Origin of the sequence: Klebsiella sp. JB_Kp031 (assembly GCF_040064295.1) — a bacterium.
Lineage (GTDB): Bacteria > Pseudomonadota > Gammaproteobacteria > Enterobacterales > Enterobacteriaceae > Klebsiella > Klebsiella quasipneumoniae.
Window position 1 is genome coordinate 115344 of record NZ_JBEAJW010000025.1, and the last position, 57671, is coordinate 173014.

A 57671-nucleotide genomic window follows, 5' to 3' on the forward strand; every position below is an offset into this window, starting at 1 on the left:
CGACGATGGTAAACTGAAAAAGGCGATCACCGCGGCCTCCCTGGGCAACGCGATGGAGTGGTTCGATTTCGGCGTCTACGGCTTTGTGGCCTACGCCTTAGGTAAAGTCTTCTTCCCCGATGCCAACCCAAGCGTGCAGATGATTGCCGCACTCGGTACCTTTTCCGTTCCATTTTTAATACGTCCGCTGGGCGGCCTGTTCTTCGGGATGCTGGGCGATAAATATGGTCGGCAGAAAATTCTCGCGATAACTATCGTGATCATGTCGATAAGTACTTTCTGTATCGGCCTTATTCCTTCGTATGCCACGATAGGTATCTGGGCGCCGATCCTGCTGCTGCTGTGTAAAATGGCGCAGGGTTTCTCGGTCGGTGGTGAATATACCGGGGCATCGATCTTCGTCGCGGAATACTCCCCTGACCGTAAACGCGGGTTTATGGGCAGCTGGCTGGACTTTGGCTCCATCGCCGGGTTTGTGATGGGGGCTGGCGTGGTGGTCCTGATCTCCAGCGTAGTGGGGGAACAGAACTTCCTTGAGTGGGGTTGGCGTATCCCGTTCTTCCTGGCGCTGCCGTTAGGCATCATCGGGCTCTATCTGCGCCATGCGCTGGAAGAAACCCCGGCGTTCCAGCAGCATGTGGACACCATGGAGCAGGGCGACCGTGAAGGTCTGCAGGACGGGCCGAAGGTCTCCTTTAAAGAGATTGCCACGAAGCACTGGCGCAGCCTGCTGACCTGTATCGGTCTGGTGATTTCCACTAACGTGACCTATTACATGCTGCTGACCTACATGCCGAGCTACCTGTCGCATAACCTGCACTACTCGGAAGACCATGGGGTGCTGATCATCATCGCCATCATGGTCGGGATGCTGTTTGTGCAGCCGGTTATCGGCATGCTCAGCGACCGTTTCGGCCGCCGTCCGTTTATCCTGATTGGTAGCGTGGCGCTGTTTGCCCTGTCGATCCCGGCCTTCATTATGATCAACAGCAACGTGATTGGCCTGATCTTCGCCGGCCTGCTGCTGCTGGCGGTGGTGCTGAACTGCTTTATCGGGGTGATGGCCTCCTCGCTGCCGGCGATGTTCCCGACGCATATCCGCTTCAGCGCCCTGGCCAGCGCCTTTAACATCTCGGTGCTGATTGCCGGTCTGACGCCAACCCTGGCGGCGTGGCTGGTGGAAACCACGCAGAACCTGATGATGCCGGCGTACTACCTGATGGTGATCGCCATGGTGGGTATGGCCACGGGCCTGTCGATGAAAGAGACCGCTAACCGTCCGCTGAAAGGAGCGACCCCGGCGGCATCGGACATCCAGGAAGCGAAAGAAATCCTTGGCGAGCACTACGATAACATCGAACAAAAAATCGAAGATATCGATCAGGAGATTGCCGATCTGCAGGCAAAACGGTCGCGACTGGTGCAGCAGCATCCGCGTATCAACGACTAACCGTTTTTCACGATAAACCATGCCGCCTGGGGAAACCCCGGCGGCATTTTTTATGCCTCCGGCAGGGCCAGACCGTGACGACGCTGTTGGCTAAGTTTACGGTACTGCTGCGGCGGCATCCCCACGTAGCGGGTAAAGGTGCTGTAGAAACGGCTGCTGGAGCGGAAACCGGCGGTGAGGGCGATATCCAGGATGGTCTTGTCGGTATCGCTCAGCAGCGCCCGCACGTGATTGATACGCATGGCGGTAATGTACTGCTTCATGGTTTGCTGCATCACTCTCTGGAATACCCCCATCGCATAGTTCGGGTTGAGCTTAACGTGCTCGGCGACGGCATTGACGGTCAGCGCCTGGTCGTAGTGGGCGGCGATAAATTCCAGCATCTGGCTGACATAAAACTGCGCATGGCGCGAGACGCTGTTCTTATGGGTGCGCGAGGTTTTGTTGACCAGAATCGGCTGCCAGCCGGCGAGGCTCAGCCGCTTCAGCATCAGGGCGATTTCATCGATCGCCAGCTGGCGAATCTGTTCATTGTCGTGGTTCAGCTCCTGCTGCCAGCGGCGCACCTCGAAGGCGCTCAGCTGCTGGGCGGCGAGGGATTTAATCACCATCCCGTGAGTGACGTGGTTGATCAGCTCCCGGTCCAGCGGCCATGAGAGAAACAGATGCATCGGCAGGTTAAAGATCGCCATCTGCTGGCAATCCCCCGGGCGGGTCAACTGATGCGGCGTACAGGCCCAGAACAGAGTGATATAGCCTTTCTCTATGCGCACCACTTCGTTATTAATCAAATATTCCACGTCGCCATCGAACGGCACGTTGACCTCCACCTGGCCATGCCAGTGGCTGGTAGGCATGGCGTGCGGCGGGCGCAGCTCGATATCCATACGCTGATACTCAGAGTAGAGCGCCAGCGGGCTGCGGCTCTGCTTTTCATCGCTGCTGCACATAAAGGGATCGGGGGGCAGGGAGGTGAAGCGGTATTCCATCGTTAGCGTATTCCTGAATTGTCAGAGTGGCTGCATTTTTCGCCAGAACTGACGACAGCTTAGCGGAAGAATCGGCCCATTTTCTCTCCTTTTTGCGCAATCTGTTCCCGAAAACTCAGATTTTGTGGCGCTTAATGGCCGATCTGAGCTTTCGGGAATGCTCCGGTTGGAACAGGGCAGCGCAACGCTGAACGGCGTGCCACTCTGCAAGGGTTCAATGACCTGATGGAGAGAGCGTAATGACCGCCCCAAAAATTACCTTTATCGGCGCCGGTTCGACGGTGTTCGTTAAAAATATTCTCGGTGATGTTTTCCAGCGCCCGGCGCTGAAATCGGCGCATGTCGCGCTGATGGATATCGATGACACCCGGCTGGAAGAGTCGCATACCGTGGTGCGCAAGCTGATGGATTCCGTCGGCGCGAAGGGCGAAATCAGCTGCCATCGCGATCGCAAAACCGCCCTGCAGGGCGCTGATTTCGTTGTGGTCGCCTTCCAGATTGGCGGCTATGAGCCCTGTACCGTCACTGATTTTGAGGTCTGTAAACGCCATGGCCTGGAGCAGACCATCGCCGATACGCTGGGTCCGGGGGGCATTATGCGCGCCCTGCGCACCATACCTCATCTATGGGCTATCTGCGACGACATGACCGAGGTCTGCCCGGACGCCACCCTGCTTAACTACGTCAACCCAATGGCGATGAACACCTGGGCCATCTACGCCCGCTACCCGCATATTAAACAGGTTGGCCTGTGCCACTCGGTGCAGGGAACGGCGGAAGAACTGGCGCGCGATCTTGACCTCAACCCGGCGGATTTACGCTACCGCTGCGCCGGGATTAACCATATGGCGTTCTATCTCTCGCTGGAGAAAAAGCTCGCCGACGGCAGCTATGTCAACCTTTATCCCGACCTGCTGCAGGCCTACGCTGACGGGCGCGCGCCGAAGCCTAACCTGCACGGCAACCCGCGCTGCGAAAACATCGTCCGCTATGAGATGTTCAAAAAGCTCGGCTACTTTGTGACCGAGTCGTCGGAGCATTTTGCCGAATACACGCCATGGTTTATCAAGCCGGGCCGCGAGGACCTTATCGCCCGCTATAAAGTGCCGCTGGATGAATACCCGAAACGCTGCGTCGAGCAACTGGCCAACTGGCATCAGGAGCTGGAGAGCTATCAGCGCGGCGAGCGCATCGAGGTGAAGCCATCCCGCGAGTATGCCAGCACCATCATGAACGCCATCTGGACCGGCGAGCCAAGCGTGGTGTATGGCAACGTACGCAATGACGGCCTTATCGACAACCTGCCGCAGGGCTGCTGCGTGGAAGTGGCTTGCCTGGTGGACGCCAACGGCATTCAGCCGACCAAAATGGGTGCGCTGCCGGCGCATCTGGCGGCGCTGATGCAGACCAATATCAACGTGCAGACGCTGCTTACGGAGGCGATCCTCACCGAAAATCGCGATTACGTCTATTACGCCACGATGATGGATCCGCACACCGCTGCGGTGCTGGGGATCGAAGAGATCTACGCGCTGGTGGACGATCTGATCGCCAGCCACGGCGACTGGCTGCCGGCCTGGCTGCATCGTTAATCTTCTCATGCCGCCGGGGGCAACGACCCGGCGGCGTCCTGCATGCTCTATCAAACACTGAAGGAGGCGCTGGCGACAGCGACCTGTACCCTATGAGTATTTCAATGACAACAAAGCTCAGCTACGGATTTGGTGCCTTTGGTAAAGATTTCGCTATCGGTATCGTCTACATGTATCTGATGTATTACTACACCGATATTGTTGGACTGTCGGTTGGGGTGGTCGGCACCCTGTTTCTGGTGGCGCGGATCCTCGATGCGATAGCCGATCCGATCATGGGTTGGATCGTCAACTGTACGCGATCGCGATGGGGGAAATTCAAACCGTGGATCCTGATTGGCACGATAACCAACTCGGTAGTGCTGTATATGCTGTTCAGCGCCCATCACTTCTCCGGCGGGGCGCTGCTGGCATGGGTGTGGCTGACCTATCTGCTGTGGGGGTTCACCTACACCATCATGGATGTGCCGTTCTGGTCGCTGGTGCCGACCATTACCCTTGATAAACGCGAACGTGAACAGCTGGTGCCGTATCCACGCTTTTTCGCCAGCCTGGCGGGATTCGTCACTGCCGGCGTCACGCTGCCGTTTGTCAGCGCCGTGGGCGGCGCCGACCGCGGTTTCGGTTTCCAGATGTTCACCCTGGTGTTGATCGCCTTCTTCGTGGTTTCCACCCTCGTCACGCTGCGCAACGTCCACGAGGTTTACTCCTCGGATAGCGGCGTGAGCGAGGATGCCAGCCATCTCTCACTGCGCCAGATGGTGGCGCTGATCTATAAAAACGATCAGCTGGCCTGCCTGTTGGGCATGGCGCTGGCTTATAACACGGCGGCGAATATTATCGCTGGCTTTGCGATTTACTACTTTACCTACGTGATTGGCAGCGCAGAGATGTTCCCGTATTACATGTCCTACGCCGGCGCGGCGAACCTGCTGACGTTAGTGCTGTTTCCGCGGCTGGTGAAAGGGCTGTCGCGGCGCATTCTGTGGGCGGGCGCTTCGATCATACCGGTGCTGGGCTGTGGTGTGCTGTTGCTGATGGCGCTGAGCGGGGTCTATAACATCGCGCTTATTTCGCTGGCTGGGGTGCTGTTGAATATCGGTACCGCGCTGTTCTGGGTGCTGCAGGTTATTATGGTGGCCGATACCGTCGACTACGGCGAATATACGATGAACATCCGCTGCGAAAGTATCGCCTATTCGGTGCAGACGCTGGTGGTGAAAGCGGGCTCGGCGTTCGCGGCCTGGTTTATCGCCATTGTGCTCGGTATCATCGGTTACGTGCCGAATGTGGCCCAGTCGTCCCAGACGCTGCTGGGGATGCAGGCGATTATGATTGCGCTGCCGACGCTCTTTTTTGCCCTGACGCTGTTGCTCTATTTCCGCTATTACAAGCTCAACGGCGATATGCTGCGTCGCATTCAGATTCACCTGCTGGATAAATATCGCCGGGTACCGGAAAATGTGGCTGAGCCGGAACGGCCCATTGTGGTACCCAACCAGGTGTAAAAAGCGTTCAAAAACCGCTGACGAAAGAGGGGAGGGATGCCCTCTTTTTGGACAAAAATGAGCGTCGAAACGGGCAAAAAGAGAAAAACGTATTTCTCTAATTTATCTCAAAATGGTCTCTTTTTATGCGCACGGAGTTGCCATTAGCTCCATTTGTTCTCAAATAAAACTCAGAATTGTCTCTTTTTCGTGCTCTTGCGCTGCTTTTTAACTCTTGCTACGCTTGTTGGGTGTTACATTTTTCTCTTATTTGTCTCAGTGATGGAGCAATGCGATGCGCATTTTTATCGATGATGGTTCAACCAATATCAAAATGCTGTGGGAGCAAGATGGCGAAACTTTCACCCATATCAGCCCCAACAGTTTTAAACGCGGCTGGTCTGCCACCTTCGGTTCCGGGAAGCCTTTTAACTACACCGTGGATGATGAAAAGTACTCATTCGACCTGATCACCCCCGATGCGCTCCCGACCAATAATATTGACTGGCAGTACAGCCCGTTGAACTCCATCGCTGTCCATCACGCGCTGCTGACCAGCGGTCTTGAGCCGCAGGACGTCGAAATCGTCGTGACGCTGCCGCTGACTGAATTTTATGACGAGGATGCGCAATATCGCCTCGACAACATTGAGCGCAAGAAAAAGAGCTTGCTGCGCGACGTTAAGCTGAATAAAGGCGTGGTCTTCAACATCACAAAAGTCACCGTGCGCCCGGAATCGATTCCAGCGGGCATTAGCCTGTGTGATGAACTCAAGCCCTCCCATTCGGTGTTGATTATCGACCTCGGCGGCACCACGCTCGATATCTCGATGGTAGCCGGGCAGATGACCTCGGTTTCGCGCATTTACGGCGATCCGAAGCTGGGCGTATCGCTGGTGACCGACGCCGTTAAGCTGGCGCTGGCGCGGGCTAACACCGATACCTCAAGCTATAACGTCGACCAGATCATTATCAATCGCCACGACGAAGAGTATCTGACCGATAACATTAACGATCCGGATGCGGTTTCTGAGGTGAAAAAGGTGATCAATAACAGCATCGAACGTCTGACCACCCGCGTCCTGACGGCTATCGATAGCTTTAAAGGCTACTCGCATGCCATCGTGATTGGCGGCGGCGCGCCGCTGGTTGCCGATGCCATTCGTGAACGTATGGGCCTGCGTGAGGACCGTTTCGTGGTGGCTGAAGAGCCGCAGTTCGCCCTGGTGCGTGGTCTGAAAATTATTGGCTAAGGAGCGTCTATGACTCTGGAACGCAGAAAAGTGCTGATTTACCTGCGCCCGGATATCAGCGCCAGCGAGCGCTTCGCGGACGCAAAAATTGAGGCCCACCATCGCGGCGACCGTGGCGATATGTCGCGCACGGCGCTGCTGGCGGGGCTGGCGTTAGGGGAAGTCGATAGCCGCTTGCCGTCGATGCTGGCGGCGCTGCTGGCGGAAGACACGAAACCGGAAACGCTGCGCAAGATGCTGGCCTCGTTCCTTGAGATCCAGCCGGCCTCTTCCGCCCCGACAGCCGCACCAGCGGCCGCCCCGGCTAAGGCGCCGGAGCCGCCCGCGCCGGTCAGCGAGAGCGTTTCGGCGCGCAACCTCGCCGGTTCGCTGCCGGACTAAGCGCTATTCGCGGTTTGCGCTATCCGGGAAACTCCCCGGCTTGCGCTGCGCTTAGCCGGGCTACTGTTTACACTGTCCGGTAGCCCGGGTAAGGCGGAACGCCGCGACTGGGAAATTCCCCGGCTTGCGCTGTGCTTAGTTTGTAGGCCGGGTCAGGCGTAGCCGCCACCCGGCAGTAAGACGGTACGCCGCCACCCGGGATGTCGCCCCTATCCGTGGGCGAGAAAGCGGGCCAGGCGCTGCTGCAGCAGGCGATTTTCGCGGGTCAGCCGCGCGTTCTCATCCAGCAGGGTCAGCGCCACCGCGATCCCCGGCCAGTCCAGCTCCAGCTCGTTACGCAGGCGCACCGCGCGATGGACAATCGTCACCGCGCTGTCGTCGAACAGCCAGGTGTCCGCCTGCGGCTGGTGCGGTTCAATCATGCCTAAGCCGACAATCTCCGTCAGCTCCTCTTCCGACACCCCGGTACGCAGGCACAATTCGGTAATGGTAAACGTCACTGTTACTGTAGCCATCAGGCTTTCCCCCATGTCTTACGCGGATCGAAGCTGGCTTCGGCGGTCGCCAGCTGTTGCCAGATCTCACGCGCTTTTTCATCTGGTTTTGGTGGCATCACAATTTTAATAACGGCGAACAAATCGCCGGTGTGGGTTTTGCTCACCAGCCCTTTGCCCTTGATGCGCAGGCGCTGCCCTGCCTGGCTACCCGGCGGCACCGTCAGCAGAATGCTCTCTTTCAGGGTGGGCACCGTGACTTTGGCGCCCAGCGCGGCCTCCCACGGCGCCAGCGGCAGGACGATCTCCAGGTTATGTCCCACGATGTCGAACAGCGGGTGCGGGGCGATGTGGATCACCAGCCACAGATCGCCGTTCGGGCCGCCGTTTTCGCCCGGCGTCCCCTGGCCTTTCAGGCGGATGCGCTGTCCATCGGCCACCCCGGCGGGGATCTTCACATTCAGCGTTTTCGGCGTCTCGCTTTCGATCATGCCGAACACGTTATACACCGGCAGGTTATAGCTGATGGTGCGGGTTTGCTCGGCCAGCGTCTCTTCAAGGAACACCGCGACCTCGATCTCCAGGTCGTGGCCGCGCGCCGCGTGCTGGCGGCGACGCTGATGCGCCTGCTGGCCAAACATGGAGGAGAAGATGTCGTCGAAATCCTGCTGGCTGTAGCTCTGCTCGTGGGTCTGCTGCTGGCGACCGAACCCGGGATCGTTGCGATGCTGCCAGAGCTGATCGTATTCCGCGCGCCGTTGCTCATCTTTCAGGACTTCCCAGGCTTCGGCGAGATCCTTAAATTTGGCTTCGGCATCGTTTTCTTTACTGACGTCGGGGTGGTACTTGCGCGCCAGGCGGCGGTAGGCGGTCTTGATGGTTTTCAGATCGTCGGTTGGTTGCACCCCGAGAATGGCATAATAATCCTTCAATTCCATGCTGTTATCTCATCTATGCTCAGTGCGGTGGTTACATATTCCCTGGATCAGGCGTCTGTATAAAGCGTAGGGCAAATGCGCCCTGAAGGAGAAGAAAAGTGGCGGAAACTTGACGCCGTCGGGGTCAACGGCGTCTTAGGCAAGGCTAGTCTTTCGCCTGCGGCCGCTGACGACGGCGCCAGCCTGCGAACAGCACCAGCAGCGCGCCGATGGCGCCGGCCAGGCGCGCCATGCCCTCGCCGGCAGTGGGAAACAGCTGGCGGAGGGTAGGGTCGCTGACCAGCATTGAGCCGGCAATCCAGCCGATGAGCATCCCGCCCAGCAGCACCACCGCGGGAAAGCGGGTGAGCAGGGCCAGCACCAGTTTGCTGCCGGCGACGATAACCGGGATGCTGATCGCCACGCCGAGGGCGACCAGCGCAATGTGTCCTTTGCCTGCGGCAGCCACCGCCAGCACGTTATCCAGCGACATGATCACATCCGCTACGGTGATGGTGATTGCGGTGCGCCACAGGCTGCCTGAGCTGGCAACCTCGCTCTCGTCCTCCTCATCACTGACCAGCTTGATGCCAATCCACAGCAGGAGCAACGCGCCGACTATTTTCAGCCACGGCAGCGACAGGAGATACAGGGCGATCGCCAGCAGCAGGATGCGCGCCAGAATGGCTCCTACGGTGCCGATGACGATCGCTTTGGTGCGTTTTTGCGGCGGCAGTTTGCGACAGGCCATGGCGATCACCACGGCGTTATCGCCGCCCAGCAGTAAGTCGATGGCGACAATCTGCAGCATAATCACCGCCATGTCCCATTGTTGAAGAAACGCATACATATTGAGAGAAACCACCTGAAATAAATACCACGAAAAGCCGCTGCGCAGGGGACTCCGCCCGGTGAGCGTTGACCGCTGGCGCCGGCCCGCGCCAACGCGCGTGGAACCTGAGCCTGAAAAATAAAGTTACGAATCAACGCGCCGTCGGGCAAGGCTTCGGCGAAAAAGGGTGATATTTTGTCATACAGACACACCTGCCGTTCACTTATCGCAAGGATCCCCACTATGTCTGGCTACAAGAAATACCTCTCTGTCGCCCTGCTGAGCGCTGTTTTATTGCCGGCGATGGCCTCTGCCGCTGACTCGCCGGCGACCTTCACCCCGGAACAGGAGGCGCAAATCGGCAAAATCGCCGCCGATTACCTGGTCGCCCACCCGGAAGTTCTCCTGCAGGCAAGCCAGAAACTGCAGCAAATTCAGGCTGAGCAACAGGCCAGCGCGGCTACCCAGGCGGTGCTGAAGAATGCCGCCTTGCTGACCCAGGATAAAAATACCCCGACTTACGGCCCGGCCAACGGCAAAGTCACGGTGATTGAGTTCTTTGACTACCAGTGCGTCTACTGCAGCCGGCTGGCGCCGGTGATGGAGCAGGTGATTAAAGCGCATCCGCAGACCCGCTTCGCTTTTAAAGAGTGGCCTATCTTTGGCGGCCGCTGGGAAAGCTCGCTGGAAGCAGCGAAAACCGGCCTGCAGATCTATCAGCAGAAAGGGGCGGATGCCTATCTGACCTACCATAACGGGATCTACGCCACCGGACATAACGAAGGCAAGCTGACGACGGCGGATATCCAGCAGCAGGCGAAGAAAGCCGGCTTTGATGCGAAGAAGGCCAGCGACGTCGAACCGGTACTGCAGAGCATTAACGACCTGGCGCAGGAGATTGGTCTTAGCGGCACGCCGGGCGTGATCGTGATGCCGACCACCGGCGCCACGGAAGCCAGCATCACCGTCTTCCCGGGACTGGCGGATAAAGCCTCGCTCGAAGCCGCGATTAAAAAAGCCGGCGGCTGATCGGCGGCGTCGTTACCCGGTCAGGGCCGCCGAGGGCGGCTCTGCTATCATTCATGATCCCTTTCCTCGTTCGGCGGCGGCAGCGCGTGGCTTTTTAAATCAATAATCTGGCCAATGTGATCGTGGTAAACGGTCAGCAAATTATAGCGACTCATCTCGGAGATGATCTGCGGGGCGACGTTAAAGCTGCTGGCCAGCTCCTCATCCCGCAGAGTAAGCACCGCGGTGTGACGCCGGGTGTGGGCGCGGCGTCGGTTATAGTGATACCAGAGGATCAACAGCCAGCCGTTCAGCGCGGCAAGCAATAAATACACCAGCGCCGTATTCAGGGAGTCCATCAGCGACGACCAGCGCGGGGAGGGCGGCGCGATGAACTGCATCAGCAAATTGGCGTAAAGAAAGAACAGAAAACCGAGCCAGGCCAGCAGCGTTAAGCCGGCGTCCACCAGCCGGGGCAGCACGCGGTGTTCGGTTAAGATGAGCGTATTTTCATTCATCGCAGGCTTCCTTTTCCCCGGTCCGGGCTCACCCAGCGCGCGCGGGAACGTTGACGTTTCAACATCACCTTCGGAAAAGCGACCAGCGTGGTCAGCAGGCCGATCATCCAGTAAACCATCGGGAACCAGATCACCCAGAACAGGGATTTGGCCACCTTTTTCTCATAGCGCCGTTCGATATACAGGCTGGCGACGAACTGCAGCAGGCACATCAGGCCGAGCAGCATGCCGGTGAACTCAGGCGGAAACAGACTGTGCACGGTCAGGTTGTCCGGCAATGGCATCAGGCGGCTGAGGATAAACAGCAGGATGGTGACCGCGTAGGCAAAGGCCCACAGCGTGGAGCAGGCATACTCCAGAAACAGCGGCCACATCCGATGATGCTGCCAGTGAAACAGACGGCGCAGGTTGACCAGAAAGACTTCGGCCCCGCCCTGGGCCCAGCGCAGACGCTGCTTCCATAACCCTTTGAGGGTCTCTGGCATCAGGATCCAGCACAGCGCCCGCGGCTCGAAAAAGATGTCCCAGTGGCGGAGCTGAAGCTTCCAGCTGATATCAATATCTTCAGTGATCATATCCGGGCTCCAGTAGCCGACGTCCGCCAGCGCCTGACGCCGGAAGGCGGCGATCACGCCAGAGACGGTAAAGACCCGGCCATAGATCCGCTGCGTCCGCTTGATAAGCCCAATGATCGACGAGAACTCCCCGACCTGAATGCGGCCGATCAGCGTGGATCGGGTGCGGATCCGCGGGTTGCCGGTGACCGCCCCGACGTGCGGGTAGTGGATGAGCGGGGCGACCAGCCAGGCCGCGGTATCCCGGTCCAGCAGGGCGTCGCCATCGATGCAGACCAGCAAATCGCCGCGGGCGGCGGCGGCGCCCGCTTTGAGCGCCACCGCTTTTCCCTGATTGGCGGCCAGGTGTATCACCCGCAGCCTCGGCTCCTCCTGCGCCAGCTGCTGCAGCACCTGGGCAGTGTTGTCGGAAGAGCCGTCGTTAATCGCGATCACTTCGAGATTGGCGTAACGCTGGGCCAGCGCTGCGCTGATGGTCTCCCGGGCGTTTTTCTCCTCGTTAAAGCAGGGGATCAGTATCGAGATCAGCGGATTGCCCGGCAGCGTCGGCGGCGGGGTATCCTCGCCCCACGGCCAGTGGCGCTCCAGCTGAAACCAGAAGTACAGACCCCCGGTGATCCATAGCACCGACATAAACAGCGGCCAGAAAAAGACAAAGTCGAGGATAAGCTCGCCGGTAAACGCCGCTGCGACGCCTAACGGCAGCCCGAAAACGAGGCATAAAATGCACAATGCGATAATGCGATCAGTCATGGTCAGGGTACCACCAGGAAGAGAATTGCGGTCTGATACGGGAGATATCAGGCTGATTGTTAATGAAATCGTCTGGGTAGTAGCCGTAGTTTTTGACGCCGTTTAGCCGCAGCAAACGCATCCAGTCCGCCAGCTGTTGGTCAGGAATGGCGTTGTGCTGGCGTCGGCTCCAGTCTCTGGCCTGTAGCTCAAAGATGGTTTTCTTCAGCGCGCCCGGGTGGCGGGCAACGGTCTGCACCAGCCGCGTCAGCCAGGCCTGGCTGGCGTCGATCGGCACGGACTCCATCAGCGGCATCGCCATGGGCACCGTCCAGTCATAGGCGGCAAGGAAGTCATCCAGATTTTGCGCAAACCAGGCTTCGCTCTGCGGCTCCAGGATCGGCAGGGCGAAGAGATTACGCGCCGTTTTTACCTGCGGGCCGCGGATGGCCTGCACCGCCTGGCGCAGCTGCAGAGTGAAGCGGGTCAGGGTTTGGCTTTTGAAACGCATCCATGCTTCACGCTCCTGCGGACGCTGGGGCACCGGGCCGGCATCGCGCGCCAGGCCACTCTGCCGCCAGGCGGCGACCGCCTCCGGGCTCACGTCTTCAAAATCGGTCAGCACGGCGTCGTCGTGGAACAGAATCCCGCTGAAGCTGGCGTGTCGGGCCAGATCCTCATAGATGTCGGTGATCTGCTGGCGAACCCGCGGATCCCAGGGCGACAGGCGAACATAGGGCTGATGGGCAAGCAACGCCTTCCCGGTTTGCGGATCCCAGCGCTGAACGCGCGGCAGATCGGACGAGAGATCGAAGGCCAGCACCGGCATCCAGGCATAAACCTTCACCCCGCCGCGGGTCTGCAGCTGCCAGGAGACGAAGTTAAACAGGTCGGCGCGCATCGGCAGCCAGCGGTTGGGGAAATAGAGCGACTTGACCGTGCCGTCGCCCTGCGGGTCGGAGAAGGCCTGCAGAAAGACGTGGCTGATTTTCATGTCATAGACGCGCTGTATCAGCTTATCGATATTCTTTGCCTGCTGGACGGGATTGGGGTCATAGACATAGTCCAGATCGACATGCATCACCCGAACAGGATCGGCTTCCTGAATCTGCGTCACGGCGTTGGCAAAGGCCTTGATCGACGGGTTACCGGCGATCAGCATGCGCGGAATATTGTCCAGATCCTTCACGTTGCCCAGGCCGTCGTTCAGCGTAAACGCCAGCTGATACCCCTGCTGTTTGGCGATGGCCAGAGTGCTGCCGCTGGCGGCGCCGTAGGGCCACACCCAGGCGCGCGGCGCTTTCCCGGCGACGTCGTGGATTTTCGCCGTTACTTTCTGCACGTCATCGGTCATTCGCCGGGTAAACTGCGCGTCGCTTTCATAGCGGCCGGTGGTTTTATCCCAGCCTCGGTTGGCGGCGGCGGGCTCGCGGCTGCCTTGCGGATTGGCCGGCAGGCCGTAATGCGAGGCCCAGGTGTGCGCGCCGATCTCCACCAGCGGCGAGTGGCTGAGCTCGCGCACCATCTCCCAGGTGGCGAAGCGATCGCGCGGCGTCATCAGGCCACCAAAATTAACGGGCTGGTTGGCGGGGGTGTCCACCCAGCTGCCCACCGGCGCCCACAGCGCCGGAACGTTCCAGGCTTTAAGCAGCGGCCAGACGCGGGTATAAAAACTGCTATAGCCATCGTCGAAGCTGAGAAGAAAAGCCTTAGGCGGAAGCGACTTAAGGCCATGATGCGCGTCCAGAATGTCCTGAACGCTCACGGCATGGTAGCCATGATGCAGCAGCCAGGCGATCTGCTCATTAAGCGCGCTGGTCCGCACCGAAAGATAACGCTGGTCGGCGGCGTCGTCTTCGACGTCATGATAGGCCAGCACCAGAAAGCGATCCGCCGGCCAGGGTTTATTGGCCTCCAGCTGGGGTCGTTGCTGCGGGGCGAGGAAGGGGACCTCCTCAGCACGCACGCTGAAGATAAGGCACAGCCAGCCGAGAAGCATCAGGCCGTTGCGCAGGGTCGTGTTCAGCATGGTCATCCTTAAAACCGTATGTTTGCATCAACAGTGATGGCGAGGTTGTTTTCACGTTTACCGTCGTAGGGGCGTTTGTCCCAGTTCAGCATCACCCCGGCATCGACGAGGTTGTTCCAGCGCAGACGCTGGCCGTAGCCCAGCGTCGTTATCGCGCCGGCGGCGTGATTTTTTTGCCAGTAGCTGCCGCCGCCGGCGAGCAGCTGCTGACTCCAGACAGTGTCATACCGCTGGTAAAGCGTGTGATCGACGGTCAGCGCTGCGGTGGCCGCGAGGTCGCGGGCCGGACTGTAATACGCGGTGTCAGTGCGGCTATTGGCGCTGGCCGCCAGACCGGGCTGCAGATCCAGCGTTAACCACGGCGTCTGCCAGAGGCGCTCTTTACCAGAGAGGGTGTACTCCTGACGACGGTTGTGGTCGGTAAAGCGGCTGGCGGCCACGCTGACGCGGTACTCCCGGCGCTCGTTTTGATACCATCGCAGCCAGCCTTCGCCGCGGTTGGCGCTGACGCCGTTGCGTAACGCGCGCAGCGGCGTCTGCTGCGAAATCCGCTCCAGTTCGCCGCCCAGCTGCCAGCGATCGTTGACGTCGTGCGCGGCGGAAAGGCGGACGCCGGGCTTATTCTCGCCGTGAAAATTGACGCTGGAGAGTTCAAGTTCTCCCCAGGCGTCGCGCGGGCGCCATTCAATACCGGCGAACAGCTGGCGACGGCTGCCTTTCCCCTCTTCAAAATTGCCTTTGGCAAAGCGGTGGCCGCCAAACAACCGCCAGCTGTCGGCTATCGGCGGGCTGTAGATCGCCGTCTCAAAACTGAGGTCGTGGGTACCGCTCACCGGGTTGTCGGAATGCAGCCCTTTGCCGACGCTCAGGCGCAGCTCGGAGAAATGATGGATTTCGCGGGCTTTGGCCAGGCGTTGGGTATTTAGATCCCGTGGCGAGCGGGCGATAACGTCGTCGGTCAGCAGATCCATCTGCCGCCACTCCTGCAGATCGAGAGCGACCCAGGCCTGCTGGCGCTCCAGCTGCAGGCTGGCGGGCTCCAGGGCTTCCGCCGCTTTCAACTGGCGTTCGGCAGCCCGCGGCAGCCCTCTGTCCTGCAGCACGGCGGCATAGTCGATCTGCAGCCCCTGGTTGCCGGGGGCCGTCGCCGCCAGGCGCTGCATGCGGGCTTCGGCCTGCGGCAGGGCGTTGGTGGCGGAAAGATAGTGCACGTTAAGCGTCTGCGCGGTGAGCCAGTCGTCGTTCGGCTGGGGCGTCGGCGAGCCGTAGAGATGACGAATATAGGGTGCATTCCGGGTGAGTCTGGCGACATACCGTTGCGCCGCTGGGTACTGAGCGGTGTCCAGCAGGGCGTAGAAAAGCTCATGTTCTTCATTCTGTTGGCTTGTCAACCACGAGGGATGCTGATGAATGAGCGTCAACGCAGGTTCAATCTGCTTGAGGGCGATATAAGAGGAGATGACCCAGCCGATGGCCCAGTCGGGAACCACCTGCTGCTGCGCGAGCAGGCTTTGGTATTCGCGGATGATCTGCGCGTAGTCTGCGTTGGCGTACAGCGCGCCCAGACGGTCAATGCGCGCCCGGGTGATGTCCGGGGCGGCCTGCGGATCGGGACGCCAGGCGGCGATCATCGCGTCGTATTGCGCCAGTGCCGTGCGGGCCAGCGCGTAACGCGCATTTTCTTCACGGGAAGGCGTATCGGCAAGGCGCACCAGCTCGGCGGCGGCGTTCAGCTGCAGGTTGCGCTTTTCCGCGGGCGTCAGTTCGACGCTATTCGCGAGGCCGAAGGCGGGTGAGTCGATCCGGTTGCGGGTCAGGGTCGCCATCAGGCTGGCCAGCGCGGCTTTGTTCTGCGGTTCGCGATCGAGGATCTGCGTGTCCACCAGCAGCTGGTCCCAGCTTTTGCCAAGCCGCAGGTAGACATAAGAGAGGGTCTGCAGGTGAGCCACGCTCGCCTGCTCCGCCACCAGGCGACGCGCTTCGCTGAGCGCCTCGCCGTCCTTGCGGGCATCGGCCAGCGTCTTGATATAGCCGATACGATAGTCGTCACTGTCAGGGGACTGGCTGAGAGCCTGCTGCCAGAGGAGGAGCGAGGCTTGCCACTGTTTCTGGTTGCGCAAAGCCTGCGCGGCGGCGGCGGTGCCCCGTGCGGGAAGCGGCATATAGACCTGATAGCGTCGCCAGATTTTCACGACCTCATCGTCCTGGCCGGCCCAGAGGGCTACCTGCAGCCAGTCGGCTACCTGAGAAGGGGTTAACGCATGCCGTAGCTGGTACTGCTGAAGATATGAGAGAAAGGGGGCGTACTGGCCCTGACGCGCTTGCAGGATCTGCTGGTCATAGAGCGAGTCCGCTCCCTGAACCAGCGTCGGGAAGAGCAAAAGCACGCCGATTGATAGCGAGAGTTTCGTGTTGCGATTAAACAATAACGTATTTGAATAAGGTGATCTTTCCATTTCTATTTGCCATATGTTCATCAAGAATCCATTGCACAACACGACCGTCCTTTGACGGTGAGTGAAAGGATGAGGATGGTCCCATTTAGCTGACTGGCACTGCGGGTGAAGGACTTATTGCAAACTAATAAACCTATCTCCTGTGGATAATTGAATGGATAATTTATACCCGATACCGCGGCGGATAAATATGGTTAAATGACGAGCTGAGTTTTAAGATAAATCTGTAAAAATGGTTTAATTCGAATCGCCATGTTGAAGTCAATGTCTTTAACTTACTGAAATAAATAAAAAATGAATCTGGCTGGAATTTTGTTTCAAATTTTCCTGGTGGCTTATATTGCTGTGAGGGGAAAGATTTTATATAGATATTTAAGATGATTTCTGACAAAAATTCTTAATAGCAAAAAAAGCATCTTTTCTGTGGGATTTTTTTATTTATAATTAATCCGTTTATTTTCTGTCCGAACCCTGGGAGGTTTTTCACAGCCAGATTCAGATGCCGCGCTAATGATAAATCACAGATCTCGTTATTTTTACCGCCATGCGGAGCGATCCACAGGGGCAAGGATAATGTCTGGTTGACGAGAATTTGTTGATTAAATGTTAAAGGGACGACTTGTGGCAAATTCAATGATATTAGTTACCCAGGATCACTATCTTTTTCAAGGTGTTAAGAATTTCTTCCCTGATATCATTCAGTTAGATTCTAGCGGAAAAGCGATTTTAGATAATGAGGTTGATGAACTCTCTCTGCTGGTTGATAGCCGTTCGCCGCTTTGTCATTACGATTATCTGGTGATGGAGGCGGCACAATCCAGAAAGCGAATATGCTGTATTGTCCTCGATATGCGCCATCGGGAAGAGCATTTACTCAGCCTGAAATCGTTTTTAAACATGTCATTATCACCCGCCGATATGGCGACCTTATTTGGGCTTTTCCTGGAGATGAAGAGTAATCGGCTGACCAAAGAGTGGTTCGACAATCTGCGCTTAAGTATGACAGAGCAGCTGATGCTGCGTTTTCTTGGGGCGGGGATGACAATGGAGGAGGTGGCGTTGAATCTTAATACTTCGCTAAAAAGCCTTTACCGCAAGCGGACCGCACTTTATGAACGACTGGGGTTAGATAATTTTAATGAAGCCTGCTTATTTATCTTCAAAAATAAACTGCTGGACCAGTCCGGTCGATCGCCATGAGGGCTGGTTGTACAGGAAATGGGTGATATCGCAAGGTATGTAATGATGGAAATGTAATAAATTAAATAGATATTGATAGGTACAACCGTCGATACCGGTCGGTATCCAGGGTGGCGCCCGGCATATAATTCCGGAGCTCTTTGGAAGTAATTACCGCCATGGCGGTTTGCTATGCACAGCGATTATTATAATGAATATATTCCTTGCGCCGCAGAGGAATAGTTTTGTCATAAATTAACTTTACCATGGTATTCCGGCTCACGTGTCGGAATACCATGAGATATCGTGAAAGCATCAGAGGAGCGAGGTGGATGAGAATAAGGGACAGTATTGCGGAGCGGTTAGAAGCCTGCGGGCTCTACCGTCGGGCGGCATCCAGATGGATTGAGGTGATGCAGCGTTGTCTGGACGATGAGGACCGAGAGTGGATCCGTCACCATCGCAATCAGTGTCTGAAAAAGGCGCAACGTCCGCCGGCGCCGAAAGAGGAGTTTGCCGATCTCCACCAGGCGGCTAAAGAGACGCAATATCGCATGGGCATTGCTAAGCCTTATGGCGAAGCGTTCAGACTACCCGGCAAAGGGAAAACCGCCGCCGAATAATACCTTTCTTTATTGCGTTTGCCTGACGGCCTGCGTTTGCGCAGGCGTTTCATTGTCCGTAGGCCCACGCAAGCGCAGCGCCGCCTGGCGATATGCATCAGACGCCGTACCCGCGGTTGTGCCGGATGGCGGCATAAATGCCTTATCCGGCCTACGGATCCTCCCGCAGGCTCAAACAGCGTAGGCCCGCGCAAGCGCAGCGCCGCCGGGCGATATGCATCAGACTCCGTACCCGCGGTTGTGCCGGATGGCGGCATAAATGCCTTATCCGGCCTACGGGTCCTCCCGCAGGCTCAAACAGCGTAGGCCCACGCAAGTACAGCGCCTGGCGATATACATCGGATGCCGTACCCGCGGTTATGCCGGATGGCGGCATAAATGCCTTATCCGCCTACGGGTCCTCCCGCAGGCTCAAACAGCGTAGGCCCGCGCAAGCGCAGCGCCGCCGGGCAGGGATCATAGAGTGGAGTTCGATGAAAAAGTCCGGATGTAGAAAAGCAAAAACCCAGCCATAGGCTGGGTTCTCTGAATAAGTGGTGCCCGGACTCGGACTAACGCCGCAGGCGTTGAACAGCGCGCGTGTCGCGCTGGCCCCGAAGGGGTGAGCCGCTGTGCGGCGAATAATCGAACGCAGTTCGATGAAGAGTCCGGCTACAGAAAAGCAAAAACCCAGCCATAGGCTGGGTTCTCTGAATAAGTGGTGCCCGGACTCGGAATCGAACCAAGGACACGGGGATTTTCAATCCCCTGCTCTACCGACTGAGCTATCCGGGCAACGGGGCGCATTAAACCGTAATCCGCCCACCCCGTCAACCAAATTTCTTAAATTACTTGTCGATTGCTTATCTTTGCGGCAATTCCGCGTTCAAAGGCGCATTTTGACTCAATATCACTGCATGCCGTTATCGCCTTGACGGCTTTTCCAGCCGCTGGTGACGGAGATAACGTGACGCAACCCGGAAATCAGGTAATCACCAATCACCTCTTCATCTTCCCGCGGCGAGCTCAGCGTGATTTCCGCATCCACGCCGTGACGATAGGCGCCATGATGGCTGAAAATGGTGCCGATATAACATTTTCCGTTCAGCCACACCGGAATATAGGCCACCGTCTCATAGATATAGTTGACGGCAACGCCGCTGTAGTAGTTGTCCGCCTCGTCGGCGGAGGTGCCGGGCGGAATGGGGCAGATCGGTGCATCGTTGTCGCTGGCGGGCTTATCTTTCAGCAGGTTGCCCTGCATAACCTCCAGCGAGCGCAGCAGATCCGCTTTATCGCCGTCGCTCAGGCTGGGGGTCAGCGGTTGGTCTTTCTCCGGGGAGCGGATGCTGTTCAGCGTATAGCGATAGCGAACCGTCACCGCGGGCGTCTGGCTGGCGGTGCTGAACGGGCGCAGCAGGTAGAGATTATCTTCGCCAAACTGGCCGTTGTACCACAGGGCATACACCTGGCCGTTGATTTTGACCCAGTGGTTCCACTGGTTAGCCCCGCGGCCATTAATGGAAAAGAGGGCGCCGGGCACCCCGGCATCGAAATCGTCGCCATTATCACTGTCGCTACCGTCGACGGCGGCAAAATCATCCTCGCCGCGCCGGAGCACCCCGGTGTAGCTGAAGAGCCCGGTGCCGCCCACGTAGCTGTCGATGATCAGATCGCGTTTGCCGTCGCCGTCGAGGTCGATAAGCGTAAAGCTGACTTTGCCGTTTTCTGAATCTGCGCTAATTGCGGAGCGCAGAAACGCCTGCCACTCGTCATCGCTGATATCCGGGGACGGTTTGCTGGTCGTCACCAGGCTGTCATCGGCGTAAGTGAGGGTGAAGTCGGTAATATGGCCGGTTAACGGAAACTGCTCGGCGACCCGGTTCAGCGCCAGTTCGGGATCGCTTTTTTGCGCCTTCAGCACCGCGTTATACAGCGTTCGCAGGGCCAGGTTATCCGCCTCTTTCTGCTGCTTCGGGATCACCTGGCTGACAAAGGTCGGCAGCATCCAGGTACCGCCCGGGGTGATTTCCCGGCACATACCGGTGCTGTACTTCAGGCTGGGAACGAAGGTCTTACCCTCCCAGACCCGCGTCTCGCCGGTTACGCAGTCGGCCATGCCCCGCTCTTTATGCAGGAAGACCAGCGTGCCGTTGGCGTAGCTGGAGGCCTCGGTAGTGAGCAGCCGCGGTTTGCTCAACTGGGCGTTATCGACCAGCCACAGGGCATAGCCGTCGTTATAGGGCGCTCGCCAGCAGAGCGCCTGCGCCAGCGAATGGGTTTTATCCAGCGCGGTAAGGGTAATCTGGCGCTCTGCCGCCGGAATGGCCGGGTTCTGCCAGTCTTCACAGCGCTGATTCAGCAGCGGCGTCAGGGAGGGCAATAGCTTCTGGCGCTGGAGCATGTTTAGCGGTACAGGCTGCGCGTTGTGGATCACCGGCGCGGCGATGATTTCCGGGGCGGGGGCGGCGGGCAAAATGGCGTCGTCGCCCGCATCGCCTTTATCCAGCAGCGCATCGGCGGTGCCGGTTCGTCGCTGAAACGCATCCATTTTACGCAGCACTTCGCGGCTGCCAGCGCTGGAAAGCAGCATGTGCTGGCCGTTAAGGGCGAATTCGATTTTACGCTGGTTCGCCAGGGCCTGCAGCACGGCGGATGTCTGATCGCTGTCCAGACGGAAGTGGCTGTCATCCACGGCATCCAGCGAGCCGAGGTCCCGGTCGTCGATCAGCAGGCTGGCGGTGGAGTCGGCGGGGATATCGTGTTCGATCTGCGCGAAGGTGACCGTGGCGGTGGGATGCTGTTCGCTGCCCGCGTTGCGGGTCAACAGCACGCTAACCTCGCCCATGCGGTCGCCGTAACCCGCCGCCCGGCAGGTGCCGGTGTTATCGCAGGCGAGCTCCCAGTCTTTTTGCGCAAAGGAAAAACCTTGCAGGGGAGCCGCCAGCAGGGGCGTAGAACACAGCCCCAGCCAGACAGCCCAGAAGAACGCGCGCATATCAATCCCTGTCAGCAATCAGTGAGGGGGAAATTATAGGCGCGACATGGCGGTTAGGATATCAGAATCAGGTTAATGCCCCGCCCATACGGCACTGGGCGAAGCGCAGAATATCTTCTGCCAGCCGCCGCGCCGTATCGACATCCGTCTGGCTACGTTTGATCAGCAGACGGCTCAGACAGCCCTCGACAATCAGCTCCATCTGCTTGGCGACCATTTCCGGATCATCCACCTCCAGCTGGGTCAGCAGCTCATGGGTGTAGGCCAGCGAAGCCTGCTTCTGCTGTTCCGCCAGCTGGTGAATCGGGTGCTGGGCATCCGGATAGAAGGTGCAGGCGGCGATAAACAAACAGCCGGGGTAACGCTGATTGCTGACGCAGGTGGTGAGTGCGCTATAGCGTGCTAGCAGCTTTTGCTCTGCGCTTAAGGTGTCGTCCAGCAGCAGCTGACGGCGCCAGGCATCCACCTGTTGGCTCAGATAGCGAAGCGCGTCATACAGCAGCGCTTCACGATCGGGCCAGAAGCGTTTCAGGTCGCTCGTCGGACAGGACACGCGCTCAGCGACCATCTCCAGCGACGTGTTGGCGATACCTTCAATTTCAAGAATTTTAATGGCTTCTGCCAGGACGTCTTCACGCAGCACGGTGTTCTCCTCCATCTTTCCTCCTAAAGTGTCGCTCACGCTTGCCAATCGCGCAAATGGGCGCTGAATGCCGCAGCATCCATAAAGCCGGTGACTCGCCGGTCGGGCTGTTCCTGACCCTGCGCGTTGAAGAACAGGATCGTCGGCAGACCGAGCACCTGCAGGCGCTTCAGCAGCGCGGCGTCTTGCGGACTGTTCTTCGTCACATCAACCTGTAATAACACGACGCCTTTCAGCGCCTGCTGCACGTCAGGTGAGCTAAAGGTGTATTTTTCAAACTCTTTACAGGCCACGCACCAGTCGGCGTAGAGATCGAGCATCACCGGCTGACCTTTTGCCTGCGCCAGCGCCCGGTCAAGCTCGGCCACCGAGCTGACGCGGGTGAAGGCCAGGTGCGCCTGCTGCTCGAGCGCCGGGGCGCCAAACGCCCAGTCCTGCAGGGGACGGGCGCTGACCAGCGCGGCGGCAAGAAGAATGATTTGCACCAGCCGCATCCACGGCCGGGTGGCGCCCAGCGAGGTGATAAACGCCCAGCTGAAGAAGGCGATACCGAGCATTGACCACAGACGTAATCCCCACTGGTCGCCGAGTATGCGCTCCAGCAGGAAAACGGGCAGAGCCAGGATCACGAACCCGAAGGCGGTCTTCACATGGCCCATCCATGGCCCGCTCTTCGGCAGCAGACGGTTGCCAAACACGGTGACGAGGATCAACGGCAGGCCCATGCCCAGCGCGTAGAGGTACAACGTGCCGCCGCCCAGCCACAGATTACCGCTCTGGGCGATATATAACAGGATGGCGCTCAGCGGCGCGGTGGTGCAGGGGGAGCAGATCAGCCCGGCAATAGCGCCCATCGCAAAGACTCCGCCGGGCGATCCGCCCTGGCGTTTATTGCTGAGCAGCGCCAGCCGCGTCTGCAGCGAGGAGGGCAGCTGCAGCGTAAACAGGCCGAACATGGAGAGGGCCAACAGTATAAACACCGCCGACAGACCCACCAGCACATACGGGTGCTGCAGGGCCGCCTGGAACTGCAGCCCGGCGGCGGCCACCACCAGCCCCAGCGCGGTGTAGGTTAAGGCCATCCCCTGGACATAAATAAAGGCCAGCAGCAGGGCGCGCGCGGTGGAAAGCCGCTGTTTGCCGCCCAGCACGATGCCGGAAATCAGCGGGTACATCGGCAGCACGCAGGGGGTGAAGGCGATACCAATGCCTATCAGCAGCGCCCACAGGGCGGTGAAAGGCAGGCGGGCGGGGGCGTCAGCTGGCGGCGCAGAGGCAGGCGCAGGTGAAGTGGCGATCTCCGGGGACGGACGTGGCTCAACCGGCAGCGGCGGGTTGAACACCGGACGACTGCTCGTCGGCGGCGCAGGGTCAATGGTGGACACCTGGCCATCTGCCGAAGCCGCCAGCACGGCGCTCAGCGGGATCACTTTGGTCTCCGGCGGATAACAGAATCCGGCATCGGCGCAGCCCTGCCAGGTGACGGTGAGAGTGGCGTCTTTGTCCGCCTGCTTCACCGTGACCGGAACGGTCAGGCGCTGGCGAAAGATCTCGCTTTTGCCGTAAAACTCATCCTCGTGCCACTCGCCCGCCGGCAGTGCCGGTTCGTCGAGAGTCGCCCCGGCGGCGCGGAAGGTAAACTGTTGACGATAAAGATAATAACCATCCTTGATTTGCCAGCTCAGGTTGAGGTCATGCTGTTGCTGCTGAAAGTCAAAGGCGAAGGCCTGGTCAGCAGGCACGAAGTTCGAGCGCCCCGGTGCGTCGAATAACCCGGCGGTGGCTGACGCGCTGCACAGCAGCAGGATCAGCGTAATGATGCGGTAAGCCATGAGAGGTAATCGTTGTCTCCATACGTGACGGGCAGAACCAGCAGTTCAGGGGTTTGATACGGGTGGTGAGACTTCAGGCAGTCCAGCAGCGCCTGCTGATGGGCAAGATCGGTTTTGAGCAGCATCTGAACTTCATACTCCTGCTCCAGCTTCCCTTCCCAGTAATAGAGCGAGGTGGCCCCCGGCAGGAGCGTGGCGCAGGCGGCCAGCTTTTCCGCCAGCGCTTTCGCCGCCAGATCCTGGGCGGTTGCTTCATCCGGCGCGGTACAGAGCACAACAACAGCATCAGGCGTAGTCATCATGAACCTCGTATCAGCGAAAAGAGGCACTATAGCATGCAAGATGCGGGGATATTAGCGTCACGAGCGGGGAATGGGAGGGAAACGGGCTGCGGGCCCGCGCGGGGCCCGCTGCCGACGGCATTTACAGCATAATCCCGCCGAAGATGAAACCCAGGATCACGCACAGGGTGATAGCGATAACGCCGGGGATCAGGAAGGCGTGGTTAAAGACATATTTACCAATGCGGGTTGAGCCGGTGTCGTCCATCTCCACCGCCGCCAGCAGGGTCGGGTAGGTGGGCAGGACGAACAGCGCCGAGACCGCGGCAAAGGAGGCAATCGCCGTCAGCGGGCTGACGCCCAGCAGCAGCGCGGCGGGCATCAGCGCTTTGGTGGTGGCCGCCTGCGAGTAGAGCAGCGTGGCGGCGAAGAACAGCACCACCGCCAGCAGCCACGGGTAGTTTTGCAGCAAGTCGCCGGCCACGGCCTGGATGTCGCTGATATGCGCTTTAACGAAGGTATCCCCCAGCCAGGCGACGCCGAGCACGCAGACGCAAGCGCTCATCCCGGACTTAAAGGTACTGGCATTGAGCACTTCGCCGGTGTCGATTTTGCAGGTGATGCTGATCAGGGTGGCGATGGTCAGCATAAACACCACGATCGCCTCGTTACGCGGTAGTACAGGGTTTTTGATCAGGCCGACGGTATCGCTGATGGCCGTAGCGTAGAACATCACCGCCACGATGCCGATCAGAAACAGCAGAACGGAACGTTTGGCGTGCGGCTTCAGTTCAAATACCTGGCTGCCGCGTAGACTGACTTCACCCTTGGCCAGCCGCTCCTGGTAAACAGGATCGTCTTTCAGCTCGCAGCCGAGGAAGTTGCAGACGATAGCGGTGAGCATTACCGCCAGCAGGGTGACCGGAATACAGATGGCCAACAGCATCAGGTAGCTAACGCCCAGCGGCTCCAGGATCCCGGCAAAGAACACCACCGCGGCGGAGATAGGCGAAGCGGTGATCGCTATCTGGGAGGCCACCACCGCAATCGACAGCGGACGGGACGGACGGATGCCTTGCTCTTTGGCCACTTCGGTGATCACCGGCAGCGTGGAGAAGGCGGTATGGCCAGTGCCGGCGAGCACGGTCATAAACCAGGTCACCAGCGGGGCAAGGAAGGTAATATATTTCGGGTGGCGACGCAGCATCCGTTCGGCGAGGCTGACGAGGTAATCCATCCCGCCTGCGACCTGCATGGCGGCGATAGCGGCAATCACCGCCATAATGATTTCAATAACGTCGAAGGGGATCGCACCCGGTTTAATTTGAAAAATAAGCGTCAGGACAAGGACGCCAAGGCCACCGGCAAAGCCGATACCGATGCCGCCGAGCCGGGCGCCGAGATAAATCGCCAGCAGGACAATAACCAGTTCTGCACCAAACATATATGCCTTCCTTGTTTTTTAACAAGTTGATATTGGATTGTTGTATTTTAGTAAAACTAAAAAGCAAAAAGGCATGTCATCGCTGACATGCCTTTGAATGACTATCCGGAAAGATTACTGTTCGCTTTCATCGGTATAACGCTTCGCTTTATAAGCAGGATGCATCAGGTTTTGCGCGGAGAAAATGTCATCCAGCTCCGCCGCCGTCAGCAGCCCACGCTCCAGCACCACTTCCCGCACGCTCTTCCCGGTTTCGGCGCAGATCTTGCCGACGATATCGCCATTGTGGTGGCCGATAAACGGGTTGAGGTAAGTAACGATACCGATGGAGTTATAGACGTAACCTTCGCACACCGCTTTGTTGGCGGTAATGCCGTTGACGCATTTCTCCAGCAGGTTGTAGCAGGCGTTGGTCAGAATATGGATAGATTCGAACATCGCCTGGCCGATCACTGGCTCCATTACGTTCAGCTGCAGCTGTCCGGCTTCGGAGGCCATGGTTACTGTGGTGTCGTTGCCGATCACTTTAAAGCAGACCTGGTTGACCACCTCCGGCACCACAGGGTTAACCTTCGCCGGCATAATAGAAGAACCAGCCTGCAGTTCAGGCAGGTTGATTTCGTTGAGGCCCGCGCGCGGTCCGGAAGAGAGCAGGCGCAGGTCGTTACAGATCTTGGACAGTTTCACCGCCAGGCGTTTCAGCGAGCTGTGGACCATGACGTACGCCCCGCAGTCCGAGGTGGCTTCAATCAAGTCTTCCGCCGGAACGACCGGGAGGTTGCTCACTTCCGCCAGCTTCTGTACCGCCAGCTGTTGATAACCGTCCGGGGTGTTGAGACGTGTGCCGATGGCGGTTGCGCCAAGGTTCACCTCCAGCAGCAGCTCCGCGGTGCGCAGAATGCTTTTGGTCTCTTCATTGAGCAGCACATTGAAGGCATGGAACTCCTGGCCGAGGGTCATCGGCACCGCGTCCTGCAGCTGAGTGCGGCCCATCTTGAGGATGTCCTGGAATTCTACGGCTTTCGCCTGGAAACCTTCGCCCAGTTGCTTAATCGCATCGATTAGTTTGAGGATGGAGGCATACACCGCGATGCGGAACCCGGTCGGGTAGGCATCGTTGGTGGACTGACATTTGTTAACGTGATCGTTTGGGTTCAGATACTGGTATTCACCTTTCTGGTGACCCATCAGCTCGAGGCCGATGTTCGCCAGGACTTCGTTGGTGTTCATGTTTACGGAAGTGCCGGCCCCGCCCTGGAAGACATCGACCGGGAACTGGTCCATGCATTTGCCGTTATTCAGGACTTCGTCACAGGCGGCGATAATCGCATTTGCCGCGCTTTTGGGAATGGTCTGCAGCTCCTTGTTTGCCAGCGCCGCGGCTTTCTTCACCATTACCATGCCGCGCACGAATTCTGGTATGTCGCTGATTTTGCTGTTGCTAATGTAGAAGTTTTCAATCGCTCGCAGAGTATGAACGCCGTAGTAAGCGTCCGCGGGAACTTCCCTGGTGCCCAACAGATCTTCTTCGATACGAATGTTGTTTAACATGTGAACCTTCTTTTCAAGCTGCCAATGAATTCACCAAATACACAGAATATCCAGTATTCAGTATATTTTCTGGCCGACGATTATTTCCTTAACCGGCCCGGTGCCCAAGATCATATGCTGATGATAGCGAATATCAGTAAGCTTGATCACTTATTACATCGCGGGTGTGAGAAGATTTATTAATCTGTGAAATGGGTCACCGCTTTCCTATTCCTGGAAAAAATAAGCATTTCCGCTGATTGAAAAGCCGCTCAGCATCCCCATCTTAGTGGGATGCAATCAGCAAATTGATAACTACGGGGGCCGAACTCGGTGCCTGTCGATGAAGGAGACGCCGGTGCGTTGGATTCCGTTTATTGCCTTTTTTCTTTACGTGTACATTGAGATATCGATCTTTATCCAGGTCGCGCACGTGCTGGGCGTCTTTATGACGCTGATCCTGGTGATCTTTAGCTCGGTGGTGGGGATGTCGCTGGTGCGTAACCAGGGCTTCAAAAACTTCCTGCTGATGCAGCAGAAGATGGCCGCGGGCGAGAGCCCGGCGGCGGAGATGATCAAAAGCGTCTCGCTCATTATCGCTGGCCTGCTGCTGTTGATCCCGGGGTTCTTTACCGATTTCCTCGGCCTGCTGCTGCTTTTGCCCCCGGTGCAGAAGCACCTGACGATGAAGCTGATGCCGCATTTGCGCTTCAGCCGGATGCCGGGCGGCGGCTTCAGCGCCGGGACTGGCGGTGGAGAGACCTTCGAAGGGGAATTCCAGCGCAAGGACGAACAGCGCGACCGTCTGGACCATAAGGACGATCGCCGCGATTAACTTTTATCGGCCCGGTCAGCAGACGCGACCGGGCCGCTTTCTTATTGCGCCTATACGCTGCCTGTCGCCAGCTTGCGTCTCGGTAAAAACAACCACAGCGCCGCCAGCATCACCAGCGCGTACAAACTCTTCCAGCCGACCATCGCCAGCAGCAGCAGACAGAGAATGCTGCCCACCGCCGCCAGCAGCCGATAGCGCCCGCGCAGCAAACGACAGCCCGCCAGCATGCACAGCAGATAGATCATGATGAAAATGCCGTTGGCATAGACGATCAGCGCGTCCAGATTGATATCGAGAAAATAGATACACAAGGTGCTGACCACGCAGGAGCCCAGCACGGCGTTGAGGGCGTTGCGCGGGATCTGCCGCGGCGACAGCCTCGCGAGGTAGCTCTGCGGCTTATGCTGCGCCTGCGACCAGACCAGGCGGGCGAAGCTCTGAATATAGATGTTAAGGCTGGCGAAACAGGCGAGATAGCCGATGACGCAGGCCACCCACAGCGCTTCGACGCCGAACAGGCGGACCACGATATTCGGTAAAGACGCGGCCGCCGCCATCTCCTCGCCAAACGCGTGGAAGTGCAACACCAGCACGGTACAGGCCCAGTAGACCGAGCCGGCAAGCAGCAGGCCTATCATCAGCGCGCGGGGAAAATCGCGCTCGGGATGTTTAAACTCCGAGGCGAGATGGGCAAAGGCTTCCAGCCCGACAAAGCACCAGAACATCACCGACAGCGCGGAGAAGAGCTGGCCGCGGTCGATCGCCGCCGGGGCGGGGAAGGGGATTTGCGCCGGGCTTATTCCGCCGCGCCACCAGACGGCGACGATCAGCGCGACAATCAGCACGGCAACCAGGGTCTGCAGGTTGGCGCTGGAGCTGGCGCCGCGTGAACCGACCCACCAGACGATGGCCAGGGTACCTAGCTCCGCCAGCAACAGCTGCGCATCATGCCAGCCGAACAGCGCCTGGCCGAAGCCAGTGGCGATGTGCAGCGCGGCGGGGAGCCCGACCGGGATAACCGATAAAAATAACCAGCCGGTGACGCTAGCCAGACGTGGGCCAAAGGCCATATCGACAAAGTGGGCCACGCCGCCCGCGCTGGGGAAATGGCGGCCCAGCAGGGCGAAGACGATGGCAATCGGAAAAACAAGGAGGATGAGCAACGGCCATGCCCACAGGCTGTTATCGCCAGCGACCAGCGCCGCAAGCGCCGGGACGGCGAAAACGCCAGTGCCCAGCAGTGAGGTGGAAAGCAACCCGACTCCCTGTCCCAGCCCTAACTCCTGTTTTAAACCACTCATGATTCCATCCTGCGCCAGTAAAAAGAAAGAGAGTATCACAATCGCTTTTCCTTATGACCGGTTGCCCGGTGACGCCGCTTTTTGCGTGCCAGCGCAAAGGTAAAAATTTTTTTTTAATTTTGCCCTTGAAGCCGGAAATGGCCATCCCCATCTCTGTCTGCACTAGCCGGTAAACCGCGTTCGGCCCGGCGTCACCCATAACTGATAATGACTTTCTCGAAGGAGAGCTATCAATGAGTATTCGTCCGTTACATGATCGTGTGATCGTCAAACGTAAAGAAGTTGAAACCAAATCTGCGGGCGGCATCGTTCTGACCGGTTCTGCAGCAGCTAAGTCAACGCGTGGCGAAATCATCGCTGTCGGTAAAGGCCGCATCCTGGAAAACGGGACCGTGCAGCCGCTGGACGTTAAAGTTGGTGACATCGTGATTTTCAACGATGGCTACGGCGTGAAGACTGAAAAGATCGACAACGAAGAAGTACTGATCATGTCCGAAAGCGACATCCTGGCAATTGTTGAAGCTTAATTCGCACGACCCTGAACGAATTTGAGGAATATAAGAAATGGCAGCAAAAGACGTAAAATTCGGTAACGACGCTCGTGTAAAAATGCTGCGCGGCGTAAACGTACTGGCAGATGCAGTTAAAGTGACCCTGGGCCCGAAAGGCCGTAACGTGGTTCTGGACAAATCCTTCGGCGCGCCGACCATCACCAAAGATGGCGTTTCCGTTGCTCGTGAAATCGAACTGGAAGACAAGTTTGAAAACATGGGCGCGCAGATGGTGAAAGAAGTTGCCTCTAAAGCGAACGACGCGGCAGGCGACGGTACCACCACCGCAACCGTGCTGGCGCAGGCCATTGTGAACGAAGGCCTGAAAGCTGTTGCTGCAGGCATGAACCCGATGGATCTGAAACGCGGTATCGATAAAGCGGTACTGGCTGCAGTAGAAGAGCTGAAAGCGCTGTCTGTTCCGTGCTCTGACTCCAAAGCTATCGCTCAGGTAGGTACCATCTCCGCTAACTCTGACGAAACCGTAGGTAAACTGATCGCGGAAGCGATGGACAAAGTCGGTAAAGAAGGCGTGATCACCGTTGAAGACGGTACTGGCCTGGAAGACGAACTGGACGTGGTTGAAGGTATGCAGTTCGACCGTGGCTACCTGTCCCCGTACTTCATCAACAAGCCGGACACCGGCGCCGTTGAGCTGGAAAGCCCGTTCATCCTGCTGGCTGACAAAAAAATCTCCAACATCCGCGAAATGCTGCCGGTTCTGGAAGCTGTAGCGAAAGCGGGCAAACCGCTGGTTATCATCGCTGAAGACGTTGAAGGCGAAGCGCTGGCGACCCTGGTGGTTAACACCATGCGCGGCATCGTTAAAGTGGCTGCGGTGAAAGCGCCGGGCTTCGGCGACCGTCGTAAAGCCATGCTGCAGGATATCGCTACCCTGACTGGCGGTACCGTTATCTCTGAAGAGATCGGTATGGAGCTGGAAAAAGCGACTCTGGAAGATCTGGGCCAGGCGAAACGCGTGGTTATCAACAAAGACACCACCACCATCATCGATGGCGTTGGCGAAGAGTCTGCAATCCAGGGCCGTGTAGCTCAGATCCGTAAGCAGATCGAAGAAGCGACCTCCGATTACGACCGTGAAAAACTGCAGGAACGTGTCGCTAAACTGGCTGGCGGCGTGGCAGTAATCAAAGTCGGTGCCGCTACCGAAGTTGAAATGAAAGAGAAAAAAGCACGCGTCGACGACGCCCTGCACGCAACCCGTGCTGCGGTTGAAGAAGGCGTGGTGGCTGGCGGCGGCGTAGCGCTGGTTCGCGTTGCGGCGAAACTCGCTGGCCTGACCGGTCAGAACGAAGATCAGAACGTCGGTATCAAAGTTGCGCTGCGCGCAATGGAAGCACCGCTGCGTCAGATCGTGTCCAACGCCGGTGAAGAGCCGTCTGTTGTTGCTAACAACGTGAAAGCTGGCGACGGTAACTACGGTTACAACGCAGCAACTGAAGAATACGGCAACATGATCGACTTCGGTATCCTGGACCCAACCAAAGTGACCCGTTCTGCTCTGCAGTACGCGGCATCCGTGGCTGGTCTGATGATCACCACCGAGTGCATGGTGACCGACCTGCCGAAAGGCGACGCGCCTGACTTAGGTGCTGCTGGCGGTATGGGCGGCATGGGCGGTATGGGCGGCATGATGTAATCGTGCGCTCTACGGCATAAAAAAGCAGAAACCCCTGGCCAGCAATGGCTGGGGGTTTTTCTTTTGGCGCGCTTTTTAGTATAAGGCTTATACATAAAAATCATTTAAGCTGCATCAGAGCGGCAAGCACCTCCGTTTCGGGCGTGAACTGACAAGCGCGACCGGGGAGGGAATGAACGCGGCTCATGCCGACGCAGTTTGAAGGATGACAGATTTACATCCGGGCCAGTGCGTCCAGCTCATCGATCATGGGGAATAACATGCAGGTAAAATATTTAGCAGGGATTGTCGGCGCAGCCTTGCTGTTGGCAGGTTGCAGTTCCAGCAATGAATTAACCTCTGCCGGCCAGAATGTGCGCTTCGTGCAGGAGAAGCCGGGCGCAGAGTGTCAGCTGTTAGGGACCGCGACGGGTAAACAGAGCAACTGGCTCTCCGGCCAGAATGGCGATGAGGGTGGTTCCATGCGCGGTGCGGCAAACGCTCTGCGTAACCAGGCGGCAGCGATGGGCGGCAACGTGATCTACGGCGTCAGCAGCCCGACGCAGAACCTGCTGTCGAGCTTTGTACCTACCGACAGCGAAATGAACGGCCAGGTTTATAAGTGCCCGAACTGATGCGTGACGCCTCTCTCTGCGAGCGCGGAGAGAGGCGTGGCCGCTAGATGAGGATCAGGCGCTAAGCTCCGCTTTCTTCTCCAGATAGAAGGCGTGCAGAGGACGCAGGCACTCTTCCAGACTGAGCATTCTTCCCGGCTGGGAAGGGATAATGGTACTGAAGATCTGGCATGGCGCCAGCTCCGCGTGCATCGCCTTGAGCTTGGGGCTTTTCTCGATAAGCTGCATTACCACGTTGTTTTCCAGTTCAGACAGATGCGGTACGCTGGTTTTGACTACCGCACCGGAGACAATTTTCTTCCCTTCCTCCGTCTCGCAGCAGTACAGCGCACCCAGATAATGGGAAAACAGGTTCAGCTTCCACTCTTCCTGAGGATGCTGTTGATAATCAATATTTGGCTGGGTGGTTAAGTCCACGGTGTAGCACATTAAAAAATCCATATTTGAACTTAAGTATTGTATAACTGCTTGGTCATTCACTGTTTTCAACGCTTGTTGAATACCTGCGAGTAATGCCTCTACCTGCCTGTCTTCAATACATAATGTGCAGATTTGCTCATTCTGGAGAACCAGAATGAGAGTCGATTCAGTTTCGCCTGGTTTAAGAGTAATCGACATAATACGGCGTTCCGGGTTCGGTTGCTGAATCTCCGCCATCTCTACGGCAGGGATATTAGCGATCAGCGATTCATTATAAGCGATAAGCTCTTCTTTAAAGGTTTCCCCTTGTTCGTGTAATCGCTTATACGTCACAAGCAGACGATTTTGCAGGATAAGTAGAAAATCGAGAAGTATAGGTGCTTGCAGATAGTATTGCTGACAGGGGCCATTTTGCTGCTTTATTTTTAACAGCAGCGCCAGAAATCGATCTTCAAAGGTAATTCCTGCGGTATTAAATCCAATAAACGTTCCTTGCATTGTTTTCTCCTTTTTAGGCTGGCACCAAGGTTTTCGACTGTGACAGGTCGATAATGCGATCGGCAGAGGCAATCGTGGATGGCCGGTGAGCGACGATAATTCGGGTAATGCTTAACGCTGAGATTGACTGATTGATAACTGATTCATTCCGTAAGTCGAGGTGGCTGGTGGCCTCATCCATAAACAGAATGCTTGGTTTACGATACAGCGCTCGGGCAATTAGAATACGCTGTTTTTGTCCACCGGAGATCCCCAGTCCCAGTTCGCCGACTATGGTTTCATAGCCCATCGGCATCTTCATGATCTCATCATGAATATTGCAACGTTTGGCGCATTCCATTACAAAATCAAGGTCGGCGTTGTCCTGAAAGCCGCTGATATTATCGATAAGCGATCCGGAAAAGAGGCGGTCTTCCTGGAGTACGCAGGCGGTACCCTGGCGATAATTATTGAGACCAATTTTCGTGATATCAAGATTATCAGCCAGTACATCCCCACTCGTCGGTGAAAGCAGGCCACACATCACTTTTAACAGTGTGGTTTTTCCGACACCTGAAGGGCCAATTAAGGCCACGGACTCGCCTGGCTCCACCGTGATGTTTAAATTTGAAAAAATCGGCTGAGAAAATGGGTCATATTGATAACAGAGGTTTTTGACCTCCAGTTTGGCGCCTGAATCCGGAGAAAATACTTCTCGCGCGGGGAGCTCTTTTTCCGGTTCGCTAAAGACAATCTCTGATAGACGCTCGTTATGTAAAGAGAGCATTCGCAGCTGCATACACAGATCGACCAGACTGGAGGCGCGCTGTGAGAATTGTCCACGATAGGAATTAAATGCCATAAACATACCGAGGGTCATATTATTATCAATAACCATAATGGCGCCCAGCCAGAGGACTGCGACCTGATCAATAGCGGTAATAAAGGTGTTCACCCCTCCAAACATCATATCAAAGCGGGTTTGTTTAATACCGGCGTTGCAGGCTTCGATATTAATATTGAGCCAGTGCTGGGAGCGCCGCTCTTTAAGATTGAGCGCTTTGATGGTCGAGATACCGTACAGAGACTCCATAAAGTGGGAGCTGGATCGCGCTCCCTTAATAACCTGCTCTTCTGCCACGCGACGATAGAAATGATAAGTTGCCAGGCGCATAATCGCATAGCACAGGGTAAAACCAACGACCACCCATGTTAGCCAGCCGCCATACAGCGTCAACATGATCAGCAGGCCAATAGTCATGATCGAGTCAATAATGCCGCTGACAATACTATTCGTAAACGTTGAGCGTATCGTATCCAGGGAGGAGAAACGTGACTGAATATCCCCAAGATGACGCTTTTCGAAAAAGGATAGTGGCAGACTGGTCAGATGATCGAAAAGGGTGGTTTTCCACTGAATATTCGTTAGCGTGTTCAGCGTCAGTGAGGTCCAGGCGCGCAGCATACTGATAAAAGTGCGAAACAGCGTAAAAAAGACCAGACCGATACAGATGACTGACAGCAGACTTTGGTCGTGCGCCATAATTACATGGTCGGTAACCAGTTGGGTACCTATCGGCAGCAGTAAACCAATCGCTTCAACGACCACCGAGAAGGCAAAAATTTTCAGTAGCGCTGACTTCAAACCGACAATATTACGCATCAAATCTAACAGGCGCAGGCGGGACTTAGCCTTCTCCTGCTGAAAGTTTTGATCCGGCCAGAGTTCCAGAGCGATACCGGTAAAATAATTGGACATCTCCTGATTACCAATGATGCGCTTGCCCAGCGCTGGGTCGTGTACGACAAAGCTGGATTTACGTACTTTGGTGAGCACCACATAGTGGTTCATCCCCCAGTGCAGGACACAGGGGAGTTTGAGCTGGCGGATTTCATCCAGATCTAACGACAGCGCCCGGCTTTTTAAACCAGCATGCTCCGCCGTTTTGCTCAATGACATCAGCGTTACGCCCTGCGAGGGACTGCCAAAGCGCTGACGGAAATTGAACAGATCGATATCCAGGCCATAGTGGCCGCAAACCATGGCCAGACAGGCGATTCCACACTCAGCGGCTTCCGACTGCAATATAACAGGCGTTTTCTTCAGAAGAGAAAAATTAACTTTTGTGATGATCTTTTCAAACAGTTCGTTAGTCATTGACGGGGCCGCTCACGCTTTGAGAAATTTTATAAACAGGGGTAAACATCCACATATAAAGCGGGCGCTCTTCAAGAAAGACGACGGCTTGCGCCTTAAGACCATTAGATAAACGCAACGTTTTACCATTGTGTTTGAACTCTTTATCTTTAATTTTCACAATTGCTTTATAAAGTGCCAGTTCCTGTTGTGCGGTGCCATCGCTAACGTTAGTGTATTCAGACATTTCCTGTCGAGATGCCGGCATGGAAGATATGGATAGAATCGTCCCGGGGAATTGACCAAATTTATCTGAAGGAAATGCATCATATCTTATATTGATCGGATCACCGACTTTAAGATAAGGGATGGCATTATTCGGTAACCAAAGGATAAGATAATATTCTACATTTCCTGTGGGTTTAATCTGCGCCAGGCTGCTGCCATTTTCAACGGTCTGTCCTTGCGTTGCCGATAAAGACTCAACTCTACCATCACTGGTCGCTTTAATAATCAGATTGCCGTTAGCATTGGATTCAACCAGCTGGTTTTTATAGTCATTAGCCTGGTTATACTGGCTGGAAATCTGGTTATCAAAGTCTGCAGCTTTTGTCACCCTGTCACTATTTAACTGGGTGATCTGCGATTCCAGTTGCATCTTTTGACTAACCAGCGACTGATAAGCACTCTGTTGCTGAAAGTATAAAGAGTGTTGGTAGTTATATTGATCCTTGGTGATTAATCCATCGCTAAGATATTTATCGTAGCTTGCAAGGTTAGCATGCATTTTTTTGAGTCCGGCTTGGGTGTTTTGTAACATCCGGTTGGTCTCTTTCAACGAATCGGTCGACGTTTTTAATTGCTCATTTAATGCATTTATCGTCTGGCTTTTATTGTCAATTAGCTTTTTGATAATGTCATTGGAGTTTTCTATTTTGTCGTTAATAGATGCAATTTGCGCAGCGCTAACATTTCCACTGGAGGTGTTTCGGGATACGTCTATCTCATACAGTGCTTGATCTTTTTTAACAATATCACCAATTTTAACGTATTGTTTAATAATAAAGCCCTGCTGTGGTGAAAATACATTAATTGAATGAGGAAGGGTAATTACTTCACCTTTTACATCTATTCTTTGGGTGAATTTTCCAAATATCAATGCGCTAATCAGAGCCATGAGAAATAAGGTGGATAAAAGTAATATTAACCAAGCGGGTAATCCATTGAGCAATAGAGCTTTTCCTCGCCAATGGCTTTTTTTATATTCAACCGCTTCCTTGCGATAGAGTTTCTTTAACATGATGACCTGTGAGGTTATGTTATTTAATAAGATCCGCTTATCACGGATCTTATTAAGACCTTATGTTTTTACCAGAAATTGAAAGTACCGTTGATGAGACCTTCAAGTGACTGTACAGTTAGATCAGAAATTGTATCCCAACCAAGGAGAACTCCAATCGTCCCCAGGACGGCACCACTAACAATAGCTCCTCCAACCGCACCTACCCAGCCACCAATGAGTCCAAATCCTAAAATGCCACCACCTTCACCACCCCAGCGTAATCCAAATGAAGCCCCGTATAAAGCACCTATGGCAGCGCCAATTATCCCTGCGCCAGCTTCTTTAGCAACAAAAGTTGCCGCGTCCAGAAGCCCATTTGCTAAATTTTCCAGCGAGATTGTTCCCCCAGAAATGTTTTCCATTTCGAATGCAGTTAATTGTTGCATAATTAGTCCTTTAGCTAAGATTGAAATTATATTTAATAAAGACCAAATCGGTCGTCTAAAAGGATAGGGAGATCCTGTTACGGGAGCAAATCAATTAATCATGAATGAATGTTGAAGTGAATAATTCATGTCCTAACGTAACTTTTATTGATTATGAATAAACTAAAATAGTTATTATAAAGATGTGAAACATAAAGATGATGATTGATTTTTCCTAAGAGGAATAAGGTTTCAAACAAGGAAATTATAGTTCATCATCGATTCATTAGAGCGATTATATATTATTTCATCAGCAAGATATAATCAAGCCCAATAATTTTATTGGGCTTGATTTAATCAAATAAAAAACATAAGAATGTCAATTATTTTATGATGATATATTTATTCTTCTTGGATAATCACTTCCAACATACCTTTAACACTCCCGCTGGTGATTTCACTACTGCTATCACTCATCCGGTAATAATCAGCTGTCATATTTATTGTCTTTGATAGATCACTATTGGTAATAATATCGTATTTATAATTATCGGTGTCATAGAAGACTATAGGACTACCTGAAATTTTAAAAATTATACCAACATTGCTTGCTGCTGAATCTCCAGAAAGCATATTATTCACAATTCCGTTACCATAGGAGCTGATTCCACCTATGGGATTAAACCAGTAAGTGACGGTATTCCCAATTGAATCTGAAGGACAATCAATATTCATAGGAATCGTCTTTTGCGAAGGTGTTGTTGCGCCTCGAGAGATTGACATCAGTTGGCTCTTGTCGATTCGGTTTAACGTAACTATAGATCGTGGCGTTGAGATATTACATGATGTTTTACGATAATTGATGTTTTTCAGCTCTATTGCTATAGCCGAATAAAATAATCGTTCGCTGGCGCTTCGGTTTGTTGTTAAATTACCAGCTGAGAAAGATACATATGGATTTGAACCTGAACCGGTGGTGTCGATGACGGATTTGGTCTTGATCAACCATACTGTAATAAATTGATAGTAATTCTCAGAGGTTTTTGATATTGGAACTAGAGTAGACCCCGCTTCTGCAGGGACCAGCGCTCCGTTTTTACTACGCAAGAGATCGGATACCTGGAATCCAATGCCATCAATCCCAGTTTCATATACAGTACCACCTTTGATTCCGGTGACACCGGCAACGGGGGCTGCTCCGACATCGATAATGTACTGATCGTCAGTTGATTTATCACACTCAAAATTTTTATATGTCTGAGTTCCAAATTTTTGCGTATAAAGAACACTACCAACCGGAATTGAAGTATCAGTTGGAATTTTTATATTCTTGAGTGAAAGAGTTTGCCGGCGGGTGCTTCCTGAGTACGTACATTTTGCACTCGCCTCACAACAAATAATTAATAATGTTATTAATATTAGTATTTTTTTCATCAATATATTCCCCTATGGATGACTAACGGCAAACCGCTTCGATTTGACTGATGCCAGTCGCTTTGCCTTCCCTGGCCGGTAAAGTAAATGAAGCATTGCACTGCTGCGCGGCGCTTTTGCCCCACTGAACGTTAAGGATCCCGGTCTGCTGCAAGCCGGACATATAGACCATGCCCGCGTCGCTGACGATACTTGGCTGCGATTTACTATTTCCGGCGAGCAGGACCATTGCGCCATAAGGTACGTCCTGACCATTGGCGGTTTTCAGATGCACAAAGGCCCGCTGGCCGATATTGCCGTCATAACTTGCACGTACGATGGCACCACGCGTCGGAACAACGCTCTGCGTGGTTTCCGGAAGCTCCATATCTTCGCCAAGCGAAGTACTATCGAGGGTGATATCGGTGCGATGATAAGGCGTAACGTAAGGTACGATGGCGTAACCACGATAGTCGGTGGTGATGGTGTTATCGTTGGTCAGCTTGACGTTATCCAAACCTGGGGCCTTAACCAGTACGGCGGCATCGGTGATGTCCTGACCAAGCGTGACCCCATCGGCATGAGCGACAATGCTGCCGTTGGCGCCATAGTCTATACGCTCGCTACCGCGATCGTAGCTGTAACCGGCATTGACGCTGCCGCGAGCACCGTTATAGGTTGCGCGCATATCGCCGCTGTAGTATTCCCGGTTGCTGTATCCTTGCTGCAGGCTCCACTCCAGGCTGTCGTTATCCAGCGCGTTACCACAGATGGAGACCGACTGATCGGTAGACCCCGGATTACTGTTGGTTAACTGATAACTGGTATAGGTGCCCGGTAGCCAGTTGCTCAGCGGCAGCGTGACGGTCAGCGAGATACGCTGATCGTCCTGGGCGTCTTTCCCGGAGTTATTCCCGCTCCAGGTATAGCGGTTATAGCTGTACCCGAGGTAATAGTTTACATTGCGGAAGCCACCGTTGTACCCCACGCTGATCGACTTGTTGGTGCGCTTATCGTCCCAGTAATCTTCAATCAATCCACTGATAGACAGACTGCCGAGGCCTTTACCCAGGCTTTGATTCAGCGTCAGATTGGTGCGGTTGCGCAGCGAGCGAGGAGTATACTTGCCATCATTAGAATAGCTATCTAACACTTCAGAGAGGGTATTAAATCCGCGGGTGGAATAGCGGTAGCCAGCGATAGTCACGTTTGTACCGGTTTCGATAATATTTTTCCCGTAACGGACACGCCATGACTGCCCAGAGGTCTTTTCGTCGTCTTTCATTTTTGACCAGGCCTGGGTGACGTCTGCCGAGGCGGCGCCAAGCTCGCCGAGGTTATAGCCGAGGCCTGTTGACAGCGCCTGATAGCGCGATGCGGCCTGCACCCCGCCATAAAGCGTCAGGCTGCTGGAGACACCGTAGGTCGCGGTAGCTTGCGTAAAGGGCGTTTCATCGACCCCGCCGTCGTAAGGACGATATTTACCAGACGTAATTTCATATTCCAGCTGATCTTCACGGACCATCACCGGCAGCGTAGCGAACGGTACGACGAACTCCTGCTTAGAACCGTCGGACTCTTCCACGGTGACGTAAAGGTCGCCGCTACCGCCGCTCGGGTACATATCGGTGATTTCAAACGCGCCAGGCGCCACGTAGGTCTGGTATACCTGGTAGCCGTTTTGTTTAATGAAGACACGGGCGTTGGTTTTGGCGATACCACGGATAATCGGCGCATAGCCGCGCATACTTTCCGGCAACATTGATGTATCGGTGGCCAGTTGAATACCGGTAAACGGTACACTGTCAAAGATGCCTGAGAGTGACGAGCTCTCGCCCATCACCAGGTTACTGTTGATGGGACGAATGCTGCGCTGCATGTAGAGATAGGCTGAGTCCCAATCACCCGCATCGCCGTTGTTTTTATTCCAGGTGCTGAGGTTACGGATACGCCATGGGCCAACGTTGAGGCCAGACTGCAGGTTCAGGCTGTAGTATTCATCATTGGCCTGCATGTCGTTTGAGCCGCTGAACTGATAGTTCACCAGCAGGGCGTTGATGCCGTCATCAAACTGATCCGGTGGAATATATCCCTGCGCGGTGGTAGATAGTGCCGCCTGCGGAATGGATATATTCAAGCGCTGGACGGTAAAGTCGAAATCCGCTTTGGTATCCGGGATGACTGAAAGATTGGCGCAGCCGTTTTTATCCTCGACCAGTTCGGGAAAGGCTTTAACCCGTACGCCATACTCTGCCAATGTTTTCAGGCTCAAACAGGGCACCAGGGCGGGCTCTCGATTATTCCCAGTGGCACGGCTATTCGCAACAAACTTCATTGTCCTGGTATCCAGATAGCGACCATTAAACATGATATCTACCCGATAATCCCCTGGCGCCTGTGCGTTCTGCGTCTGGAAAATAGATAAGTCGGGAGTGGTTGATGGATCGCTACCATTCAATGAGCTAATGAATGAGGGATCGAAAAAGTCACGTGCTTGCGCTTTATTATTCAAACCAGAAAGCAATGCCGGAAGCATTGCGAGGAAGACCGCGGATAGTTTGAATAATCCATTATTCTTATTTGGCATAGACACATCCCTATAATGATAAAATAAAATTCTTATTACAGCGATGAGGAATAGAGCGATCCTGCTCCGCCATAATCATTAACTACTTTCCAGTTGACGCTGGAGGCATTAATATTTTCTTTTAATGTCACTTCTTTGGTCGTCATTGGAGCGACCGAGTTGACTTCCGGCTTCACTTCTTTGCTACCAATCTGAACACTATGGAAATAGAAGAAAAACGGTGTCGGATTTTTAATCGTCAGTTTTGTGCCTGATTTCCGCCATTCGAGTTTTTTGGCTTCAATGTTTGGAGAAAGGTCGAAAAGTGCTTTTGGACGATAGACCAGACGCATGCGGTGGCGGACCGCCAGTTGAATAGTATTGGCGTTGGCTTTCTCATCGTCCGCCGGCGGGATGGCCATCACGTTAAAATAGTATATGGATTCCCGGTCGTTCGGGGCATTGACGTTTCCGGTAGAAAATAGACGCACGGTATTCTGCTGCTTACCCTCAAGGCGGAATAACGGAGGTGTAGCCATAAAAGAGGGCGTTTTCCCTGCCGGCGCTTCAACCCAGGATTTAATCAGATAAGGGATGTCATCTTTATTTTCGATTTGCGCGGTGATTTCACGCGCACCTTCTTTATAGAGGTAGCGGGTGGACTCAATCACAATACCAGCATGGGCAATACTACTGAGGAGTAATGCACAGGATGCGGTGATATTTAATAAGTTCCTGAACATGGTTTTTCTCTGAATGCGAAAAAGGGCCCGCCGTGAAGCGGAGCCCCTTCGGGGAAAAATTAGAGGGTATAATCGATAGTAAAGGTCGCAACACCTTTAACCGGACCTTCGGTAACCGGAGTCGCGGAGTTCACTTTCACATAACCAGTGGTGTACTTCAGCTGAGTGCCGCCAGCTGCAGTGTAGCTTTCGGTCATGAGGTCAGAACCGTCGAAACCTACGCGGTGTGCATCACGTACGCGCTGGATACCGATACCAATGCCGGTAGCGCCGCCAGGTGCGGTGTTGTCCAGGATGTTAGCGTTGCTGGAGGCACCGGTCACATTGACGGTTACAGCAGTAACCGGAGTGGCGCTACCCTGTGCGCAGTCTTTCACGTCAAAACCGAAGTCCTGAGTTTTAAACAGAGCACCAGCCGCTTCAGCATTCGCTTCGGTAGTGGTCACGGTCATCAGCTGAACGATACCGTTGTTCAGGGTACCCGTCGGAGTCACGACGCAAGAGTTAGCTGCATCAGAGACTTCACCCAGTACAGTTACCTGAGCGGTGTTGGTTGCCATTACCTGAGCACTCAGAACTGCAGAAGCAGCGACCATTACAGCTACGATTGTCTTTTTCATTTAATTAATCCATATATAGATACTTAGTCCTGTGTAGAATCGATAACAGTTATCATGGGAATGGAATATGCATTCCTATTGATATTGAAAATAAGCGCCAGCATTCCTTATATAGTGCTGAAACCTACCCTCCTGTGAACGACGCTACAATATCACTTGCCATAGCGAACCATGGAGAAGCGGGAGTAATTTAAAAGTCTGGTGCAAAAAATGCTTGTGAATTCTTGATGAAGCACACGTGAATTTAATAATGACCTTTTCTAATGAGATATTGAGTTAGGTTGAGATAAATTTAATCTGAAAATGTGGCTTTTAAACAAGATAACTATCGCTTGTCATTTTTTATGCGGTATCCTCAAAGCTGAAGTTCAATGTGAACTGACCCCGCTTCTGTCTGAAGCGATAATTTTCACGCCATGGTTTGGCTGGGATTATTTATTTTTGTTATGGATAATAGGGTTGCGTGGGGCAAGGATATGGATGATATTGCATTATTTAATGGCTGTATAATTAATCAGGAAATTATATTTAATGCCAATATGAATGAGCTGCGACCGCTTGCCGGGAATGGGGAGAGCATCAGCCTCAATGCGCCTACCGCCAGATGCTTGCTGCTGCTATTGCAGAATTGCGGCAAAGTGATTTCTCGGGATGACTTTCTGGCGGCTGTATGGGAAACACGGGGTGTGGTAGTTTCGCAAAATACATTTTATCAAAATATCTCTTTGTTGAGAAAATCGCTGCTCAAAGCCGGACTATCTGAGGATATCATTATCACCGTCAGACGAAAAGGCTTTAGCGTCGCCCCGGATACTTTAGTTATCCCGCTCTCGGATGAAGAGTGCGAGAATATGAATCGGGAAAGATTAACGCATTTTCACAGTAGTAAAACTGCTGATGTCATTTTCAATGATACGGGGAAAATTGACCATAAATTAAGTCTTCCACTACCAGTGAATTTAGCAATCCAGGAGAATGATAGGCGGGAAAATAGCGTGAAGGTGGCAGAGAAACTATCGGAACGATTACATATAACCTTTAAAGTTCCCACCTGGTTAATCGCGCTGATTGTCGTGATGATAGTTATCAATGTTATCGTACTGATCGTGTTACATCGATAATACGCCGCCGCTGGGGTTTATATCGAGAAGGTAACGGTAAAGTGGATTGCCGAGTATGTTAGTCCCAACCTGGCTGTGTATTCATATTAAGATGTCTGCCAGCACGACCTGGCAGACAAGGGAGGGGAGCTAACGCTGCTTCAGTCCTAAATCCAGCGGCGTCTTGCTGGGTTCGCCGCCGATCTCTCGCGCCAGCTTCGGCACCATATAGCCGGAGATGAGGGTCAACAGTTCACGCATGATTTCACGGGCTTCATCATCGCTGACCATAAAGTGTGCCGCCCCTTGTACCCGGTCCAGCACGTGCAGGTAGTAGGGCATTACCCCGGCATTGAACAGCGCATTGCTGAGATCGGCCAGGGTTTGCGCGTTATCGTTCACCCCGCGCAGCAGCACGCTCTGGTTAAGCAGCGTGACGCCCGCCTGACGCAGCATGGCCATCGCCGCGCGAAACTCGCCGTCAATTTCATTAGCGTGGTTGACGTGGTTAACCAGGATCACCTGCAGCGACGAACGGTGGAAGCGGCTGGCCAGCATCTCGGTGATGCGCGCCGGGATCACGATCGGCAAGCGGCTGTGAATACGCAGACGCTTAACGTGCGGAATGGCTTCCAGCTGGGTCATTAGCCAGTCAAGCTCATGGTCCTTCGCCATCAACGGGTCGCCGCCGGAGAAGATGATTTCATCAAGCTGCGGATGCTCAGCGATATAGTTCATTGCCGTCTGCCAGTTGCGCCTGGTGCCCTGATTTTCGGCATAAGGGAAGTGGCGGCGGAAGCAGTAACGGCAATTGACCGCGCAACCGCCTTTCACCAACAGCAGGGCCCGGTTGCGATATTTGTGCAACAGGCCGGGCACGACGCTGTGCTGTTCTTCCAGCGGATCGGTGGAGTAGCCGGGGGCGACGATAAACTCCTCTTCGGCGGTAAGTACCTGACGAAGCAGCGGATCGTCAGGGTTGCCTTTCTCCATTCGGGCAATAAACGCGCGCGGGACTCGCAGCGGGAACAGGCGTCTGGCCTCATGTCCGGCCAGCAGTTTTTCATCAGCGTCTACATTTAAAAGACGCAGCAGTTCATCAGGACTGGTCACAACATTGGCAAGTTGCGTTATCCAATCTTCTCTGGATGGGGTATTTAGGGTTACAATATGCGCCATTTTGTGGCTTAGCTACCAGTTAAACAATTTCAGAGGGCCTTATGGCGACTTACTATAGCAACGATTTTCGTGCTGGTCTTAAAATCATGTTAGATGGCGAACCTTATGCGGTAGAAGCCAGCGAATTCGTTAAACCAGGTAAAGGTCAGGCGTTTGCGCGCGTTAAGCTGCGCCGTCTGCTGACCGGCACCCGCGTTGAGAAAACCTTCAAATCTACTGATTCTGCAGAAGGCGCGGACGTTGTCGATATGAACCTGACTTACCTGTATAACGACGGTGAGTTCTGGCACTTCATGAACAACGAAACCTTCGAACAGCTGTCTGCTGACGCGAAAGCGATCGGTGACAATGCCAAATGGCTGCTGGATCAGGCTGAGTGCATCGTGACCCTGTGGAACGGCCAGCCGATCGCGGTCACCCCGCCGAACTTCGTTGAGCTGGAAATCGTTGAAACCGACCCAGGTCTGAAAGGCGACACCGCGGGTACCGGTGGTAAACCAGCGACCCTGTCTACTGGCGCTGTGGTTAAAGTGCCGCTGTTCGTCCAGATTGGCGAAGTGATCAAAGTGGATACTCGCTCTGGCGAATACGTATCCCGCGTGAAGTAATTTCACGTCATGATGACTGGCGCAGCCTCTGTGCTGCGCCGCTCTTTCTGTACTGGCACGACGAGCACGACACATGAAGCGCAGCGTAAAACTCCTGGCGTTACTGTTTCTGAGCAGCGCACTGCTGTCTGGCTGCAATACCGCCCGCGGTTTCGGTGAAGATATTCAGGGCCTGGGCCACGCCATCTCTCGCGCTGTAAGCTGACTTCCTTCCGTTTCGCCTGCCGCGCTCGCCTTCCGGTGCGCCTGCTTCCTTCACGAATACTCCTTTTCTCTTAAAAAACGCAAAGATCCCTTCATCTGTGGACGGTTTGTCTATGCTTATAGGGCATGAAAACAAAACTGACACTAAGGATGACATTATGGTGAAAAAAACGATTGCAGCGTTCTTTACGGTTTTGGTCCTCTCTTCAGCACTGACCGCTTGTAACACCACGCGCGGTGTGGGTCAGGATATTTCAGAGGGCGGCAGCGCAATCTCTGGCGCAGCAACCAAAGCTCAGCAATAACAGCCTTCGACGGTACGGTTTTGCGCCGTACCGTTCTTCACTTCCCCCATTCTGTTGGATATACTCACTACGACTTTTCATCCACCTTACGGGACGACCCGTAAGCGTTTCTCATCCGGGGACGGCCCCAGCAAAGGAGCCTTATGTCCTGGATAGTCTTATTTATCGCTGGCCTGCTGGAAGTGGTGTGGGCCGTCGGCCTGAAATATACCCATGGCTTTAGCCGCCTGGTTCCCAGCGTCATCACCATCGTAGCGATGGTCGTCAGCATGGCGCTGCTTTCATGGGCGATGAAAACCCTGCCGGTGGGTACCGCTTACGCCGTCTGGACGGGGATCGGCGCCGTGGGCGCCGCTGTGACCGGTATCGTACTGTTAGGTGAATCCGCCAGCGCTATGCGTATCGCCAGTCTTGTCTGCATCGTGGTCGGCATCATTGGCCTGAAGATCAGCGCGCACTAGTTGTAGCGCTGATTGACCCAGACCAGTTTGCTGATATCAAAACCCTGCCGGGTGGCAATATCCAGCATCTGCTGCCTGACTTCCGGGGCGATGGTGGGGGCTCGCGCCAGTAGCCAGAGATAGTCGCGGTCGGGGCCGCAGACCAGCGCGTACCGATACTCCTTATCCAGCGCAATGACGTTATAGCTGCCATAGAAGGGGCCGAAGAAGGAGATCTTCAGCGCGGCGCGGCTGGGTTCGCCGGTAAAATACGCCACCCCGTCCGTTTTCTGCCACATGCCGCGGTCGGGGTTATAGCCTTTATTGACCACGTCCAGACCGCCGTCATCGCGCGGCTGCCAGGCGATCGTGACCTTTTCAAGCCCGCTTTCAAAAGGATGGTCGAAGCGGGCGATTTCGTACCAGGTACCCAAATAGCGCTGAACGTCGAAGGGGGTGACCACGGTGACGCCTGGCGGCGGGGCAGGGGTGCTGCAGGCGACAGACAGGAACGAGACGGCGACCGCGGTGATTATCGGCAGGATACGCATGGTATGCTCCTTGCTGGCTTTTAAGCTAAGTGTAGAGTCCGGCAGGGCAAAGGCGGCAAGATTTTTCTATGAAGCGAGCCCGGTAGCAGAATTGCTGCCGGGCTCTTGCAGGATCAGATAAACAGTACGCCAACCAGAGTAATGACGCTGAGGATCGCCGCCAGACCGTAGAAGACCCATTTGCCGTTTGGCACATGGGTCTTCAGGTCGTGCATGGCGTGGTGAATACGATGCAGCCCACACCACAGCGGCAGGACAATCATCAGAAAGATGAACGCGCGGCCGATAAAGCTTTGGGCAAAGGCCAGCACGCGCTCATAGCTGAAGGCGTCGGCGGGGGCGAGCCCCAGCGGCAGCAAAATGCCCACCAGCAGCACCATCACCGGCGCGACAATCGCGCCCCACATGCCGCCAGCGCCAAACAGCCCCCAGAAAACGGGTTCATCGGAACGTTTCGGATTGGGATTAATCATCTCAGCCTCCTTACCAGAACAGGGCGACAAACAGGATCACCACGGTGACCACCGCCGTCACCACCCAGAGACCTTTAATCACCGGCTCTGGCCCCATTTTTTCGCCTTTGATGATGACGTTGGCGGCTTTCGGCGCCAGCTCGAACCAGGTTTTGGTGTGCAGCAGCGCCGCCGCCAGGGTGATCAGATTGAGGATCACCACCACTGGATTTTGCAGGAATCCGATATATCCCGCCCAGCTTTCGGCGCCGTGCTTGAGGGCAAACAGCCCGTAAATCAGCACAATGCTAAACCAGACCGTCGGTACCGCCGTGCCTTCCCGCACCATGTAGAAGCGATAAAACGGCAGCTTTTTCCACCAGGTGGAGGTCATCGGCCGCACGTAGGGTTTGCGTTTCGTCGTCATAATGCACTCCTTAGCGTGGTTTCAGGGTGGCGATAAGAAAGTCTTTCGAACTTTCCACCTTGCCCTGCTGGATCGCGGCCGCCGGGTCGACGTGCTTCGGACACACTTCCGAGCAGTAGCCCACGAAAGTACAGGTCCAGACGCCGTTCTGGCCGTTAAGCTGCGCCATGCGTTCCTTTTTGCCGTGGTCGCGGCTGTCTTCGTTATAGCGGTGGGCGAGGGTGATCGCCGCCGGGCCGATAAACTCCGGATTCAGGCCGAACTGCGGACAGGCGGCATAGCACAGTCCGCAGTTGATACAGCCGGAGAACTGATGGTATTTGGCCATCTGGGCCGGCGTCTGCTTGTTTGGTCCCTGGTCCGGGGTGCGGTTATTGCCGATGATGTACGGCTTAATGGCCTCCAGACTTTCGATAAAGTGGGTCATATCCACCACCAGATCGCGCTCGATCGGGAAGTTGGCCAGCGCTTCAACCTTGATGCCTTTGGTGTAATCCCGCAGGAAGGTTTTACAGGCCAGCTTCGGTACCTTATTGACCATCATGCCGCAGGAGCCGCAGATCGCCATCCGGCAGGACCAGCGGTAGCTCAGGTCGGGCGCCAGGTTGTCTTTAATGTAGCCCAGCGCGTCCAGCAGCGAGGTCTGCTCATCGTAAGGCACGTCATAGAACGCGCTGTGCGGTGCCGTGTCGACCTCCGGGTTGTAACGCACCACTTCGACTTTCAGGTTTTTCATCTCAGCCATGGGTGGTCTCCTTCTTCTCAGCCGCTTCCGCCTCAGCGCCATAAACACGTTTCGCCGGCGGCAGCGTGGTGATCTTCACATCGCCATATTCCAGGCGGGTGGTGCCATCAGCCTCGCGGAAGGCGAGCGTATGTTTGAGGAAGTTGACGTCGTCGCGTTCGGTACAGCCTTCATCCAGACGCTGGTGCGCACCGCGCGATTCTTTACGGGCGATGGCCGAGTGCGCCATACATTCGGCAACGTTTAAACCGTGTCCCAGCTCAATGGTGTAAAGCAGATCGGTGTTGAATACGCTGGAGTTGTCGGTAATGCGCACGCGCTTAAAGCGCTCCTGCAGCTCAGCCAGCTTGTCGATAGTTTTCTGCATCAGCTCTGGCGTCCGGTAGATGCCGCAGCCTTCCTCCATCGAGAGCCCCATTTCGTCGCGGATTTTCGCCCAGTTTTCGTTACCCTCCTGGTTGACGAGATCTTTCAGACGACGCTCCACATCGGCAGCCTGCGCATCGAGGGCGGAGCCGTTCGCCTCGCCCGCCTGGGCGGCGCGCTGCATGGCCTGTTCCCCGGCCAGGCGGCCGAAGACCACCAGCTCGGCCAGCGAGTTGGAGCCCAGGCGGTTGGCGCCGTGCAGACCAACGGAAGAGCATTCGCCCACGGCAAACAGCCCTTTGATGCGGGTTTCGCACTGTTGATCGGTTTCGATGCCGCCCATGGTGTAGTGCGCGGTCGGGCGTACCGGAATCGGTTCTTTCACCGGGTCGACGCCGACGTAGGCTTTCGCCAGCTCACAGATAAACGGCAGGCGCTCCAGCAGCTTTTTCTCGCCGAGGTGGCGCAGATCGAGGTAGACCACGTCGCCGCGCGGCGTGGGAATGGTGTTCCCTTTCCGCCATTCGTGCCAGAAGGCCTGGGACACTTTGTCGCGCGGGCCCAGCTCCATATATTTGTTCTTCGGTTCGCCGAGCGGGGTTTCCGGGCCCATGCCGTAATCCTGCAGATAGCGATAGCCGTTTTTGTTGACCAGAATCCCGCCTTCACCGCGGCAGCCTTCGGTCATCAGGATCCCGGAACCCGGCAGACCGGTCGGGTGATACTGAACGAACTCCATATCGCGCAGCGGCACGCCGTGGCCCAGCGCCATACCCATCCCGTCACCGGTAACGATGCCGCCGTTGGTGTTGTAGCGATAGACGCGTCCGGCGCCGCCGGTGGCCAGCACCACCGCGTTGGCGCGGATCTGCACCAGCGTGCCTTCCATCATATTCATCGCCACCAGGCCGCGGGCCTGGCCGTCATCGACCAGCAGATCAAGGACGAAATGTTCATCAAAGCGTTGAATTTGGGGAAACTGAAGGGAGGTCTGGAAGAGGGTATGCAGCATGTGGAAGCCGGTTTTATCGGCGGCAAACCAGGTACGTTCGATCTTCATGCCACCGAAGCGCCGGACGTTAACGCTGCCGTCAGGGCGGCGGCTCCACGGGCATCCCCACTGTTCCAGTTGGGTCATTTCCGTCGGGCAGTGGTGAACGAAATAGTCGACGACATCCTGCTCGCACAGCCAGTCGCCTCCGGCGACGGTGTCGTGAAAATGGTACTCAAAGCTATCGTGATCCTGGGCAACGGCTGCGGACCCCCCTTCTGCAGCGACCGTATGGCTGCGCATCGGATAGACTTTAGAAATCAGGGCGATTTTGGCATTGGGGTTGGCCTGGGCGGCGGCGATAGCGGCGCGAAGGCCTGCCCCGCCGGCGCCAATTACGGCGAGATCGGCTTGAAAAGTGTGCACGACATTCCTCCAGTTTTAGTGTATTTCGCCGCCGGGCTGGCGAAAAAGTATCACTGCTCCTTTATAGGTACAGGAGTATAGCCGTAGGGTCAGTATGGAAAATTGACGTGTTCGATTTTTTTATCGATATGTGCGGTTATTTATCAGTGATATTTATGCATTTAGGTTAACGATAGATTAATGGCATGTAATCTGCCGGGGATTGCACAAAATTTGTTTCACTCGCCGGTTGCGAGTAGACTTCGTGCCCTTGTTTGCAATCGGAGAAAGTACCATGAGCGAGACGGCAACCTGGCAGCCGAGCGCACCCATTCCCAATCTGTTGAAACGCGCGGCGGTGATGGCGGAAATCCGCCGGTTCTTTACCGATCGCGGCGTGCTGGAGGTGGAGACGCCTTGCATGAGTCAGGCGACGGTAACGGATATCCATTTGTTCCCGTTTGAAACCCGTTTCGTCGGCCCGGGCCACTCACAGGGACTCAATCTGTACCTGATGACCAGTCCGGAATACCATATGAAGCGCCTGCTGGCGGCGGGCTGCGGCCCGGTTTTCCAGCTTTGCCGCAGCTTCCGTAATGAAGAGATGGGGCGGCATCACAATCCGGAATTCACCATGCTGGAGTGGTATCGTCCGTGCTATGACATGTATCGTCTGATCAACGAGGTGGACGATCTGCTGCAGCAGGTGCTGGAGTGCCAGCCGGCGGAAAGCCTCTCCTATCAGCAGGCGTTCCAGCGTCATCTGGATATTGACCCGCTCTCTGCCGATAAAGCGCAGCTGCGCGAAGTCGCGGCGAAGCTGGATCTGAGCAATATCGCCGATACTGAAGAAGATCGCGACACGCTGCTGCAACTGCTGTTCACCATGGGCGTGGAGCCGCACATCGGCAAAGATCGGCCGACGTTCATTTATCATTTCCCGGCGACTCAGGCCTCTTTAGCGCAGATCAGCCCGGAAGATCATCGGGTCGCTGAGCGCTTCGAGGTCTATTACAAAGGAATTGAGCTGGCGAATGGTTTCCACGAGCTGACCGACGCCCATGAGCAGCGCCTGCGCTTTGAGCAGGACAATCGCAAGCGGGCCGCGCGCGGCCTCCCGCAGCAGCCCATCGATAACAACCTGCTGGCGGCGCTGGAGGCAGGTCTGCCGGACTGCTCCGGCGTGGCATTGGGCGTTGATCGCGTGGTGATGCTGGCGCTGGGCGCTGAAAGCATCGGCGAAGTGATCGCCTTTACGGTCGACCGCGCCTGATGGCGCTGTCACCTCCTGCCGCCAGTGGGCGGGGGAGGTGACAGGTCTGCCCTGATTCCCCCTCCCTCATGCTATCCCGGCTTTCGCCCGAATATCCACAATCTCCTTCGGTGCTCTTGCTACTATCCGCGCTCGTTTTATGAGGCCAGGCGACGCTGTTGGCGACCGGCGTGGTGTTGCTGATGGTGACCTTCGCCAATATCTTCACCATCATTCAGCCGGTCATCGACAGTGGGGACTGGAGCAGCACCCTGTGGATGGTCGGCGGGCCGATCTTCTTCTCGCTGCTGGCGTGGGGAATTTACGAAAGCTACCGTCGGCGCCTGGCGTCCGGCGCGCTGGTGATGGAGAGTTAAAGAACCTGCCCGGCAGTGCCGCCGGGCAGGCTATGGCTTAAAGGCTGCCAGCCGTACGTCGGCTGGTTTTTCCGGCCGAGGTCATGGTTTTACTGCTTTGCCTGCCGTCAATACTTTCCAGACGCATCTGGAACGGAGGGAACGGCATATCAATGCCATGCTCGCGGAAGCCCGCCAGGATCAGCTGATGCATCTCATGGCGCAGCGGCATGCGGTGCCCCATCTCGGCGGCAAAAATACGCAGCTCGAAAATCTGGATCCCCTGCTGCAGGTCGACGAGAAACGCCTCCGGCGCCGGGGTGTCGATGACCAGCGAGCAGCGATGCGCCGCGGCGATGAGAATTTTCGTGACCTCTTCGGTATCGGCGTCCACAGGCGCCGGCACCGTCAGCACCACGCGGGTGACCGAGTCCGACAGCGACCAGTTGATAAACTGCTCGGTGATGAACGCCTTATTCGGCACGATAATCTCTTTCCGGTCCCAGTCGCTGATGGTGGTGGCGCGGGTATTGATGCGGGTGACGCTGCCCGTCAGATCGCGGATGGTGACCGTATCACCGATGCGGATCGGTTTCTCAAACAGAATAATCAGGCCGGAGATAAAGTTAGCGAAGATCTCCTGCAGGCCAAACCCGAGACCCACACCCAGCGCGGCGACCAGCCACTGCAGCTTCGACCACTCAATGCCGATCATCGAGAAGCCCACCAGTCCACCGACCAGCATCAGCAGATACTTGGTGATGGTGGTGATGGCGTAGCCGGTGCCGGGCGTTAAATCGAGGTGCTGGAGGATCGCCAGCTCCAGCAGCGCCGGCAGGTTGCGCACCAGCTGAGTGGTGATGATCAGCACCAGAATGGCAATCAGCACCGCGCCAAGGGTGATGGGCTCGAGGCTTTCCACTCCTTGTACCGTTGAGGTAACGTCCCACAGCGAGATATTCTCAAGGAAGCCAAACGCCGAGTGAATTTCCGACCACAACACGATGACCGACAGCAGCGCGATCAGCATCAGCAGAGAGCGCACGAGACGCAGCGACTGGGTACTGATGGCATCGAGATCGACCTCGCTGACCTCCGTCTCCACCGATCCTTCCGGGCTGCTGACGTGAACAGGCTCATCTTCGCCGCGGGCGCGCTGGGCGAGAATTTCCGCGCGACGATGGCGGGCCCGGTCGAAGGCCAGCCGGCGGCGCTGGATCAGCATCCAGCGGCGGATAATGTGATAGACCACCAGCAGCAGGAACCAGATGGCGACGGAGGTTTCCAGACGCGCCAGCAGCGCCTGGGCGGTGGCGAGATAGCCGACGGCCGCCGCCAGCATGGCCACCAGCGGCGCGCCAAGCATCAGGTTCCACAGCAGGCGGTTCACCATATTGTCGCCATTCCCCTCTTTATCCAGATAGAGCGGGATACCGGCGTGCTTAAGGCTCAGAGTGACCACCGCCAGCGCGCCGCAGATCAGCAGGAAGCACAGGCGGCCCAGCGAAGCGGAGAACTCGCGGTCGTTAAGATTATCGAACATGATCAGCGCCATAATCAGCGGCACAATCAGCCCGATGCTCATCAGGTAGTAGCGCATCGCTTTCGCCACTCGGCTACGCGGCCAGCCGAAGTGGGCGATAAACAGCCCGTTTGGCCGGGCGAAGGTGGCGCAGATCATCACCACCCACAGCAGAGGCACCGTCGCGGTGACCCCATCGCCAATCGCCACCGCCAGCGGGAAGGGCCAGGCGGACTGCAGACCATAGCCGAGCGTCATCCACAGCACCGGCAGCGGCGAAGCCACTAGTATCGACCAGAAGACCGTGCGCAGCGTCAGCCAGAAGTGATCCTGGGTGACTTTCCCCACCCGAGCGCTGGAGCGCTCAAGGAAGCGGGTGAAATGGCGCCGGGAGCTGATGCTGAAGCCAACCAGCAGCAGGGCGGCAAACAGCGGTAGCAGGGTCTCTTTGCTGGTGAGCATCATCGCGCTGGCTTTACCCAGCTCGCTGATGGTATCCAGGGAGATCAGGCGCCGCAGATCCTGGACGATCTCCAGCGGCCAGGAGAAGCCGATGGGGCTGACGTCCGAAGTCCAGAACAGATAGCGGTGGGTGGCTTCGTTGATCTCCTTCAGCGCGTCTTCCAGCTGGCCGTTGGCGACCTTCAGCTTGGTGAGCTCCAGCATCAGGGTATCGCCGCCGCGCAGCAGCGAGTTCAGCAGCTCGTTCTGCGTGCGTAGCTGCGCCTGCAGGATCTTGTTCTGCTCGCTGGTCAGCGGTTCGCCGTCGGCCTGACGGATCTGCCGCAGCTGCGGCTGCTTACTGAGTAAATCCTCAAAGCGCAGACGCTGCACGCGCAGCTGCGCCATCTCCGTATCCAGCTGCTGCGGGCGAGGGCGCTCCGGCAGCCGCGCCACCTGGGCGCGCAGGGCTTCGCCCAGCAGATTAGAGGAGCCCAGCCACTGCGACTGCTCGCGCAGGGTGTTTAACGCCTGGCGCACCTGCAGCGTTTGATTCGTCGCCTGCCGCTGCTGGGACGCCACCAGATCCATACGCTGCGCCTGCTGGTTCAGCGCCTGGGAGAGTTCGCGGTTGACTTTAAACTGGGCGGTGATGTCCGGCGGCAGGTTTTCACTGTTCTCCGCCAGCAGTTCGGTACTTTCCAGTGCTTTTTCCGCCTCACGCTGGCGCTGGCTGTTCTGCAGATTACGCAGCGCCTGCAGATAGGCATCCAGCTGCTCGCTCTGCTTTTGCGCCAGTTCAGAACGGGCGCGCGACAGCTCCTGGCGGTTATTGGCGGAGAGCTGGGCGAGGTCGAGTTCATCCACCAGCGCCTTCAGGCGCGCCGATTCCGCCTGCAGGGCAAGATTTTGCGCCTGGGCGAGAGCATTGTTGCCGGTTTGCGTGCCGATGCGGCGCTCAACCTCATTAAGCTGACGCCGGGCGTCGGTTTGCTGCTGCGGCAGCTGGTTCAGGGAGTCGGCGATTTCACGCGCGCGATCCTGCTCCTGCTGCGCCTGACGGCTTGACTCCAGCAGCTGGCTGCTGACCTGGAGGATCTCCTGGTTCAGCGCATCGGCGGTCAGGCCGACTGGCACCTGGCGCGGCTCTTCGCTCAGATTGTTGAGCTGGGCGCGCAGGCTTTGAAACAGTTTGGGGAAATTGTCGATAACGTCCTGATACTGACGGGCGCGCTCGAGAGACGATTTTCGCTCCTCAAGCGCGTTCAGGGCGGACTGCAGAACTTCAACGGTTTCAGGCTGGGCGGGCTTTGCCGCCTTCGCCTGTTCCAGTTCCTGGGTTATCTGTTTAGCATCCGGGGCTGTCGCAGCGTACGCCCCGAAACTGAGGCTCAAGGCCAACAGGAAAGTGTATATCAGGCGCACGGCATAACCCTTTTGCTGAAGAATTAACCTTGGTCTTGTTTATCGTCAACCAGCGGGCTGGCGCGATGTTCGGCGCGGATCTCTTCTTCCGGTAACGGCGCCGGTTCAGCGGCGGTGGTTGCTTCCACCGTTGTCGCCAGCGGTTGGCCGATTTTAGTCACGGACAGGCTTTGCAGCGTGTCGACCAGCTTCACCTGGCCCGGGGCAAACAGGTTGATCACGGTGGAGCCCAGTTTGAAGCGGCCCATCTCCTGGCCTTTCAGCAGGGCGACGGAGCCTTCGCTGTCGCCAGCGGGCCAGGTCCAGCGTTTAATAATGCCTTCGCGCGGCGGGGTTACGGTGCCGGACCACACGGTCTCGATGCTGCCGACGATAGTCGCGCCCACCAGAATTTGCGCCATCGGGCCAAACTCAGTATCAAACAGGCAGATGACGCGCTCGTTACGGGCGAACAGGTTTGGCACGTTCTGCGCCGTCAGATGGTTAACGGAGAACAGGTCGCCAGGAACGTAGATCATTTCGCGCAGGATACCGTTGCACGGCATGTGCACGCGGTGATAGTCGCGCGGCGACAGATAGGTGGTGGCGAAGCTGCCGTTACGGAACAGGTCGGCCATCTGGTAGTTGCCGGCCAGTAAGGCTTCCAGGCTGTAGTCGTGGCCCTTGGCCTGCAGAATTTTATCGTTCTCAATGGCACCAAGCTGGCTGATCACGCCGTCGGCCGGCATCACCAGTACGTTAGGATCGGTATTCAGCGGGCGAACGTCGTCGCGCAGCGGGCGCACAAAGAAATCGTTGAAGGTGCGATAGGCCGCGGTATCCGGCTTCTGCGCCTCTTTCATATCGACCTTGTAGTATTTCACGAACAGATCGATGACCAGCTTCGTCAGCCAACCTGCGCGTTTGCTCGCACCCCAGCCTGCGAGGCGGGTGAGCCACAGTTTAGGCAGAATGTATTGCAGTGAAAGTTTAAGATCGTTTAACAAAGTAGCCTCCAGGCCATGATATGTCGTTCCTGACCCCGCCTGCGGGCGGGGACCTGAAAAAAGGGGACGATTCTATACGTAAAACTCGCCAAATGGCATCCGCGTAAGCCGCGCCATCACCGCTGCCCGGCAGCGCCTGACGTGACGCTCAGCTTAATGGTCAGTCATCGGTCGAGGAAAAGTTTTTACGCGTTTTTACCTGTACCTGCGCCATGCTTTCCAGGATGCGGTGGTAGTTCTCGAAACGGCTTTCGGCGATCTTGCCGCTCTCTACCGCTTCGCGAAGCGCACAGCCAGGATCGGTATCGTGTTTACAGTCGCGATATTTGCAACGGCCTAAATAATCATGGAATTCGACAAAGCCGTTGGTGATTTGTTCCGCTTCCAGATGCCACAGGCCGAACTCACGTACCCCCGGTGAATCAATCACATCGCCGCCGTGCGGGAAGTGGTAGAGGCGCGCCGCGGTGGTGGTGTGCTGGCCTAAGCCGGAAACGTCCGAGACATCATTGGTGAGGATCTGATCCTCATTCAGCCCCAGCAGGGCGTTCAGCAGGCTTGATTTACCCACCCCGGACTGCCCGGCGAAGATGCTGATGCGGTCGGTCAGGGCCGCTTCCAGCGGCTTGAGGCCGTCCTGAGTACGGCTGGAGACCAGCAGTACGCGGTAACCGATGTTGCGGTAGATGTCCATTTGCTCATTGACGAAGCGCAGGCCATCGTCATCCAGCAGATCGATTTTGTTCAGGACGATTAACGGCTCGATATCCTGCGCCTCGCAGGCCACCAGATAGCGATCGATAATATTCAGCGATAGCTCAGGCAGGATCGCGGAAACCACCACGATCTGGTCGATATTGGCGGCGATAGGCTTCACGCCGTCGTAAAAATCCGGGCGCGTCAGGACGGAGGCGCGATCGTGAACCGCTTCGACGATCCCTTTGACGCTTACGCCGTCGGCGGCGTCTTTACCCGGCCGCCAGACCACGCGGTCGCCGGTGACCAGCGAACGGATCGTCCGGCGGATATTGCAGCGATGCACGCTGCCGTCAGCGGATTCGACGTCGGCATGCATGCCAAAGCGACTGATGACAATGCCTTCCGACGGGTCGCCAAACAGGTTGTCATCGTAGTCGGCCTTCTCCGCAGTGGTTTTCAGACGGCGCTGGTGGTTGGCTTTGACGCGGCGCTGCTGGCCTTTGGAGAGTTTATTTTTACTCAATCGAACTGGCTCCTGGTCGCCCTGATGGGGCAAAACCTCTATGATACACGCTATTTTAGATGAATATAGTCACGCAAGAAGGGTGGAAAATAGCATGAGTGCAAATGAAAACAACCTCATTTGGATCGATCTTGAGATGACAGGGCTGGATCCGGAGCGCGATCGCATTATTGAAATCGCCACCCTGGTGACCGATGCCAACCTGAACATTCTGGCCGAGGGGCCGACCATCGCGGTGCATCAATCGGATGCCCAACTGGCGCTGATGGACGAGTGGAATGTGCGGACGCATACCGGCAGTGGGCTGGTGGATCGCGTGAAGGCCAGCGCCGTCAGCGAGCACGACGCCGAACTGGCGACCATTGAGTTTCTTAAGCAGTGGGTGCCGGCGGGCAAGTCGCCGATCTGCGGCAACAGCATCGGCCAGGA

At 55.9% G+C, this 57671-nt stretch carries 51 protein-coding genes, 1 tRNA gene and 1 pseudogene (2 of these 53 cut by a window edge); 20 read left to right on the forward strand and 33 right to left on the reverse strand.

The features are described 5' to 3' along the window. Positions 1-1450: the 3' portion of a glycine betaine/L-proline transporter ProP gene (gene proP / locus ABLV64_RS10705; protein ID WP_004206383.1), read on the forward strand. 53 nt of this gene lie to the left of the window's left edge; only the last 1450 of its 1503 coding nucleotides appear in the window; the start codon falls outside the window, past its left edge; its stop codon occupies positions 1448-1450. Between the two features lie 50 nt (positions 1451-1500). On the opposite strand, the gene melR is transcribed toward proP, so the two are convergent. Then, the gene (gene melR, locus ABLV64_RS10710; RefSeq protein WP_004206385.1) at positions 1501-2439 is read right to left on the reverse strand and encodes a transcriptional regulator MelR; all 939 of its coding nucleotides are present in this window, start codon (positions 2437-2439) and stop codon (positions 1501-1503) included. Between the two features lie 239 nt (positions 2440-2678). On the opposite strand from melR, the gene ABLV64_RS10715 reads away from it, so the two are divergent. The 4 genes from ABLV64_RS10715 (at position 2679) to ABLV64_RS10730 (ending at position 7151) form a co-directional block, all read left to right on the forward strand. Beyond that, positions 2679-4031 (forward strand): alpha-glucosidase/alpha-galactosidase, encoded by a 1353-nt coding sequence (locus ABLV64_RS10715; RefSeq protein WP_004206386.1) that lies wholly within the window; start codon positions 2679-2681, stop codon positions 4029-4031. Between the two features lie 92 nt (positions 4032-4123). After that, the gene (melB, locus tag ABLV64_RS10720) at positions 4124-5539 is read left to right on the forward strand and encodes a melibiose:sodium transporter MelB (protein WP_017900088.1); all 1416 of its coding nucleotides are present in this window, start codon (positions 4124-4126) and stop codon (positions 5537-5539) included. 274 nt (positions 5540-5813) lie between these two features. After that, entirely contained in the window at positions 5814-6770 is a 957-nt protein-coding gene (gene parM / locus ABLV64_RS10725) for a plasmid segregation protein ParM domain-containing protein (protein WP_004146678.1), read from the forward strand. A gap of 9 nt (positions 6771-6779) precedes the next feature. Beyond that, a complete protein-coding gene (locus tag ABLV64_RS10730; protein ID WP_017900087.1) occupies positions 6780-7151 on the forward strand; it encodes a plasmid partitioning/stability family protein in 372 nt (123 codons plus the stop codon). Positions 7152-7360: 209 nt separating this feature from the next. Here the strand turns inward: ABLV64_RS10730 and cbpM are convergent, their stop codons facing one another. From cbpM to ABLV64_RS10745, 3 genes are all read right to left on the reverse strand, one after another. After that, positions 7361-7666, reverse strand: coding sequence for a chaperone modulator CbpM (gene cbpM, locus ABLV64_RS10735; RefSeq protein ID WP_002885324.1), 306 nt, complete (start codon positions 7664-7666; stop codon positions 7361-7363). Then, the gene (gene cbpA / locus ABLV64_RS10740) at positions 7666-8583 is read right to left on the reverse strand and encodes a curved DNA-binding protein (protein WP_023319528.1); all 918 of its coding nucleotides are present in this window, start codon (positions 8581-8583) and stop codon (positions 7666-7668) included. The genes cbpM and cbpA overlap by 1 nt, the downstream gene beginning before the upstream one ends. Positions 8584-8728: 145 nt before the next feature. Further along, positions 8729-9412 (reverse strand): TerC family protein, encoded by a 684-nt coding sequence (locus ABLV64_RS10745; protein ID WP_004206393.1) that lies wholly within the window; start codon positions 9410-9412, stop codon positions 8729-8731. Between the two features lie 225 nt (positions 9413-9637). Here ABLV64_RS10745 and ABLV64_RS10750 point away from each other — a divergent pair, with 225 nt between their 5' ends. Continuing rightward, positions 9638-10423 (forward strand): DsbA family protein, encoded by a 786-nt coding sequence (locus ABLV64_RS10750; protein WP_126065747.1) that lies wholly within the window; start codon positions 9638-9640, stop codon positions 10421-10423. Between the two features lie 47 nt (positions 10424-10470). On the opposite strand, the gene pgaD is transcribed toward ABLV64_RS10750, so the two are convergent. From pgaD to pgaA, 4 genes are read right to left on the reverse strand one after another with little or no spacing between them, the layout of a single operon-like run. After that, entirely contained in the window at positions 10471-10920 is a 450-nt protein-coding gene (pgaD, locus tag ABLV64_RS10755) for a poly-beta-1,6-N-acetyl-D-glucosamine biosynthesis protein PgaD (RefSeq protein WP_032456868.1), read from the reverse strand. Next, positions 10917-12248: a poly-beta-1,6-N-acetyl-D-glucosamine synthase gene (pgaC, locus tag ABLV64_RS10760; RefSeq protein WP_102005085.1), complete on the reverse strand. Its 1332-nt coding sequence runs from the start codon at positions 12246-12248 to the stop codon at positions 10917-10919. Before pgaC ends, pgaD begins: the two co-directional genes overlap by 4 nt. After that, the gene (pgaB, locus tag ABLV64_RS10765) at positions 12241-14256 is read right to left on the reverse strand and encodes a poly-beta-1,6-N-acetyl-D-glucosamine N-deacetylase PgaB (RefSeq protein WP_100098486.1); all 2016 of its coding nucleotides are present in this window, start codon (positions 14254-14256) and stop codon (positions 12241-12243) included. The genes pgaC and pgaB overlap by 8 nt, the downstream gene beginning before the upstream one ends. An 8-nt stretch (positions 14257-14264) precedes the next feature. Next, complete coding sequence (gene pgaA, locus ABLV64_RS10770) at positions 14265-16712, reverse strand: poly-beta-1,6 N-acetyl-D-glucosamine export porin PgaA (RefSeq protein WP_168429903.1); 2448 nt, start codon at positions 16710-16712, stop codon at positions 14265-14267. Positions 16713-17345: 633 nt separating this feature from the next. Here pgaA and ABLV64_RS10775 point away from each other — a divergent pair. Together ABLV64_RS10775 and ABLV64_RS10780 are read left to right on the forward strand one after the other, a co-directional pair. After that, positions 17346-17912 (forward strand): LuxR family transcriptional regulator, encoded by a 567-nt coding sequence (locus ABLV64_RS10775; RefSeq protein ID WP_004206400.1) that lies wholly within the window; start codon positions 17346-17348, stop codon positions 17910-17912. Positions 17913-18223: 311 nt separating this feature from the next. After that, positions 18224-18514 carry a PerC family transcriptional regulator gene (locus tag ABLV64_RS10780; protein ID WP_004153693.1) on the forward strand — a complete coding sequence of 97 codons (291 nt, stop codon included), beginning with the start codon at positions 18224-18226 and terminating at the stop codon, positions 18512-18514. A gap of 698 nt (positions 18515-19212) precedes the next feature. On the opposite strand, the gene ABLV64_RS10785 is transcribed toward ABLV64_RS10780, so the two are convergent. The 7 genes from ABLV64_RS10785 to aspA form a co-directional block, all read right to left on the reverse strand. After that, positions 19213-19288: transfer RNA gene (locus ABLV64_RS10785), tRNA-Phe, on the reverse strand. Positions 19289-19403: 115 nt separating this feature from the next. Next, the gene (locus ABLV64_RS10790) at positions 19404-21491 is read right to left on the reverse strand and encodes a DUF1176 domain-containing protein (protein WP_032456872.1); all 2088 of its coding nucleotides are present in this window, start codon (positions 21489-21491) and stop codon (positions 19404-19406) included. Positions 21492-21558: 67 nt separating this feature from the next. Then, positions 21559-22149, reverse strand: a complete 591-nt coding sequence (locus ABLV64_RS10795; RefSeq protein ID WP_004206402.1) for a transcriptional regulator — start codon at positions 22147-22149, stop codon at positions 21559-21561. A 20-nt stretch (positions 22150-22169) separates the two neighbouring features. Then, positions 22170-23966 carry a protein-disulfide reductase DsbD gene (locus tag ABLV64_RS10800; RefSeq protein WP_017900075.1) on the reverse strand — a complete coding sequence of 599 codons (1797 nt, stop codon included), beginning with the start codon at positions 23964-23966 and terminating at the stop codon, positions 22170-22172. Continuing rightward, complete coding sequence (gene cutA / locus ABLV64_RS10805; protein WP_004206404.1) at positions 23942-24265, reverse strand: divalent cation tolerance protein CutA; 324 nt, start codon at positions 24263-24265, stop codon at positions 23942-23944. Before cutA ends, ABLV64_RS10800 begins: the two co-directional genes overlap by 25 nt. Positions 24266-24389: 124 nt before the next feature. Beyond that, positions 24390-25691 (reverse strand): anaerobic C4-dicarboxylate transporter, encoded by a 1302-nt coding sequence (locus ABLV64_RS10810; protein WP_017900073.1) that lies wholly within the window; start codon positions 25689-25691, stop codon positions 24390-24392. A gap of 114 nt (positions 25692-25805) precedes the next feature. Then, positions 25806-27242 (reverse strand): aspartate ammonia-lyase, encoded by a 1437-nt coding sequence (gene aspA / locus ABLV64_RS10815; protein WP_002885424.1) that lies wholly within the window; start codon positions 27240-27242, stop codon positions 25806-25808. Positions 27243-27579: 337 nt separating this feature from the next. Between aspA and ABLV64_RS10820 the strand changes: the two genes are divergently transcribed. Next, positions 27580-28056 carry an FxsA family protein gene (locus ABLV64_RS10820; protein ID WP_004206407.1) on the forward strand — a complete coding sequence of 159 codons (477 nt, stop codon included), beginning with the start codon at positions 27580-27582 and terminating at the stop codon, positions 28054-28056. Between the two features lie 50 nt (positions 28057-28106). Here the strand turns inward: ABLV64_RS10820 and yjeH are convergent, their stop codons facing one another. After that, positions 28107-29357 (reverse strand): L-methionine/branched-chain amino acid transporter, encoded by a 1251-nt coding sequence (gene yjeH, locus ABLV64_RS10825; RefSeq protein ID WP_004206408.1) that lies wholly within the window; start codon positions 29355-29357, stop codon positions 28107-28109. A 233-nt stretch (positions 29358-29590) separates the two neighbouring features. Here yjeH and ABLV64_RS10830 point away from each other — a divergent pair, with 233 nt between their 5' ends. The 3 genes from ABLV64_RS10830 (at position 29591) to ABLV64_RS10840 (ending at position 32182) form a co-directional block, all read left to right on the forward strand. After that, positions 29591-29884 (forward strand): co-chaperone GroES, encoded by a 294-nt coding sequence (locus ABLV64_RS10830; protein ID WP_004152420.1) that lies wholly within the window; start codon positions 29591-29593, stop codon positions 29882-29884. A gap of 37 nt (positions 29885-29921) precedes the next feature. Continuing rightward, a complete protein-coding gene (gene groL / locus ABLV64_RS10835) occupies positions 29922-31568 on the forward strand; it encodes a chaperonin GroEL (protein WP_002885441.1) in 1647 nt (548 codons plus the stop codon). Between the two features lie 260 nt (positions 31569-31828). Further along, positions 31829-32182 carry a DUF4156 domain-containing protein gene (locus tag ABLV64_RS10840; protein ID WP_004152419.1) on the forward strand — a complete coding sequence of 118 codons (354 nt, stop codon included), beginning with the start codon at positions 31829-31831 and terminating at the stop codon, positions 32180-32182. Between the two features lie 54 nt (positions 32183-32236). Here ABLV64_RS10840 and yjeJ read toward each other — a convergent pair whose 3' ends face one another. The 8 genes from yjeJ to ABLV64_RS10880 form a co-directional block, all read right to left on the reverse strand. Next, a complete protein-coding gene (gene yjeJ / locus ABLV64_RS10845) occupies positions 32237-33100 on the reverse strand; it encodes a YjeJ family protein (protein WP_032456874.1) in 864 nt (287 codons plus the stop codon). A 13-nt stretch (positions 33101-33113) separates the two neighbouring features. Further along, complete coding sequence (locus ABLV64_RS10850; RefSeq protein WP_004206412.1) at positions 33114-35237, reverse strand: peptidase domain-containing ABC transporter; 2124 nt, start codon at positions 35235-35237, stop codon at positions 33114-33116. Beyond that, complete coding sequence (locus ABLV64_RS10855) at positions 35230-36516, reverse strand: HlyD family secretion protein (RefSeq protein ID WP_032426190.1); 1287 nt, start codon at positions 36514-36516, stop codon at positions 35230-35232. The genes ABLV64_RS10850 and ABLV64_RS10855 overlap by 8 nt, the downstream gene beginning before the upstream one ends. A gap of 68 nt (positions 36517-36584) precedes the next feature. Continuing rightward, entirely contained in the window at positions 36585-36944 is a 360-nt protein-coding gene (locus ABLV64_RS10860; protein WP_004206414.1) for a hypothetical protein, read from the reverse strand. Positions 36945-37325: 381 nt separating this feature from the next. Then, a complete protein-coding gene (locus ABLV64_RS10865) occupies positions 37326-38357 on the reverse strand; it encodes a fimbrial protein (protein ID WP_217325153.1) in 1032 nt (343 codons plus the stop codon). A gap of 22 nt (positions 38358-38379) precedes the next feature. Next, a complete protein-coding gene (locus ABLV64_RS10870) occupies positions 38380-40923 on the reverse strand; it encodes a fimbria/pilus outer membrane usher protein (protein WP_348843329.1) in 2544 nt (847 codons plus the stop codon). Between the two features lie 35 nt (positions 40924-40958). After that, positions 40959-41645 (reverse strand): molecular chaperone, encoded by a 687-nt coding sequence (locus ABLV64_RS10875; protein ID WP_004206417.1) that lies wholly within the window; start codon positions 41643-41645, stop codon positions 40959-40961. Between the two features lie 59 nt (positions 41646-41704). After that, a complete protein-coding gene (locus ABLV64_RS10880; RefSeq protein ID WP_004206418.1) occupies positions 41705-42265 on the reverse strand; it encodes a fimbrial protein in 561 nt (186 codons plus the stop codon). Between the two features lie 476 nt (positions 42266-42741). Between ABLV64_RS10880 and ABLV64_RS10885 the strand changes: the two genes are divergently transcribed. Beyond that, a complete protein-coding gene (locus tag ABLV64_RS10885; protein WP_135722547.1) occupies positions 42742-43386 on the forward strand; it encodes a winged helix-turn-helix domain-containing protein in 645 nt (214 codons plus the stop codon). 129 nt (positions 43387-43515) lie between these two features. Here ABLV64_RS10885 and epmB read toward each other — a convergent pair whose 3' ends face one another. Further along, the gene (gene epmB / locus ABLV64_RS10890) at positions 43516-44544 is read right to left on the reverse strand and encodes an EF-P beta-lysylation protein EpmB (RefSeq protein WP_004206420.1); all 1029 of its coding nucleotides are present in this window, start codon (positions 44542-44544) and stop codon (positions 43516-43518) included. A gap of 41 nt (positions 44545-44585) precedes the next feature. Here epmB and efp point away from each other — a divergent pair, with 41 nt between their 5' ends. From efp to sugE, 4 genes are all read left to right on the forward strand, one after another. Further along, the gene (gene efp / locus ABLV64_RS10895; protein WP_004206421.1) at positions 44586-45152 is read left to right on the forward strand and encodes an elongation factor P; all 567 of its coding nucleotides are present in this window, start codon (positions 44586-44588) and stop codon (positions 45150-45152) included. A gap of 73 nt (positions 45153-45225) precedes the next feature. Beyond that, on the forward strand, positions 45226-45357 hold the full coding sequence (locus ABLV64_RS10900) for an entericidin A/B family lipoprotein (RefSeq protein WP_004206422.1): 132 nt from the start codon (positions 45226-45228) through the stop codon (positions 45355-45357). Between the two features lie 157 nt (positions 45358-45514). Continuing rightward, a complete protein-coding gene (ecnB, locus tag ABLV64_RS10905) occupies positions 45515-45661 on the forward strand; it encodes a lipoprotein toxin entericidin B (protein ID WP_004206423.1) in 147 nt (48 codons plus the stop codon). 143 nt (positions 45662-45804) lie between these two features. After that, a complete protein-coding gene (gene sugE / locus ABLV64_RS10910) occupies positions 45805-46122 on the forward strand; it encodes a quaternary ammonium compound efflux SMR transporter SugE (protein ID WP_004206425.1) in 318 nt (105 codons plus the stop codon). Here the strand turns inward: sugE and ABLV64_RS10915 are convergent. The 5 genes from ABLV64_RS10915 to frdA all read right to left on the reverse strand — a co-directional run bounded on the left by ABLV64_RS10915 (position 46119) and on the right by frdA (position 50059). Then, the gene (locus ABLV64_RS10915; protein WP_004206426.1) at positions 46119-46652 is read right to left on the reverse strand and encodes a lipocalin family protein; all 534 of its coding nucleotides are present in this window, start codon (positions 46650-46652) and stop codon (positions 46119-46121) included. The genes sugE and ABLV64_RS10915 overlap by 4 nt on opposite strands. Before the next feature lie 113 nt (positions 46653-46765). Next, the gene (frdD, locus tag ABLV64_RS10920) at positions 46766-47125 is read right to left on the reverse strand and encodes a fumarate reductase subunit FrdD (protein WP_348843330.1); all 360 of its coding nucleotides are present in this window, start codon (positions 47123-47125) and stop codon (positions 46766-46768) included. Between the two features lie 10 nt (positions 47126-47135). After that, positions 47136-47531 (reverse strand): fumarate reductase subunit FrdC, encoded by a 396-nt coding sequence (gene frdC / locus ABLV64_RS10925; protein WP_002885530.1) that lies wholly within the window; start codon positions 47529-47531, stop codon positions 47136-47138. Positions 47532-47541: 10 nt separating this feature from the next. Then, on the reverse strand, positions 47542-48276 hold the full coding sequence (gene frdB, locus ABLV64_RS10930) for a fumarate reductase iron-sulfur protein (protein WP_004177729.1): 735 nt from the start codon (positions 48274-48276) through the stop codon (positions 47542-47544). Beyond that, a complete protein-coding gene (gene frdA, locus ABLV64_RS10935) occupies positions 48269-50059 on the reverse strand; it encodes a fumarate reductase (quinol) flavoprotein subunit (RefSeq protein ID WP_004206427.1) in 1791 nt (596 codons plus the stop codon). Before frdA ends, frdB begins: the two co-directional genes overlap by 8 nt. Positions 50060-50333: 274 nt before the next feature. On the opposite strand from frdA, the gene epmA reads away from it, so the two are divergent. Together epmA and ABLV64_RS10945 are read left to right on the forward strand one after the other, a co-directional pair. Next, positions 50334-51311 (forward strand): elongation factor P--(R)-beta-lysine ligase, encoded by a 978-nt coding sequence (gene epmA / locus ABLV64_RS10940; RefSeq protein ID WP_004206428.1) that lies wholly within the window; start codon positions 50334-50336, stop codon positions 51309-51311. A gap of 149 nt (positions 51312-51460) precedes the next feature. Further along, positions 51461-51667 (forward strand): annotated as a pseudogene (locus ABLV64_RS10945) (glutamate/gamma-aminobutyrate family transporter YjeM); the annotation flags it as partial. A gap of 37 nt (positions 51668-51704) precedes the next feature. Here the strand turns inward: ABLV64_RS10945 and mscM are convergent. From mscM to rsgA, 3 genes are all read right to left on the reverse strand, one after another. Then, a complete protein-coding gene (gene mscM / locus ABLV64_RS10950; RefSeq protein ID WP_004206430.1) occupies positions 51705-55034 on the reverse strand; it encodes a miniconductance mechanosensitive channel MscM in 3330 nt (1109 codons plus the stop codon). Between the two features lie 23 nt (positions 55035-55057). Then, complete coding sequence (gene asd / locus ABLV64_RS10955; RefSeq protein ID WP_004206431.1) at positions 55058-56020, reverse strand: archaetidylserine decarboxylase; 963 nt, start codon at positions 56018-56020, stop codon at positions 55058-55060. Positions 56021-56180: 160 nt separating this feature from the next. Continuing rightward, positions 56181-57242 (reverse strand): small ribosomal subunit biogenesis GTPase RsgA, encoded by a 1062-nt coding sequence (gene rsgA / locus ABLV64_RS10960; RefSeq protein WP_004206432.1) that lies wholly within the window; start codon positions 57240-57242, stop codon positions 56181-56183. A 94-nt stretch (positions 57243-57336) separates the two neighbouring features. Here rsgA and orn point away from each other — a divergent pair, with 94 nt between their 5' ends. Next, a protein-coding gene (gene orn / locus ABLV64_RS10965; protein WP_004206435.1) for an oligoribonuclease crosses the window boundary here: on the forward strand, positions 57337-57671 show its 5' portion. The gene runs 211 nt beyond the window's last position; the window shows 335 of its 546 coding nt (coding positions 1-335); its start codon is at positions 57337-57339; its stop codon lies beyond the right edge, outside the window.

What these genes read in the sequence shown, in the direction of transcription:
- ABLV64_RS10745 (WP_004206393.1), bottom strand. Translation starts at nt 9,412, where the DNA reads ATGTATGCGTTTCTTCAACAATGGGACATGGCGGTGATTATGCTGCAG.
- ABLV64_RS10915 (WP_004206426.1), bottom strand. Translation starts at nt 46,652, where the DNA reads ATGCGTATCCTGCCGATAATCACCGCGGTCGCCGTCTCGTTCCTGTCT.
- ABLV64_RS10775 (WP_004206400.1), top strand. Translation starts at nt 17,346, where the DNA reads ATGATATTAGTTACCCAGGATCACTATCTTTTTCAAGGTGTTAAGAAT.
- cbpA (WP_023319528.1), bottom strand. Translation starts at nt 8,583, where the DNA reads ATGGAATTGAAGGATTATTATGCCATTCTCGGGGTGCAACCAACCGAC.
- cutA (WP_004206404.1), bottom strand. Translation starts at nt 24,265, where the DNA reads ATGACTACGCCTGATGCTGTTGTTGTGCTCTGTACCGCGCCGGATGAA.
- frdD (WP_348843330.1), bottom strand. Translation starts at nt 47,125, where the DNA reads ATGATTAATCCCAATCCGAAACGTTCCGATGAACCCGTTTTCTGGGGG.
- melB (WP_017900088.1), top strand. Translation starts at nt 4,124, where the DNA reads ATGAGTATTTCAATGACAACAAAGCTCAGCTACGGATTTGGTGCCTTT.
- ABLV64_RS10840 (WP_004152419.1), top strand. Translation starts at nt 31,829, where the DNA reads ATGCAGGTAAAATATTTAGCAGGGATTGTCGGCGCAGCCTTGCTGTTG.
- ABLV64_RS10830 (WP_004152420.1), top strand. Translation starts at nt 29,591, where the DNA reads ATGAGTATTCGTCCGTTACATGATCGTGTGATCGTCAAACGTAAAGAA.
- ABLV64_RS10790 (WP_032456872.1), bottom strand. Translation starts at nt 21,491, where the DNA reads ATGCGCGCGTTCTTCTGGGCTGTCTGGCTGGGGCTGTGTTCTACGCCC.
- ABLV64_RS10880 (WP_004206418.1), bottom strand. Translation starts at nt 42,265, where the DNA reads ATGAAAAAGACAATCGTAGCTGTAATGGTCGCTGCTTCTGCAGTTCTG.
- epmA (WP_004206428.1), top strand. Translation starts at nt 50,334, where the DNA reads ATGAGCGAGACGGCAACCTGGCAGCCGAGCGCACCCATTCCCAATCTG.
- ABLV64_RS10855 (WP_032426190.1), bottom strand. Translation starts at nt 36,516, where the DNA reads ATGTTAAAGAAACTCTATCGCAAGGAAGCGGTTGAATATAAAAAAAGC.
- parM (WP_004146678.1), top strand. Translation starts at nt 5,814, where the DNA reads ATGCGCATTTTTATCGATGATGGTTCAACCAATATCAAAATGCTGTGG.
- pgaB (WP_100098486.1), bottom strand. Translation starts at nt 14,256, where the DNA reads ATGCTGAACACGACCCTGCGCAACGGCCTGATGCTTCTCGGCTGGCTG.
- cbpM (WP_002885324.1), bottom strand. Translation starts at nt 7,666, where the DNA reads ATGGCTACAGTAACAGTGACGTTTACCATTACCGAATTGTGCCTGCGT.
- ABLV64_RS10800 (WP_017900075.1), bottom strand. Translation starts at nt 23,966, where the DNA reads ATGGCTTACCGCATCATTACGCTGATCCTGCTGCTGTGCAGCGCGTCA.
- groL (WP_002885441.1), top strand. Translation starts at nt 29,922, where the DNA reads ATGGCAGCAAAAGACGTAAAATTCGGTAACGACGCTCGTGTAAAAATG.
- ABLV64_RS10730 (WP_017900087.1), top strand. Translation starts at nt 6,780, where the DNA reads ATGACTCTGGAACGCAGAAAAGTGCTGATTTACCTGCGCCCGGATATC.
- yjeH (WP_004206408.1), bottom strand. Translation starts at nt 29,357, where the DNA reads ATGAGTGGTTTAAAACAGGAGTTAGGGCTGGGACAGGGAGTCGGGTTG.
- ABLV64_RS10795 (WP_004206402.1), bottom strand. Translation starts at nt 22,149, where the DNA reads ATGGAGGAGAACACCGTGCTGCGTGAAGACGTCCTGGCAGAAGCCATT.
- epmB (WP_004206420.1), bottom strand. Translation starts at nt 44,544, where the DNA reads ATGGCGCATATTGTAACCCTAAATACCCCATCCAGAGAAGATTGGATA.
- ABLV64_RS10885 (WP_135722547.1), top strand. Translation starts at nt 42,742, where the DNA reads ATGGATGATATTGCATTATTTAATGGCTGTATAATTAATCAGGAAATT.
- melR (WP_004206385.1), bottom strand. Translation starts at nt 2,439, where the DNA reads ATGGAATACCGCTTCACCTCCCTGCCCCCCGATCCCTTTATGTGCAGC.
- pgaD (WP_032456868.1), bottom strand. Translation starts at nt 10,920, where the DNA reads ATGAATGAAAATACGCTCATCTTAACCGAACACCGCGTGCTGCCCCGG.
- ABLV64_RS10750 (WP_126065747.1), top strand. Translation starts at nt 9,638, where the DNA reads ATGTCTGGCTACAAGAAATACCTCTCTGTCGCCCTGCTGAGCGCTGTT.
- ABLV64_RS10875 (WP_004206417.1), bottom strand. Translation starts at nt 41,645, where the DNA reads ATGTTCAGGAACTTATTAAATATCACCGCATCCTGTGCATTACTCCTC.
- ABLV64_RS10870 (WP_348843329.1), bottom strand. Translation starts at nt 40,923, where the DNA reads ATGCCAAATAAGAATAATGGATTATTCAAACTATCCGCGGTCTTCCTC.
- ABLV64_RS10860 (WP_004206414.1), bottom strand. Translation starts at nt 36,944, where the DNA reads ATGCAACAATTAACTGCATTCGAAATGGAAAACATTTCTGGGGGAACA.
- aspA (WP_002885424.1), bottom strand. Translation starts at nt 27,242, where the DNA reads ATGTTAAACAACATTCGTATCGAAGAAGATCTGTTGGGCACCAGGGAA.
- ABLV64_RS10850 (WP_004206412.1), bottom strand. Translation starts at nt 35,237, where the DNA reads ATGACTAACGAACTGTTTGAAAAGATCATCACAAAAGTTAATTTTTCT.
- ecnB (WP_004206423.1), top strand. Translation starts at nt 45,515, where the DNA reads ATGGTGAAAAAAACGATTGCAGCGTTCTTTACGGTTTTGGTCCTCTCT.
- ABLV64_RS10865 (WP_217325153.1), bottom strand. Translation starts at nt 38,357, where the DNA reads ATGAAAAAAATACTAATATTAATAACATTATTAATTATTTGTTGTGAG.
- frdB (WP_004177729.1), bottom strand. Translation starts at nt 48,276, where the DNA reads ATGGCTGAGATGAAAAACCTGAAAGTCGAAGTGGTGCGTTACAACCCG.
- yjeJ (WP_032456874.1), bottom strand. Translation starts at nt 33,100, where the DNA reads ATGCAAGGAACGTTTATTGGATTTAATACCGCAGGAATTACCTTTGAA.
- pgaC (WP_102005085.1), bottom strand. Translation starts at nt 12,248, where the DNA reads ATGACTGATCGCATTATCGCATTGTGCATTTTATGCCTCGTTTTCGGG.
- ABLV64_RS10715 (WP_004206386.1), top strand. Translation starts at nt 2,679, where the DNA reads ATGACCGCCCCAAAAATTACCTTTATCGGCGCCGGTTCGACGGTGTTC.
- ABLV64_RS10900 (WP_004206422.1), top strand. Translation starts at nt 45,226, where the DNA reads ATGAAGCGCAGCGTAAAACTCCTGGCGTTACTGTTTCTGAGCAGCGCA.
- pgaA (WP_168429903.1), bottom strand. Translation starts at nt 16,712, where the DNA reads ATGGAAAGATCACCTTATTCAAATACGTTATTGTTTAATCGCAACACG.
- frdC (WP_002885530.1), bottom strand. Translation starts at nt 47,531, where the DNA reads ATGACGACGAAACGCAAACCCTACGTGCGGCCGATGACCTCCACCTGG.
- efp (WP_004206421.1), top strand. Translation starts at nt 44,586, where the DNA reads ATGGCGACTTACTATAGCAACGATTTTCGTGCTGGTCTTAAAATCATG.
- sugE (WP_004206425.1), top strand. Translation starts at nt 45,805, where the DNA reads ATGTCCTGGATAGTCTTATTTATCGCTGGCCTGCTGGAAGTGGTGTGG.
- ABLV64_RS10780 (WP_004153693.1), top strand. Translation starts at nt 18,224, where the DNA reads ATGAGAATAAGGGACAGTATTGCGGAGCGGTTAGAAGCCTGCGGGCTC.
- ABLV64_RS10810 (WP_017900073.1), bottom strand. Translation starts at nt 25,691, where the DNA reads ATGTTTGGTGCAGAACTGGTTATTGTCCTGCTGGCGATTTATCTCGGC.